Annotated in this window: 50 protein-coding genes, 4 tRNA genes and 1 rRNA gene (1 of these 55 running past the window's edge); 39 read left to right on the forward strand and 16 right to left on the reverse strand. The window is 41.1% G+C overall.

Annotated features, from left to right (window positions below):
* From ACIROD_RS18725 to dnaA, 9 genes are all read right to left on the reverse strand, one after another.
* Positions 1–85, reverse strand: a 16S ribosomal RNA gene (locus tag ACIROD_RS18725); the annotation flags it as partial.
* A 328-nt stretch (positions 86–413) separates the two neighbouring features.
* Complete coding sequence (locus tag ACIROD_RS18730; protein WP_402944015.1) at positions 414–1,472, reverse strand: HD-GYP domain-containing protein; 1,059 nt, start codon at positions 1,470–1,472, stop codon at positions 414–416.
* 391 nt (positions 1,473–1,863) lie between these two features.
* The gene (gyrA, locus tag ACIROD_RS18735) at positions 1,864–4,416 is read right to left on the reverse strand and encodes a DNA gyrase subunit A (protein WP_101223984.1); all 2,553 of its coding nucleotides are present in this window, start codon (positions 4,414–4,416) and stop codon (positions 1,864–1,866) included.
* Between the two features lie 95 nt (positions 4,417–4,511).
* The gene (gyrB, locus tag ACIROD_RS18740) at positions 4,512–6,437 is read right to left on the reverse strand and encodes a DNA topoisomerase (ATP-hydrolyzing) subunit B (RefSeq protein ID WP_063577547.1); all 1,926 of its coding nucleotides are present in this window, start codon (positions 6,435–6,437) and stop codon (positions 4,512–4,514) included.
* 74 nt (positions 6,438–6,511) lie between these two features.
* Positions 6,512–6,775, reverse strand: a complete 264-nt coding sequence (gene remB, locus ACIROD_RS18745) for an extracellular matrix regulator RemB (RefSeq protein WP_101223983.1) — start codon at positions 6,773–6,775, stop codon at positions 6,512–6,514.
* A 12-nt stretch (positions 6,776–6,787) separates the two neighbouring features.
* Positions 6,788–7,906: a DNA replication/repair protein RecF gene (recF, locus tag ACIROD_RS18750; protein WP_048687943.1), complete on the reverse strand. Its 1,119-nt coding sequence runs from the start codon at positions 7,904–7,906 to the stop codon at positions 6,788–6,790.
* 21 nt (positions 7,907–7,927) lie between these two features.
* Positions 7,928–8,140: a S4 domain-containing protein YaaA gene (gene yaaA / locus ACIROD_RS18755; RefSeq protein ID WP_034316192.1), complete on the reverse strand. Its 213-nt coding sequence runs from the start codon at positions 8,138–8,140 to the stop codon at positions 7,928–7,930.
* 220 nt (positions 8,141–8,360) lie between these two features.
* Positions 8,361–9,497: a DNA polymerase III subunit beta gene (gene dnaN / locus ACIROD_RS18760; protein ID WP_101223982.1), complete on the reverse strand. Its 1,137-nt coding sequence runs from the start codon at positions 9,495–9,497 to the stop codon at positions 8,361–8,363.
* A gap of 192 nt (positions 9,498–9,689) precedes the next feature.
* Positions 9,690–11,039 carry a chromosomal replication initiator protein DnaA gene (gene dnaA, locus ACIROD_RS18765; protein WP_057914144.1) on the reverse strand — a complete coding sequence of 450 codons (1,350 nt, stop codon included), beginning with the start codon at positions 11,037–11,039 and terminating at the stop codon, positions 9,690–9,692.
* Between the two features lie 931 nt (positions 11,040–11,970).
* On the opposite strand from dnaA, the gene rpmH reads away from it, so the two are divergent.
* From rpmH to ACIROD_RS18820, 11 genes are all read left to right on the forward strand, one after another.
* Positions 11,971–12,105: a 50S ribosomal protein L34 gene (gene rpmH, locus ACIROD_RS18770; RefSeq protein ID WP_034316183.1), complete on the forward strand. Its 135-nt coding sequence runs from the start codon at positions 11,971–11,973 to the stop codon at positions 12,103–12,105.
* A gap of 80 nt (positions 12,106–12,185) precedes the next feature.
* Positions 12,186–12,542 (forward strand): ribonuclease P protein component, encoded by a 357-nt coding sequence (gene rnpA, locus ACIROD_RS18775; protein ID WP_101223981.1) that lies wholly within the window; start codon positions 12,186–12,188, stop codon positions 12,540–12,542.
* Positions 12,543–12,717: 175 nt separating this feature from the next.
* Positions 12,718–13,506, forward strand: a complete 789-nt coding sequence (spoIIIJ, locus tag ACIROD_RS18780; protein ID WP_098185086.1) for a YidC family membrane integrase SpoIIIJ — start codon at positions 12,718–12,720, stop codon at positions 13,504–13,506.
* A complete protein-coding gene (gene jag / locus ACIROD_RS18785) occupies positions 13,503–14,123 on the forward strand; it encodes an RNA-binding cell elongation regulator Jag/EloR (protein WP_101223980.1) in 621 nt (206 codons plus the stop codon). The genes spoIIIJ and jag overlap by 4 nt, the downstream gene beginning before the upstream one ends.
* A gap of 332 nt (positions 14,124–14,455) precedes the next feature.
* The gene (gene mnmE / locus ACIROD_RS18790; protein WP_402943048.1) at positions 14,456–15,841 is read left to right on the forward strand and encodes a tRNA uridine-5-carboxymethylaminomethyl(34) synthesis GTPase MnmE; all 1,386 of its coding nucleotides are present in this window, start codon (positions 14,456–14,458) and stop codon (positions 15,839–15,841) included.
* A gap of 21 nt (positions 15,842–15,862) precedes the next feature.
* Entirely contained in the window at positions 15,863–17,749 is a 1,887-nt protein-coding gene (mnmG, locus tag ACIROD_RS18795) for a tRNA uridine-5-carboxymethylaminomethyl(34) synthesis enzyme MnmG (RefSeq protein WP_402943051.1), read from the forward strand.
* Between the two features lie 30 nt (positions 17,750–17,779).
* Positions 17,780–18,496 (forward strand): 16S rRNA (guanine(527)-N(7))-methyltransferase RsmG, encoded by a 717-nt coding sequence (gene rsmG, locus ACIROD_RS18800; protein WP_101223977.1) that lies wholly within the window; start codon positions 17,780–17,782, stop codon positions 18,494–18,496.
* Positions 18,497–18,874: 378 nt separating this feature from the next.
* The gene (gene noc / locus ACIROD_RS18805) at positions 18,875–19,735 is read left to right on the forward strand and encodes a nucleoid occlusion protein (RefSeq protein WP_101223976.1); all 861 of its coding nucleotides are present in this window, start codon (positions 18,875–18,877) and stop codon (positions 19,733–19,735) included.
* A gap of 262 nt (positions 19,736–19,997) precedes the next feature.
* On the forward strand, positions 19,998–20,759 hold the full coding sequence (locus ACIROD_RS18810) for a ParA family protein (protein ID WP_034316249.1): 762 nt from the start codon (positions 19,998–20,000) through the stop codon (positions 20,757–20,759).
* Positions 20,752–21,612, forward strand: coding sequence for a ParB/RepB/Spo0J family partition protein (locus ACIROD_RS18815; protein ID WP_101223975.1), 861 nt, complete (start codon positions 20,752–20,754; stop codon positions 21,610–21,612). Before ACIROD_RS18810 ends, ACIROD_RS18815 begins: the two co-directional genes overlap by 8 nt.
* Before the next feature lie 53 nt (positions 21,613–21,665).
* The gene (locus tag ACIROD_RS18820; RefSeq protein ID WP_402943055.1) at positions 21,666–22,367 is read left to right on the forward strand and encodes a DUF554 domain-containing protein; all 702 of its coding nucleotides are present in this window, start codon (positions 21,666–21,668) and stop codon (positions 22,365–22,367) included.
* Positions 22,368–22,421: 54 nt separating this feature from the next.
* On the opposite strand, the gene yyaC is transcribed toward ACIROD_RS18820, so the two are convergent.
* The gene (gene yyaC / locus ACIROD_RS18825) at positions 22,422–23,057 is read right to left on the reverse strand and encodes a spore protease YyaC (protein WP_402943058.1); all 636 of its coding nucleotides are present in this window, start codon (positions 23,055–23,057) and stop codon (positions 22,422–22,424) included.
* A gap of 390 nt (positions 23,058–23,447) precedes the next feature.
* Between yyaC and ACIROD_RS18830 the strand changes: the two genes are divergently transcribed.
* The 25 genes from ACIROD_RS18830 to rlmN all read left to right on the forward strand — a co-directional run bounded on the left by ACIROD_RS18830 (position 23,448) and on the right by rlmN (position 45,868).
* A complete protein-coding gene (locus ACIROD_RS18830) occupies positions 23,448–24,284 on the forward strand; it encodes a mechanosensitive ion channel family protein (protein ID WP_101223972.1) in 837 nt (278 codons plus the stop codon).
* A gap of 20 nt (positions 24,285–24,304) precedes the next feature.
* The gene (locus ACIROD_RS18835) at positions 24,305–24,502 is read left to right on the forward strand and encodes a DUF951 domain-containing protein (protein WP_034316158.1); all 198 of its coding nucleotides are present in this window, start codon (positions 24,305–24,307) and stop codon (positions 24,500–24,502) included.
* Positions 24,503–24,668: 166 nt separating this feature from the next.
* On the forward strand, positions 24,669–25,769 hold the full coding sequence (ychF, locus tag ACIROD_RS18840) for a redox-regulated ATPase YchF (RefSeq protein ID WP_034316156.1): 1,101 nt from the start codon (positions 24,669–24,671) through the stop codon (positions 25,767–25,769).
* Between the two features lie 194 nt (positions 25,770–25,963).
* Entirely contained in the window at positions 25,964–26,248 is a 285-nt protein-coding gene (rpsF, locus tag ACIROD_RS18845) for a 30S ribosomal protein S6 (protein WP_034316153.1), read from the forward strand.
* Between the two features lie 68 nt (positions 26,249–26,316).
* Positions 26,317–26,841 carry a single-stranded DNA-binding protein gene (gene ssb / locus ACIROD_RS18850; RefSeq protein ID WP_057278276.1) on the forward strand — a complete coding sequence of 175 codons (525 nt, stop codon included), beginning with the start codon at positions 26,317–26,319 and terminating at the stop codon, positions 26,839–26,841.
* 47 nt (positions 26,842–26,888) lie between these two features.
* Positions 26,889–27,128: a 30S ribosomal protein S18 gene (rpsR, locus tag ACIROD_RS18855; protein ID WP_053348323.1), complete on the forward strand. Its 240-nt coding sequence runs from the start codon at positions 26,889–26,891 to the stop codon at positions 27,126–27,128.
* A 237-nt stretch (positions 27,129–27,365) separates the two neighbouring features.
* Complete coding sequence (locus tag ACIROD_RS18860; RefSeq protein WP_402943062.1) at positions 27,366–28,313, forward strand: YybS family protein; 948 nt, start codon at positions 27,366–27,368, stop codon at positions 28,311–28,313.
* A 41-nt stretch (positions 28,314–28,354) separates the two neighbouring features.
* Entirely contained in the window at positions 28,355–30,325 is a 1,971-nt protein-coding gene (locus tag ACIROD_RS18865; protein WP_063595549.1) for a DHH family phosphoesterase, read from the forward strand.
* Positions 30,322–30,771, forward strand: a complete 450-nt coding sequence (gene rplI, locus ACIROD_RS18870; protein ID WP_352924327.1) for a 50S ribosomal protein L9 — start codon at positions 30,322–30,324, stop codon at positions 30,769–30,771. The genes ACIROD_RS18865 and rplI overlap by 4 nt, the downstream gene beginning before the upstream one ends.
* A gap of 140 nt (positions 30,772–30,911) precedes the next feature.
* Complete coding sequence (gene dnaB, locus ACIROD_RS18875) at positions 30,912–32,276, forward strand: replicative DNA helicase (protein ID WP_034316139.1); 1,365 nt, start codon at positions 30,912–30,914, stop codon at positions 32,274–32,276.
* A 279-nt stretch (positions 32,277–32,555) separates the two neighbouring features.
* The gene (locus ACIROD_RS18880; protein WP_076368493.1) at positions 32,556–33,848 is read left to right on the forward strand and encodes an adenylosuccinate synthase; all 1,293 of its coding nucleotides are present in this window, start codon (positions 32,556–32,558) and stop codon (positions 33,846–33,848) included.
* A 275-nt stretch (positions 33,849–34,123) separates the two neighbouring features.
* A tRNA-Lys gene (locus tag ACIROD_RS18885) sits at positions 34,124–34,199 on the forward strand.
* 8 nt (positions 34,200–34,207) lie between these two features.
* A tRNA-Glu gene (locus ACIROD_RS18890) sits at positions 34,208–34,279 on the forward strand.
* 23 nt (positions 34,280–34,302) lie between these two features.
* A tRNA-Asp gene (locus tag ACIROD_RS18895) sits at positions 34,303–34,378 on the forward strand.
* A 29-nt stretch (positions 34,379–34,407) separates the two neighbouring features.
* Positions 34,408–34,480, forward strand: a tRNA-Phe gene (locus tag ACIROD_RS18900).
* A gap of 410 nt (positions 34,481–34,890) precedes the next feature.
* Positions 34,891–36,309: a peptidoglycan DD-metalloendopeptidase family protein gene (locus ACIROD_RS18905; RefSeq protein WP_402943067.1), complete on the forward strand. Its 1,419-nt coding sequence runs from the start codon at positions 34,891–34,893 to the stop codon at positions 36,307–36,309.
* Between the two features lie 281 nt (positions 36,310–36,590).
* Positions 36,591–37,298: a response regulator YycF gene (yycF, locus tag ACIROD_RS18910; RefSeq protein WP_034316131.1), complete on the forward strand. Its 708-nt coding sequence runs from the start codon at positions 36,591–36,593 to the stop codon at positions 37,296–37,298.
* 5 nt (positions 37,299–37,303) lie between these two features.
* On the forward strand, positions 37,304–39,136 hold the full coding sequence (gene walK, locus ACIROD_RS18915) for a cell wall metabolism sensor histidine kinase WalK (RefSeq protein WP_402943070.1): 1,833 nt from the start codon (positions 37,304–37,306) through the stop codon (positions 39,134–39,136).
* Positions 39,133–40,464 carry a YycH family regulatory protein gene (locus tag ACIROD_RS18920; protein WP_402943072.1) on the forward strand — a complete coding sequence of 444 codons (1,332 nt, stop codon included), beginning with the start codon at positions 39,133–39,135 and terminating at the stop codon, positions 40,462–40,464. The genes walK and ACIROD_RS18920 overlap by 4 nt, the downstream gene beginning before the upstream one ends.
* Positions 40,451–41,248 (forward strand): two-component system regulatory protein YycI, encoded by a 798-nt coding sequence (locus ACIROD_RS18925; RefSeq protein ID WP_101223965.1) that lies wholly within the window; start codon positions 40,451–40,453, stop codon positions 41,246–41,248. The genes ACIROD_RS18920 and ACIROD_RS18925 overlap by 14 nt, the downstream gene beginning before the upstream one ends.
* A 6-nt stretch (positions 41,249–41,254) precedes the next feature.
* Entirely contained in the window at positions 41,255–42,049 is a 795-nt protein-coding gene (locus ACIROD_RS18930) for an MBL fold metallo-hydrolase (protein ID WP_402943075.1), read from the forward strand.
* Positions 42,050–42,321: 272 nt separating this feature from the next.
* On the forward strand, positions 42,322–43,542 hold the full coding sequence (locus ACIROD_RS18935; protein WP_230176031.1) for a S1C family serine protease: 1,221 nt from the start codon (positions 42,322–42,324) through the stop codon (positions 43,540–43,542).
* A gap of 176 nt (positions 43,543–43,718) precedes the next feature.
* On the forward strand, positions 43,719–43,880 hold the full coding sequence (locus tag ACIROD_RS18940) for a CxxH/CxxC protein (protein ID WP_101223962.1): 162 nt from the start codon (positions 43,719–43,721) through the stop codon (positions 43,878–43,880).
* A 361-nt stretch (positions 43,881–44,241) separates the two neighbouring features.
* Positions 44,242–44,721: a 23S rRNA (pseudouridine(1915)-N(3))-methyltransferase RlmH gene (rlmH, locus tag ACIROD_RS18945; protein WP_101223961.1), complete on the forward strand. Its 480-nt coding sequence runs from the start codon at positions 44,242–44,244 to the stop codon at positions 44,719–44,721.
* Between the two features lie 79 nt (positions 44,722–44,800).
* Positions 44,801–45,868: a dual-specificity RNA methyltransferase RlmN gene (gene rlmN, locus ACIROD_RS18950; protein WP_101223960.1), complete on the forward strand. Its 1,068-nt coding sequence runs from the start codon at positions 44,801–44,803 to the stop codon at positions 45,866–45,868.
* Positions 45,869–45,928: 60 nt separating this feature from the next.
* Here rlmN and ACIROD_RS18955 read toward each other — a convergent pair whose 3' ends face one another.
* On the reverse strand, positions 45,929–46,261 hold the full coding sequence (locus ACIROD_RS18955) for a heme oxygenase (RefSeq protein WP_230176032.1): 333 nt from the start codon (positions 46,259–46,261) through the stop codon (positions 45,929–45,931).
* A gap of 293 nt (positions 46,262–46,554) precedes the next feature.
* Here ACIROD_RS18955 and ACIROD_RS18960 point away from each other — a divergent pair, with 293 nt between their 5' ends.
* Positions 46,555–48,003 (forward strand): DEAD/DEAH box helicase, encoded by a 1,449-nt coding sequence (locus tag ACIROD_RS18960; RefSeq protein ID WP_402943082.1) that lies wholly within the window; start codon positions 46,555–46,557, stop codon positions 48,001–48,003.
* Positions 48,004–48,300: 297 nt separating this feature from the next.
* On the forward strand, positions 48,301–50,370 hold the full coding sequence (locus tag ACIROD_RS18965) for a catalase (protein WP_402943085.1): 2,070 nt from the start codon (positions 48,301–48,303) through the stop codon (positions 50,368–50,370).
* Between the two features lie 59 nt (positions 50,371–50,429).
* Here ACIROD_RS18965 and pepT read toward each other — a convergent pair whose 3' ends face one another.
* From pepT to ACIROD_RS18990, 5 genes are all read right to left on the reverse strand, one after another.
* On the reverse strand, positions 50,430–51,665 hold the full coding sequence (gene pepT, locus ACIROD_RS18970; RefSeq protein WP_402944019.1) for a peptidase T: 1,236 nt from the start codon (positions 51,663–51,665) through the stop codon (positions 50,430–50,432).
* Between the two features lie 141 nt (positions 51,666–51,806).
* Positions 51,807–53,270, reverse strand: a complete 1,464-nt coding sequence (locus ACIROD_RS18975; RefSeq protein ID WP_101223956.1) for an alpha-amylase — start codon at positions 53,268–53,270, stop codon at positions 51,807–51,809.
* 293 nt (positions 53,271–53,563) lie between these two features.
* Entirely contained in the window at positions 53,564–55,285 is a 1,722-nt protein-coding gene (locus tag ACIROD_RS18980) for a CotH kinase family protein (RefSeq protein WP_402943088.1), read from the reverse strand.
* Between the two features lie 69 nt (positions 55,286–55,354).
* Complete coding sequence (locus ACIROD_RS18985) at positions 55,355–56,050, reverse strand: DUF4956 domain-containing protein (protein WP_402943091.1); 696 nt, start codon at positions 56,048–56,050, stop codon at positions 55,355–55,357.
* 32 nt (positions 56,051–56,082) lie between these two features.
* Entirely contained in the window at positions 56,083–56,766 is a 684-nt protein-coding gene (locus ACIROD_RS18990; RefSeq protein ID WP_402943094.1) for a polyphosphate polymerase domain-containing protein, read from the reverse strand.
* A gap of 256 nt (positions 56,767–57,022) precedes the next feature.
* On the opposite strand from ACIROD_RS18990, the gene ACIROD_RS18995 reads away from it, so the two are divergent.
* A protein-coding gene (locus ACIROD_RS18995) for an aspartate aminotransferase family protein (RefSeq protein WP_101223952.1) crosses the window boundary here: on the forward strand, positions 57,023–57,671 show its 5' end (the start). 704 nt of this gene lie beyond the right edge of the window; 649 of the gene's 1,353 nt are visible here — the first part of the coding sequence; the start codon lies at positions 57,023–57,025; its stop codon lies beyond the right edge, outside the window.

The following is a 57,671-nucleotide window of genomic DNA, read 5'->3' on the forward strand; positions in this document are numbered from 1 at the left end:
GCAAGCTCCCATCGATTCGCTCGACTTGCATGTATTAGGCACGCCGCCAGCGTTCGTCCTGAGCCAGGATCAAACTCTCCGAAGAAATGTTTGACTTGCTCATTTGCTTTTTTGATAGTGTGTGCTCACTTAAAATTTAACGTTGGCGCTTTGTTTTGTTCAGTTTTCAAAGAGCAATTTATCGTCGTTCGTTTGGAAACGACTTTAATAATATATCAACTATATTATTTTTTGTCAACAACTTTTTTTCTTTCGCTGTCGACTTAGTTATTATATCTAGTATCAGAAATAAAAGCAATAGTTATTTTAAAATAAATAATATACATGAATTCATAGATTTCAAATCCTATGACTGTACACCTAATCAAGAAGAAAAAGCATACATTTTTAAGAGTAAACTTTTTCTTTGAACTTTATAGTATTTCTTCTATATATAATTCACGATTAATCCCTAAATTGATAATTTGTCCACTATCCATCACCTTTATGACCGGTCTTGTTTGCGAGACGGCATCAATGAAAATGATTTCAGCAATGAATCCATTGTTCAGTTTGACCATGCTTCCCATGGAAAAATTAGCGAAGCTTGATAACAAGGTTTTAACTACCCCAATATCGAATTTACCAAAGTCATCATGTAAGATCATCTCCAATACCTTAAACGGTGATTGTTTCTTTCTATATGTCCTTTCGGAAGTCATGGCGTGAAATACATCTGCAACGGCAATGATTTTTGAGAATAGATTCATGGGCTTTGTTTTCAATCTTTTGGGATAACCCGTTCCATCTAACCTTCCATGATGCTCTAGAACGGCTAACTTCACACTATCCTTTATGCTTGAACTATCTTTAATCATCTTATAGCTGAAAATAGGATGAGCATGTATCTCCTCATAATCATCCGCTGTCAGGCTTTCCGTTTTATTTAATAACCTTGGTGACAGCTTTGCCATCCCGCAATCTGCCAGACATCCGCCAATTGCCGCTTGGTAGACATCAGCCCTATTGCATTTCATTTTATATGCAATATATCCTCCTATCAATCCAATGGAAATGGCATGATGATATACATATTCTTCTTTAGTGCAATAGTGGTGCAGCATCAAAATGTTTCCTGGTTCCTCTAAAGCCTTATCCATAAGGGGAATCATGATTAAACAAATCATGGCCACCTCGACTTTACTGCCCGCCTGCCAATTTTTAAATAATCGTTTATATGTTTCTACTGACTTAAGATACAAATCCGTAAAATCCAATGACTCTTCGATTTCATCCAATTCTGGATCCATTACTTCTTTCGGCAGAAATTTCTTTCCATCAATCAAAGTTTTTTCAACGCTTACCTCTGTTATTAAAAAGGCTTGCAAAGCCTCAATCAATCGCTTGGTCAATATTGTTTTTTCATACATAATGGGGAGACCTCTAATCTCTTTCGAGAGGATGCAGCCTTCAATTAAATAGCGAGTTTTCACTAGCAAAACGTTTCACCTCGGTAGTATTAATGAGTATCATTTTACTTGAAAAACATGGTAAAAACTATCTTTATTATGATTAAATACCTAAAAAAATTCAATTTATTAGCAAACTTATGCAAAAATAACGAGTCTTTTTACCCACATTATCATTTTGAAATACGCTAATGCGCAAAAAAAAAAGACCCAGCTTAATTGCTGGGTCTACAGTTTTTTTACGGTCTATACAATTTGAGCATTGATTTCCTCTACAGGTACTCGCTTTCCCGCAGGAGTCCCGCTCCAATCAACTTTGTTTTAACTTTTGATAGAACCCTTTGCCTTAAAATTCAAAGGGAATTTCAAAAGGGGTTCAGAATTAAAATTCCGAACCCCTTTTTTTATGAAAAGATTATTCTTCCGTATCTTTTTCAGTTTCATCATTTTCTTCAATTACGGTAGGTTCAGGATCAGAATCCGGATCTAGAGTCGTGACCGTTTCTATATCCAGGTCTTTTTCTTCTTCTTCTTCCCTTCCTACGATGGCAACCGTCGAAACATATTCATTATCTGCGGATTCGAGTCGGATGAGCTTAACACCCTGTGTATTACGGCCCGTTTTAGAAATGCCTTCGACTTCCATTCGGATCAATACACCAGCTGCTGTAATCAGCATTAAATCTTCCTCTACTCCCGTAACTGTTTTCACAGCTATAAGTTCACCATTTTTCTCAGTGACATTACATGTTTTTATTCCTTTTCCTCCACGGCTTTGAATACGGTATTCTTCCGCAGAGGTCCGTTTTCCATAGCCGTTTTTCGTAACGATCAGGACTTCTTCATCATCTTCAAGAATTTCCATTCCGACAACTTCATCATTCGTCCCTAAGGAAATCCCTTTCACTCCCGCCGCAGTACGTCCCATTGTCCGTACATCCGTCTCAGGGAAACGGATCATCATCCCGGCTTTCGTTCCAATTATGATCTGTTTCTCTCCATTCGTAAGACGGACAGAAATCAATTCATCATCTTCACGTAAGCCTAGGGCAATTAAACCATTATTACGGATATTTGCAAAAGACGATAAAGGTGTACGCTTCGATATCCCATGTCTGGTCGTGAAGAATAAATACCAATCGTCCGCAAATTCCTTCACAGGTATGATTGCATTGACCCACTCGCCTTTATCGACTTCCAACAGGTTGATAAGCGGCAATCCTTTTGCTGTCCTTCCATATTCAGGTATTTCATAACCTTTGGAACGATAGACCTTACCTTTGTTGGTGAAGAATAATAGAGTGTCATGAGTCGAAGTGGTTAACAAGTGACCGACAAAGTCATCTGTATTCGTGCCCATACCCTGTATTCCGCGCCCCCCGCGTTTTTGACTGCGGTATGTGGTTGCAGGCAAGCGTTTAATATAACCGTTATGCGTAAGTGTCACGATTATATTTTCCTCTGGGATTAAATCTTCATCTTCCAGGCTTTCAAACCCGGCTAATGTGATTTCAGTTCTCCGTTTATCATCAAAACGTTCTTTAATTTCAAGAAGTTCTTCACGAATAATTTCAAGAACCTTTTCCTCATCAGCAAGAATCGCTTTATATTCTGCAATTATAGCCATTAATGCCTGGTATTCATCTTCAATTTTTTCACGTTCCAGACCTGTCAAGCGCTGTAAACGCATATCCAGGATAGCTTGCGCCTGTTTTTCGGAAAGTGAGAATTGTGTCATTAAGCCTTCACGGGCAATATCTGTCGTTTGGGAACTGCGGATCAACGAGATGACTGCATCCAAATTATCAAGTGCAATACGCAAACCTTCTAAAATATGGGCACGGGCCTCCGCTTTCCGCAGTTCAAATTCAGTCCTGCGCCGTATGACTACCTGCTGATGCTCCAAGTAGTAGCGTAGGCATTGTTTTAAATTCAGCACCTTTGGCTGACCGTCCACCAAAGCAAGCAGATTGATTCCGAAGGTGGTCTGCATCGCAGTATGCTTATACAGGTTGTTTAAAAGGACATTCGCATTAACATCCTTTCGAAGCTCCATGACAATACGCATGCCATTGCGATCCGATTCATCCCGTAAGTCGGTGATGCCTTCGATTTTCTTATCTCGGGCAAGTTCTGCAATTTTTTCAATCAATCTTGCTTTATTCACTTGATAAGGGATTTCCTTAACAAGGATTACCTGCTTACCATTCGGTTTCTCTTCAATCTCGACTTTCGCCCGTTGAATGATTGACCCTTTACCGGTTTCATAGGCCTTTCTGATTCCGCTTCTCCCTAAAATCAAACCGGCTGTCGGAAAGTCCGGACCAGGAATATATTCCATCAACTCTGGAATTGTAATCTCAGGATTCTTGCTTAAAGCCAATACGCCGTCAATTACCTCACCTAATTGATGGGGCGGAATATTGGTTGCCATTCCTACCGCTATTCCTGATGAACCATTCACCAACAAGTTCGGGAAACGGGCAGGCATGACGGCTGGTTCTCTTTCTGAACCATCGTAGTTATCCTGGAAATTGACCGTATCTTTATTTAAGTCCCGGAGTAACTCCATCGAGATTTTCGACATTCTCGCTTCGGTGTACCTCATTGCGGCAGCTTGGTCACCATCGACCGAACCGAAATTCCCATGTCCATCTACAAGCATATAGCGATAGTTAAAAGGCTGCGCCATCCGTACCATCGTTTCATATACTGCCGAATCACCATGCGGGTGATATTTACCGATGACTTCCCCGACAATACGGGCTGATTTCTTAAATGGTTTATCCGAAGTCATTCCAAGATCGTTCATTGCATAAAGAATTCTTCGGTGTACCGGTTTCAAACCGTCCCTTACATCAGGCAAAGCCCGCGACACGATAACGCTCATCGCATAATCCAAAAACGATGTCCGCATCTCGGTACTTATATTTATTTCTTTAACACCTGATCTTTCATTTTCTGACATGGAGCCAACCTCCTATTAAAAGCTTATATCTCATTTAAGTTTAACTGTTCGTGCACTATGTAAAGAACAGGATGTAAAAAGCATCCTGTCAAAAATCAGATATCGAGATTTTTTACATAAATTGCATTTTCTTCAATGAAGTTACGTCGCGGTTCCACCTTGTCGCCCATCAGCATCTCGAAAGTTTCATCTGCCTCGGCGGCATCTTTCAAACTGACTTGAAGCAGCGTTCTCGTTTCTGGGTTCATGGTCGTTTCCCACAATTGCTCCGGATTCATTTCCCCCAGCCCTTTATAACGCTGCAGGTTAGGCTTTGGAGTACTTGGCAAACTTGCCATGATTTCTTCAAGCTCGCGGTCATTATAAGCATAATCCACTTTTTTCCCTTGCTGAATCTTGAAAAGTGGCGGCTGAGCAATATATATATATCCATACTCGATGATTTTTCGCATATACCGGTAGAAGAATGTCAACATCAGTGTTCTGATATGGGCACCATCCACATCCGCATCGGTCATGATAACAATTTTATGGTATCTGGCTTTTTCAGTATTGAATTCATCACCAATGCCTGTTCCAAGTGCTGTGATGATCGTACCTATTTCTTCATTATGCAGGATTCTGTCCAATCGCGCTTTTTCAACATTCAGGATTTTACCCCTTAGCGGCAAGATAGCTTGGAAATGGCGGTCCCGCCCTTGTTTTGCCGATCCTCCCGCAGAGTTTCCTTCAACGATGTATAATTCGCTGATACTCGGGTCCTTAGAAGAACAATCTGCCAATTTACCTGGTAGATTGGATACTTCCAAAGCACTTTTCCTCCGGGTCAATTCACGTGCTTTCTTCGCAGCCATTCGGGCTCTCGCTGCCATTTGCCCTTTATCTACTATTTTTCGGGCCACGGCAGGATTTTCGTATAAGAAGGCATCAAGTCGTTCCGAAAGAATGGAATCAGTAACCGTTCTTACCTCAGAGTTTCCGAGTTTGGTTTTCGTCTGACCTTCAAATTGCGGATCAGGATGCTTAATCGAAATGATTGCCGTTAAACCTTCCCGGACATCTTCACCTGAGAAATTGGCATCCGCTTCTTTTAAAAGACCATTTTTCCGTGCATAATCATTGATGACACGGGTCAAAGCAGTCTTGAATCCCGATTCATGTGTACCGCCTTCATAGGTATGAATATTATTGGCAAAAGAAAAGACATTGCTGATATAGCTGTCATTATATTGCAAAGCCAATTCAACGGAAATTCCATCTTTCTCGCCTTCCATGAAAATCGGTTCCTCATGCAATACCTCTTTAGAACGGTTCAAATGCTCAACATAAGATTTGATACCGCCCTCATAGTGGAACTCCCTGATTTTTTCTTCTTCTTCACGTTTATCTTCAATGATCAGCTTCAACCCTTTATTCAGGAATGCAAGCTCACGGATTCGTGTGGCTAATGTATCAAAGTCATATTCCAAGGTATCCGTGAAGATTTCACCATCAGGAATGAAGTGTACAGTCGTTCCGGTATGATCGGTTTCCCCGATGATTTTCAAATCTTCCTTTGGGATACCGCGGTTAAATTGCTGATAATGGATTTTACCTTCACGATGAACGTAAACTTCCAATACCGTGGATAAGGCATTAACTACTGATGCCCCCACACCATGCAGACCGCCGGAGACCTTATAACCTCCGCCGCCAAATTTACCGCCCGCATGAAGGACCGTCATGATTACTTCTACAGCTGGGCGTCCCATTTTTTCATGGATCCCCACTGGAATTCCCCGACCATTATCGACTACGGTTATGCTATTGTCTTCTTCGATCGTCACTTTGATTTCCGTACAGAAACCAGCCAGTGCCTCATCAATACTATTATCGACAATTTCCCAAACAAGATGGTGAAGTCCTTTTGCAGAGGTAGTGCCGATATACATCCCCGGACGTTTACGAACTGCTTCTAAGCCTTCTAAAACCTGTATCTGATTCTCATCGTATGCCTGAGCTTGTACTTCTTTTTGTTCCATTGTCATACGTATCACCTACACTTTTCTTTTGGCATTTATCAATTTTCAGGAGTAATTATACGTTTAGCTACAATTCAAAGAATATCTATATCATCGATTAAGAGCGATGGCTGCAGTGAACGCTTTTTCAAAGTGGACGACGCAAGCGGTGAATAATATACCTGTTTGTCCGTCACTACAATCGATTTAACCGAGTTTTTTGCTAAATGGTAAGTTACATCAGACTTTTTCTCCAAAAATTCACTCATGATTGGAGAGGCCTGAAGCAGCTTCTTATCTAAAATGGCTATGACATCGTCCGTTTTCACAAGAATGTCTTCACCAATATGGAGATACATACATTCACCTCATCATTTAACCTTTTTTATACTTCCTTGACTAACATAAAAGGTGGACGCTTCTCTTAGGGTTTGATGATCGATTCCATCAACGGAGGGTGTCGTCACGAATGTTTGCACTTTCCCTTGTATTGTATTCAGTAAATGGGATTGGCGGAAATCGTCAAGTTCCGATAACACATCATCCAATAATAAAATGGGATACTCGCCGATTTCTTCATGGATCAGCTCAATTTCGGCAAGTTTCAAAGACAGGGCCGTCGTTCGCTGTTGTCCTTGTGAACCGTATGTCTGGACATCCCGGTCATTCACAAAAAAAACCAGGTCGTCACGATGAGGACCTACCAGTGTTACACCCCGTTCAATTTCCCTTGTTTTTATTTTATCAAATTTTTCTGTGTATACTTCTATCATTTTCGTCAAATCCATAGATTCTGATACATCAAGCGACGGTTTATATTGGATTTTCAATACTTCTAGATTTCTGGAGATCCCCGAATGAATCGGCTCTGCCCATTGCTGGAGCTTTAAAAGAAACTCGTATCTTCTTTCGACAATTTTCGCTGCATACTGAATAAATTGATCGGTCAGCACGTCAAGCATCGTCGTATCCGTTTGTTTTCGGGTCTGCAGAAGCTTTAAGTAATGATTTCTTTGTTGAAGTATTTTATGATATTGGCTCATATCATGAAGGTATACGGGAGAAACCTGGCCAATTTCCATATCTATAAAACGGCGTCTGACTAGAGGACTTCCCTTTACAAGGTTTAGATCCTCAGGCGCAAACATGACCACATTCATATTTCCGACATATTGACTTAACTTTCTTTGTTCAATATGGTTGCACTTCGCCTTTTTCCCTTTTTTTGAAATGGTCAGCTCAAGTGGTATTGAGGTATTTCTCTTTCTAACTCTTCCCTCTATTTTAGCATACTCTTCATCCCAGCGAATAAGTTCTTTATCATTTGAGGTGCGATGAGATTTTGCCATTGCTAAAACAAAAATAGATTCCATGACATTTGTTTTTCCTTGAGCATTTTCGCCGAGGATTACATTGACTTTATTCTCAAAAGTCAGATTCAATTCGGTATAGTTGCGGTAATTTTTCAAACTTATATTTTCAATATACATATTCCGCTCTTCCCTTATGTTTTAGCTTGTAATTGTGTAGGTGCCAAATCCAGGAATCTCTATTTTATCACCTGATCTTAATTTTCTGCCTCTTCTCACGTCTAATTCGCCATTAATGTAAACCTCGTATTCACTTAAGAACCATTTCGCCATTCCGCCGCTTTGGATTAAATCGGCCAATTTCAGGAATTGTCCAAGCGTAATATATTCAGTATTGATTTTTATGGAGTCCATTTCATGCCTCACTCATTTCTAAGTAGTCTTTAATATTTCATTTTACTAAATTAATCCCATTAAGACAAAGTATAGCTTTTTCAGTTCTTATTTTTAGCGATTCACCGTTCCGTACAGTATTAAAAAAACGCCAAGAACCCTTTGGAAACCTATGTTTAAATATAAAAAAATTAAAGACCTGCTATACAAGCCTTTAATTTTTTTGAAATATTATTTTAGCTTAATAAGTTCTTACTGGGAGAATTAATTGCAGCATGGAATCATCATGTAGCGGACGAATGACAAACGGACGCATTGCCCCTGTGAAATTAATTTTTATATCGGAACCTTCCAATGCCTTTAGAGCATCCATTACAAATTTGGCACTGAATGAGATTTTCAGGTCTTCACCTTCAATGGCTTCTGCCTGAACCTCTTCAATTACTTTACCAATTTCAGGAGTATTGGAAGAGACTTCGATGATACGCCCTTCCAGGGTTGTCAATTTGACGACATTATTTCTTCCTTCTCTCGCCAATAAAGAAGCCCTGTCGATCGCTTGCAGGAAATCCTTGGTGTGAACAGTCACATCGGTTTTGCTATCTGATGGAATCAAGCGTGATGTATCAGGGTAATTCCCTTCAAGAAGTCTTGAGAAGAATAATAAATTTTCAGCTTTGAAAAGTACTTGGTTTTCGGTAATGACGATTTCAATGAGTTCGTTTGTATCATCAAGGATCTTACTTAACTCATTCAAACTTTTACCTGGGATGACAACGCTATAGGTCCCGTTAATTTTATTTTCTATTTTGGCTGTCCTCATTGCAAGCCTATGACTATCTGTTGCAATACAGGTCAATTCGTCATCTTGAACCTTCAAGTTTACACCTGTTAAGATGGGGCGTGTTTCTGACGTGGACACTGCAAAGCCAGTTTGTCTGATAAGGGTCTTTAAAAGGTCCGTTGGAAGTTTGAAAATATTTTCTTCTTCAATGATCGGAAGATGTGGATATTCCTCAGGATCCAGTCCATTTAGATTAAACTCAGCTTTTCCAGAGCGAATAATCGTTTGGAAGTTGTTCTCCACTTCAATTTCTACAGTATCCATCGGCAGCTTTTTGACAATTTCACTGAAAAAACGGGCATTCAGGACAATACCGCCGCTGCTTTTAACTTCAACGATTTCATCTCCGTCAACCTCAGCCGGAATGAATGATTGGATGGAGATATCAGAATCACTTCCTGTTAGAGTGACACCCTCACTAGTAACGCTTATTTTTATCCCCGTTAGAATCGGAATCGTCGTCCTTGATGTGACTGCTTTCATTACTTCTTGGACACTATGAACTAATCGATCTCTTTGGATTATAAATCTCATGTTTCATCCTCCAATTTTTTATTGCCGAATAGGCATATTTATTAATAATTTTTATTAAAAAAGATAGTAGTAATAGTAGTAGGGCCTGTTGATATGTGGATAAGTCTACTCAACCTAAGGAAAAACAGTCTATCCACATGTGGACAGACTGTGCGTAAGTAGTCGTCAGTTATTCACATTATCCAGAATCCATTATACCCTCAGTTGGTCCTGGATTTCTTTAACCTGACGTTGAAGCTGGGTGTCCGTTTGCATGAGTTTGGAGATTTTTTCATGCGCATGGATAACGGTCGTATGATCGCGACCTCCAAATTCATCACCTATCTTGGGCAGGGATGAGTCCGTCAACTCCCTGGAAAGATACATGGCGATCTGTCTCGGAAAGGCCACGGATTTAGTCCGTTTTTTCGCCTTGAAATCCTCAAGTTTGACACTATAATGTTCACCGACCGTTTTCTGGATTTCCAAAATGGTGATTATTTTAGGTTTTGAGCTAGGGATGATATCTTTTAATGCTTCAGCTGCCAAATCGGCATTTATATCCTTATTAATCAATGAAGAATAAGCGACGACACGAATAAGTGCACCCTCAAGTTCACGAATATTGGAATCGATTTGATTGGCGATATAGAGCATGACTTCGTTCGGGATATCAAGACCCTCAGCTTTTGCCTTTTTACGCAATATGGCAATCCGCGTTTCTAGATCAGGTGGCGTGATATCCGTGATCAAGCCCCACTCAAACCTTGAACGGAGGCGATCCTCTAGTGTAGGTATCTCTTTTGGCGGGCGGTCACTCGAGATGACGATTTGTTTGCTTTCTTCATGCAACGCATTGAATGTATGGAAAAACTCTTCTTGAGTTTGTTCTTTTCCCGCAAGGAATTGAATATCATCAATTAATAAAACATCCACGCTTCGATATCTATCACGGAATTCCCCAGCTTTATTGTCCCGGATCGAGTTGATGAATTCATTCGTGAACTTTTCAGACGATAAATAAACGACCTTCGCATTCGGATTATGCTCTAGAACATAATGCCCGATTGCATGCATTAAATGAGTTTTTCCAAGGCCGACGCCCCCGTAAATGAATAAGGGATTATAGGCTTTGGCCGGAGCTTCTGCGACAGCGAGAGACGCGGCATGGGCAAAACGATTGCCGGAGCCGATGACAAATGTATCGAATGTATTTTTCGCATTAAGCATATGCTGTGGAAATGCAGCATGCTCTTTATCCTGCTTTTTTATCTTTTTAGGCTGAACAGGAACGGTAAAATCATCATCTTCTTGATTGGGGGGAATGATGAATTTTGCTTCCAATTCCTCACCGGTAAGTTCAAACAATACATCGGAAATAAGATGGGAATAGCGTTCTTCAAGCCAATCCCTGGCAAATTCATTGGGAGCGGTGACTGTTAAAGTATCACCTTGCAGTAAATAGGCCTTGGTTGATTTAAGCCAAGTCTCAAAGCTTGGTTTACTGATTTTTTTTTCGATTTTTCCGAGCGCCTGGTTCCAGAGGCTATCGATGTTATCCAAACTTATCCCTCCTTTGCAAAATATTTTTAATAATTGTATCTAAATGTATAGGCACAAATAAACTCATCGATTGCCGTCTTTATATTAATTTTGACAGCAAAGGTTCGGTGAGCTGTATTAAGGGATTTTTGTGTTGTGTATGAAGTGCCTAAAAACTATATCTTGCGCTGTACAACCTTTGTACAGACTACATCTGGTGAACCAGTGTAGATTTGAATGTTTATTCATCAACAGGTATTTTAAGAAATATATAATAAAGAAGAAAAAAGGGTTTTCGACAATATCCACCATCTGTGGACAGATTAATATACACAGGTCGGATAAACTATCCACAAGTTATTCACAGTCTGTGGATAAACCTTACCTGTTGATAAAGTTATTCAGAGTGAAAACACAAATATAATATCAGAAATTCAGGCGTCTTGCAATGGGTTAGAAAACTTTATCCACAACTTACCGAGCTTGTGGGAAAAACTTTTCCACAGGCCATTGTTATGTGCAAAAGTCCATGAAATGGGATGTGGATAGAAAAAAACATGTCGAAATTTATCCACAGACCGTGATTATCGGCTGAACTAATTTGTTTTGAACGAAGTTGTTCAAGCCGAAAGTACTGCATGGGACAGATCGAAAGATGATTCACGTCCATTCTTATTATTTGTCGAATGTTGTTTCGATCAAGGAAGGATTCATTGCGAATCTCATATTTGTGCTCATGGATAAAATGATGGAAATTTGCCTTTCCCCAAAAATTTCTATATCAGTTCGGAGCAAAATCATTTACAATAGGCTAGGTAGTAAAAAAAGGCCAACTGGACATTGAGCATTAAAAAAGAAATATTTTTATGGATGAGGTTGACAAGTAGAAACCTCCATCTATATAATTGTAAAGACTGTCTTTAACTGTTATTCCTCAGGGAGGTGTCATATAATGAAAAGAACTTATCAACCGAATAACCGCAAACATAGTAAAGTTCACGGTTTCCGTGCACGTATGAGCACGAAAAACGGACGTAGAGTAATCGCTGCACGTCGCCGTAAGGGCAGAAAAGTATTATCTGCATAGACCACTGAAAAGTCTCAGTGGTCTTTTTTCGCAAAATAAGGGATTTACTGAGACTCAATTCATGTAATGAAGGTGTAAAAATGAAAAAAAAGTTAAGGATTAAGAAAGAGGACGAATTTCAGCTTGTGTTTAAAAAAGGTGAATCTTCTGCTAATCGGCAATTCGTTGTCTATGTCCTTGAAAAGCCAGGTCAGGATTATTTTAGGATCGGCCTTTCAGTCAGTAAAAAAATCGGGAACGCCGTTGTTAGGAACCAAATCAAAAGATACATACGGCAAGCGTTTTTGGAATTGAAAGAAGATATAGAAGAGGGTAAGGATTATATTGTGATTGCTCGAAAACCAGCGGCGGAGATGGACTTTAGCCAGGTGAAAAGCAGCTTGATCCATGTCCTTAAACGTTCTAAATCACTAAACTTTAAAATGAAAAAACAATAAAGTCCCCTTAATATCGAATAAGCACTCCTCGGATCATGTGGTTACTTGAGAAAGATGACATAGAAAATCCCGATTGTAACTGTGGAAAAAGTGGATTGTTTTTCCTTGAAATCTTCTATCAAACAGTTCACAATTGTTTCAAAAAAGATTGATTGAAGTTAGGAGGAAATTACGGTTGAAAAAACGAATATTACTCATTATTGGACTAGCCTCGATAATGATGTTGTTAGCAGGGTGTACGGAAATTAAAGAACCTATTACTGCGGATAGTGAAGGTTTTTGGAATTCATACATTGTCTATCCATTATCAGCCCTGATCATCTGGCTTTCTGAAGCATTTGGCGAGAACTATGGTTTGGGAATCATCGGTGTTACACTAATCATTCGCTTAGCGTTACTTCCATTAATGATTAAACAGGTGAAGAGCTCGAAAGCCATGCAGGCCATTCAGCCTGAAATGAAAGAACTTCAAGCAAAATACAGCTCAAAAGATGCTGCCACACAACAAAAACTACAGCAAGAAACAATGGCTCTATTTTCAAAATATAATGTGAATCCATTGGCGGGATGTTTGCCGATATTGGTGCAAATGCCAATTTTGATCGGATTTTACCATGCAATCAGCCGTACGGAAGAAATTGCTTTACATAGTTTTCTTTGGTTTGATTTAGGTTCCCCGGATCCTTATTATATTTTACCGGTCGTTGCAGGTATCACGACTTTCATCCAGCAAAAGATGTCCATGGCTGGAATGAATTCGAATCCACAAATGGCGGCACAAATGACGATGATGCTTTACATCATGCCAATCATGATTGTTGTATTTGCTATTAATTTCCCCGCTGCTCTTTCTCTTTACTGGGTAGTTGGTAACATTTTTGGTATCGTTCAAACATATTTCATCAAAGGTCCGGATCTTAGAAAGGCAGCTGCGGAAAACGCGGGAGGGGCAAAGAAAAAGTGAAAAAAGTGACTGCTACAGGACAATCTGTCGAAGAAGCAGTAAATTTAGCTTTAGCTCAATTGAACAGCACTAAGGATCGCGTGGAGATTGAAATAGAAGATGAAGGCAAAAAAGGATTTTTTGGTTTATTTGGTGCAAGGAAGGCAATCGTCCATGTGACATTGCCTCCGGATCCCATTGAAGAGACACTTGGATTTTTGAAGAATGTCAGCGTGGAAATGGGAGTCAATGCACAAATTGATGTCACCCGTAAAGGGAAGAACGTAACATTCCATTTATCAGGTGATAAAATTGCCTTATTGATTGGAAAAAGGGGTCAAACACTAAATTCACTTCAGTATTTAGCACAGCTGGTAGCAAATCGATATTCGAAGCAGTTTTTGAATATTACTGTAGATGCAGAAGATTATCGAAATCGCCGCAATGACACTTTAATCCAATTGGCCGAAAGAATGGCAAATAAAGCCTTGAAAACAGGTAAAGCTGTTTCACTTGAGCCGATGCCATCCTACGAACGAAAGGTCATCCATAATGCTCTCTTGGATTATCCAAAAATAAAAACGACTTCGAGTGGGACGGAACCATATCGCCACTTAGTCATTACTCCACTTAAATGAACCTTCTGCTTTTAAGCAGGGGTTCTTTTTTTTAGGGCTGCTATCAATGTGTGTCGAATATTTTTTTAAAAAGTATCAATTCAACAATAAGTGACATATTTCTCTATATATTCTTGATCCGTAAAGGGATGCGGACGATATTTGTTATTCACATGTGGATAAGTTAAAATGAATGTTACAGAATATGGATTAATGGCATGTGGATAACTCTCGAGAGGAAGGAGTATCTACTTTTTTTCATCTATATACTATGGTATTGTAGTAATTTAGGGATTCGACGATTTTGTTATCAGAATAAAAAATAGAAACATCAATATATAAGAGGTGAAAGCATGGAATTCGATACAATCACCGCTATCTCTACTCCCTTAGGGGAAGGGGCAATCGCCATCGTTAGGATCAGCGGTGATGAGGCCATAGAAATAGCCGACAGGATCTTTAAAGGGCCAGGTGGAAAAGGATTGCTTGATGTGAAATCACACACGATTCATTATGGCCATCTTATCCAGCCTAAAACAGGTGAAATCATAGAGGAAGTCATGGTTTCGGTCATGATGGGTCCAAAGACATTTACAAGGGAAGATGTAGTTGAAATAAATTGTCACGGTGGAATCGTTTCGGTCAATCGGGTATTGCAGCTCATTCTCTCACAAGGTGCTCGTTTAGCGGAACCTGGTGAATTCACGAAACGGGCTTTTTTGAATGGCAGGATCGATCTTTCGCAAGCTGAGGCCGTTATGGATTTAATCCGCTCTAAAACGGATAAAGCGATGAATGTTGCATTAGGTCAAATGGAAGGCCGGCTTTCGAAATTAATCCAAAACCTGCGACAAGAAATTTTACAGACCCTCGCACAAGTCGAGGTTAATATAGATTATCCGGAATATGATGATGTCGAAGAAATGACGCATCGTTTATTTTTGGAAAAGGGCAGTTATGTGAAGAATGAAATAGAGAAGCTGCTTCACACGGCCCAACAGGGCAAGATACTTAGGGATGGGCTTGCGACCGTTATCATAGGGCGCCCTAATGTCGGAAAATCTTCTTTGCTTAACAGCTTAGTTCATGAAAATAAAGCGATTGTCACTGATATTCCAGGTACAACACGTGACGTAATTGAGGAGTATGTCAATGTTCGCGGTGTACCGCTTAAACTTGTCGATACAGCAGGAATTCGCGAAACGGAAGATATTGTTGAACGAATTGGAGTTGAACGGTCTCGTGCAGTATTAAAAGAGGCTGATTTAATATTGCTTGTATTGAACTATTCGGATGATTTCACTGCCGAAGATGAGAAACTGTTTCAAGCGGTTGAGGGTATGGATGTTATCGTTATCATCAATAAAACCGACCTTCCACAAAAAATCGATATGGCAAAGGTTAAGGAAAAGGCGGCATCCCATAAAGTTGTTTCCACCTCATTACTGGAGGATCGAGGAGTCGATGAATTGGAAGAAGCCATCGCTTCTTTATTTTTTGAAGGTTCTTTAGAAACGGGAGACCTGACGTATGTTTCCAATGCCAGGCATATAGCTTTGCTTGGACAGGCATTACAGTCTATTGAAGATGCAATCGATGCTATTGAAATGGGTACGCCGGTTGATTTGGTTCAAATCGATTTCACGAAAGCCTGGGAGCTACTTGGAGAAATCATTGGCGAAAGCGTTCAGGATAATTTGATCAACCAATTGTTCTCTCAATTTTGTTTAGGAAAATAAGTGTAAAAGGAGGAAAAGGATATGCAATACGAAGCAGGTAGCTATGATGTCATTGTTATTGGTGCCGGTCATGCTGGCAGTGAGGCAGGCCTTGCAGCTGCAAGAGTAGGAGCTAAAACGTTGATGATCACCATTAACTTGGATATGGTCGCCTTTATGCCATGCAATCCCTCCGTTGGCGGGCCGGCAAAAGGGATAGTCGTTAGGGAAATTGACGCTTTAGGCGGTGAAATGGGAAAAAATATCGACAAGACCCATATTCAAATGAGGATGCTCAATACGGCAAAAGGTCCGGCTGTTCGTGCGCTGCGGGCGCAGGCAGATAAATTTCTTTATCAACAAGAAATGAAAAAGACGATAGAAGACCAAGAAAATTTGACATTGATTCAAGGAATGGTAGAGGAATTAATTGTTGAAAACGACGTATGTACGGGTGTCATCACTAAAACAGGCGCGGTTTACCGTGCGAAAACAGTCGTAATCACGACGGGAACATATTTACGCGGTGAAATCATTTTAGGGGAATTGAAATATTCAAGCGGCCCAAATAACCAGCAGCCTTCCATCAGGCTTTCTGAGCATTTAGAGCAGTTAGGATTTGACTTGGTCCGTTTTAAAACAGGAACGCCGCCACGTGTGAATAGCTCTTCCATAGATTACAGCAAAACGGAAATTCAGCCTGGCGATGAAGTGCCACGCGCATTTTCTTATGAAACGACAAAGTTCATAACGGATCAATTGCCATGCTGGTTAACGTACACGAATGAGGGGACACATCAGCTCATTGATGAAAATCTGCACCGTTCGCCAATGTATTCCGGAATGATAAAAGGAACCGGACCGCGTTATTGTCCATCGATAGAAGATAAAGTCGTTCGTTTTAATGATAAACCACGGCATCAGATCTTCCTGGAGCCTGAAGGCCGTAATACAAAGGAAGTTTATGTGCAAGGTTTATCCACCAGTCTGCCTGAAGATGTACAAGTGAAAATCCTGCAAACAATTCCAGGACTTGAAAAGGCGGAAATGATGCGTGCTGGATATGCAATTGAATATGATGCTATCGTTCCTACGCAGCTATGGCCCACACTTGAAACGAAGAAAATCAAAAATCTGTATACTGCTGGCCAAATTAACGGGACATCCGGCTACGAGGAAGCAGCAGGACAAGGGTTGATGGCCGGTATTAATGCAGGATTGAATGCAATGGGTAAAGAAGAACTGATTTTAAGCCGTTCGGATGCCTATATTGGTGTTCTCATTGATGACCTTGTGACGAAAGGTACGAATGAACCATACCGTTTGCTGACTTCACGTGCAGAATACCGTTTATTATTGCGCCATGATAATGCCGATTTACGCTTAACGGAAATTGGATTCAATATCGGGATGATCAAAGAAGAACGCTACAATCGTTTCCTTATGAAAAAAGAAGCGGTTGAAATGGAAAAGGAACGACTGAAAACAAACTTCATCAAACCGACCAAAGAGGTTCAAGAAGTCATTACTGCAAGCGGCGGCAGTGAGTTGAAGGATGGAATCCGTGCCTCCGATTTATTGAAACGGCCTGAAATGGATTATTCCCACATTCAGAAGTTGGCGCCAAGTGATGTCGAACTGAGTGATGAAGTGACGGAACAGGTCGAAATCCAGATCAAGTATGAAGGATATATCGAAAAATCCTTGCAGCAAGTCGATCGCCTGAAAAAAATGGAGAATAAAAAGATTCCAGAGAATATCGATTATGATGCAATTTCTGGTCTTGCAACGGAAGCACGTCAAAAATTAAAGCAGGTCCACCCGCTATCAGTAGCTCAGGCTTCAAGAATTTCAGGTGTGAATCCCGCTGATGTTTCCATTTTGCTTGTTTATTTGGAACAAGGTAAGATCGCCAGAGTATCTCAGTAATGGAAATACCCGAAAAGGATTGAAGCAGACATGAATATTGAACAGTTCCAACAAGCACTGCTGGAGAAAGGAATCGAGCTTTCTCCTCAACAGCTTGATCAGTTTGACACTTATTATCGATTATTGGTGGAATGGAACGAAAAGATGAACTTAACAGCCATCACTGATAAAGAAGAAGTTTATCTGAAGCATTTTTATGATTCAATCAGTGCAGCCTTCTATTTTGACTTTAATAAATCATATCGAATTTGCGATGTTGGGGCTGGAGCTGGATTTCCGAGTATTCCATTGAAGATTTGTTTCCCTGATATCCACGTCTCGATTGTGGATTCCTTGAATAAGCGGATTTCTTTTTTGAATCACCTTGCGGATTCCTTGCAATTAAAGGGAGTTTCCTTCTATCATGACCGGGCTGAAACCTTCGCCCAAAAACCGGAGCATCGCGAATCCTATGATATTGTCATGGCGAGGGCGGTAGCCAGGATGTCCGTTTTAAGTGAACTATGTTTGCCGCTTGTTAAACCGGATGGGACTTTCATTGCCATGAAAGCGGCTAGTGCACAAGATGAAATGGACACTGGGAAGAAGGCCATTTTTACGTTAGGCGGAGAAATCGAAGAAATTCATCCTTTCACATTGCCAGAGGAAAATAGTGAAAGAAACATCATTACTGTAAAAAAAGTGAAGAAGACTCCTAAAAAGTACCCGAGAAAACCAGGGACACCAAATAAACAGCCTATTGAATAATCCTTGAAAGAGGAGTATGTTTTCATAGTAAGCGCAGATGATTCAGATATATGGCTGGTACTTGCCCTTATTTTCTTTTACTATAAATGTATGAACTTATTATTTTCACTCAATACTGCATTTGCTAGCAAAAAGACATTTAGGTACATGTTAAAACGTGTGCCCTGTGCTGGCTGATTCAGGGAAATAGTCTAGGGCATGCCGGCCGATATTCATAATAACCGGCCTTCCATTCCTCATTATTGCCTTGATGGCGCCAGTCGACATGTTTTTTACAGTGAAGGGCCATATGTATAACCATGTCGGGAAATGTATGCAGGACTTGTCCTTTAAATAGAGAATATGTTATTTGGGAGTTTTAAAAGGTGGTGTAGGAAGATGAAGCATCCTTTTTCGCGGTTCTTTGGGTTTGGCGAAAAAGAAGAAGAGCAACTAGAGATGGAGACACCTAGCAATAATAATGAAGAGATAAGAAAAATTTCCATTTCTGATATTGTGCCTAATCGATTTCAACCAAGGACCGTTTTTAATGACGATAAAATTGCTGAATTGGCTCAAACGATTCATACTCATGGGATCATTCAACCAATTGTAGTAAGGGCTTATGGTCAGGGAAAATATGAAATCATTGCAGGTGAGCGACGTTTCCGGGCCATGCAAAAGCTTGGCTGGGAATTGGCACCTGCTATAATCAAGGATTTCACCGATACAGAAACGGCTTCCGTCGCGCTGATAGAAAACCTTCAGCGTGAAGAACTGACACCGATTGAAGAAGCTTTGGCTTACGGAAAACTATTGGAGCTGCATAGTTTAACCCAAGAAGCTCTGGCACAAAGACTGGGAATAGGTCAGTCTACCGTGGCGAATAAGCTTCGGCTGCTTAAGCTGCCACAGGAGGTTCAGGATGCACTTCTTCAAAAGCAAATTACGGAACGCCATGCCCGCTCGTTGATACCGTTAAAGAGTCCTGAAAAGCAGCTTAAACTGCTTGTGGAAATCATCGAAAAAGGGTTGAACGTCAAGCAGACCGAAGAGCAGGTCGTCAAGCTCCTGACGGGTACTGTGCAGAAGCCGAAACCTAAGCGAAAAGCGTTTAGTAAAGACATGAGGATTGCCGTGAATACCATACGCCAATCACTCAATATGGTTACAGACAATGGAATAAATTTGGATGCAGAGGAAGAAGAATTCGAGGAGTATTATCAGTTCACGATTAAAATACCCAAGAAAAAAACTTGATTCCCTATCCTTAGCCCGCTTGGTAGTCTTCGATTACCAAGCTTTTTTATTTCTCTCCAAAACTGGCATTTTCCTCCTTGAAAACATTCAACTTTCCCCGGATTTTTAATGCTTTTAAGTGTATTTGAAATTTTAAGAGGAATTTCAGAAAACGATTTCTTCCAGTAACATTCATGATAAAATAGAAAGAAATAAATGGATTTACGGTACAAATCAATAGATTTATATAGCGTGATGAAGATAGTTGAAAGCAGGTGAATTCGTGGGGAAGATTCTCGCCATTGCCAATCAAAAGGGCGGTGTTGGAAAAACGACAACTTCTGTCAGTCTAAGTGCTTGTCTTGCATATATAGGACAAAAAGTCTTAATGGTCGATATTGACCCGCAGGGAAATGCGACAAGCGGTGCAGGTATCGACAAGGCAGATGTGGAACAATGTATTTATGATGTATTGGTTGATGATGTCGAGGCCAGTACCGTTATCATGGAAACAAAGGTAGAAAACCTATATGCCATACCTGCGACAATTCAACTTGCAGGTGCGGAAATTGAACTTGTTCCAACCATCTCAAGGGAAGTCCGATTAAAAAGGGCATTAGAAGAGGTGCAAAGCCAATATGATTACATTGTGATTGACTGCCCTCCGTCATTGGGTTTGCTTACGCTTAATGCCTTAACGGCTGCTGATGCAGTTTTGATTCCGGTACAATGTGAATATTATGCATTGGAAGGTTTGAGTCAGCTGTTGAATACGGTCCGCCTCGTCCAAAAGCATTTGAACCATGATTTGAAAATCGAGGGTGTGCTTTTGACGATGTTGGATGCAAGAACAAATCTAGGTCTCCAGGTCATAGAAGAAGTAAAAAAATACTTTCAGGATAAAGTCTATCAAACCATCATTCCCCGCAATGTCCGTTTGAGTGAGGCACCGAGCCATGGAGAACCGATAATTATATATGATCCAAAGTCACGTGGGGCGGAGGTCTATCTAGAACTGGCAAAGGAAGTGGTATCAAATGGCTAAAGGACTTGGCAAAGGACTTAACGCACTTTTCAACAGTGGGGAGATCAGTAAAGATGAAATCGTGCGCGAAATCAAAGTAAGGGAATTAAGGCCAAATCCTTATCAGCCCCGAAAGAGCTTTCGGCTTGAAGCTATAGAGGAATTAAAGCAATCCATCATGGAACACGGGATATTACAGCCGATTATTGCCCGGGAAAGCATTAAGGGCTATGAAATCGTGGCTGGGGAAAGGCGTTACCGTGCTGCCAAGGAAGCAGGTTTAAAGACAGTTCCGGTCGTTGTGAGGAAATTGAGCGAACAGCAGATGATGGAACTGGCGATTTTGGAAAACCTGCAACGGGAGGATTTGAATCCGATCGAGGAAGCCGTCGCTTACCAAACACTTCTTGAAAAATTGGAATTTACCCAGGAGCAGTTGGCCAATCGGCTGGGTAAAAGCAGGCCCCATATAGCAAACCATGTTAGATTACTTTCTTTGCCTGAAGGGATTAGGAGATATATCTCCGATGGGGAAATTTCCATGGGCCATGGACGGGCATTGCTAGGTTTAAAGAAAAAAGAGTTGCTTAAGCCGGTAGTGGATAAAATCCTCAAAGAAGGTATGAATGTCAGACAGCTAGAGCAATATATACATCAATTGAATGATACCGTTTCACGTGAAACCAAAACAAAGAAACAAGAGAAAAAAGATATATTCATAAAGCAACGGGAGACAAGTCTGCGTGAAAGACTAGGAACGAGCGTAACGATAAAACAAAGCAAGAAAAAAGGAAAAATAGAAATAGAATTCTTTTCAAAAGAAGATTTAGAGAGAATTTTGAACTTGATCGATCAAGAGAACCTTTCCTCTTAGATTGCCTTTATGAAAAGATCGTGACGACTTATGCAGAAAATTAGGTGGATGAGATGGTATTATTAGGGGCCTTGGTGAATGGTGCCTGCATTTTAATCGGTTCGATTTTAGGAAGGTTTTTACAACATATACCTGAAAAGATAAAAGAAACGGTCATGAGCGGCATTGGTTTGGCTGTCATGGTCTTAGGTTTACAGATGGGGTTTAAAAGCGATAATTTCCTTGTTGTCATTTTAAGTATTGTCGGAGGGGCTGTCCTTGGTGAATGGTTGAATCTTGAGGGTAGGCTTAATTCTTTAGGCAATTGGCTTGAACGCAGAATGAAAGCGAAGGAAGGAACTTCGATATCCCAGGGGTTTGTAACGGCTACACTCATATTTGGCATTGGGGCGATGGCCATTATTGGTGCCCTGGATAGCGGCATCCGGAATGATCATGACGTTTTGATAACAAAAGCGATCATCGATGGATTTACAGCATTGGTCCTCGCCAGCACGCTCGGCATAGGTGTACTTTTTTCAGCATTTCCGATCATTCTATATGAGGGGTTAATGGCGATTTTTTCAAGGCAGATCAATACGATGGTCCCAACTGCTTTAATGGATTCCTTCATATTGGAAATGACGGCAACTGGGGGAGTCATGATTTTGGCAATTGGTTTGAATATTATCGGTATCACCAAAATAAGGGTGGCGAATCTGCTTCCAGGCATAATGATCACCGCCATTCTGGTTACTTTCATGTATTATGTATAAAAAAGAAGGAAGGGGATGACCCCTTCCTTCTTTTTTATCATAAGCAAAAATCGATCAAAGGGTTTTTTCTTGCTTGAATGACCATGTGAAAGGAGTGATGGTAGGTTTTATTGGATAATGATTTTGTGCTTCATGAATTCCCTCGGCAATGGTTTTGGCCATTTTTAGCACAAGATTAAGACGAGTGTTCTGCAAGACCATGAACTCCATGAATCCACTTACATTCACGATTCCTGTAATATGGGCATTTCCAACGGAAGGAAGATCTTTATTGACCCCAGCACCTGGCTTCACTGGTCCCTGGCCGATTTGGACTATGCCGACGCTTTTCATTTTCCCTAAGCAAGCATCGATTCCGACTATAAATGGATTGGTATGCATCTTTTTGATTTCATTTAATTTTTCCTGTAAATTCATCGCATGTATAGGGTCATCCAGAGTACCATAAACATGGAATGAAGAAGAGCTGTTTTCAGCTTTTTCACTAAGCAGAGTGCCGACAAGTGGTCCGAGTGAATCGCCTGTGGAACGGTCTGTGCCTATACAGACGATGACGATTGGTTGAAGCTTTCCGGTAGGTAGGAGGTTGATCAATTCCTGGGAAATTTGTTTGGGTGCATCCGTATCTTCATGCAGGATGCGACTCAATCTATTTTTATTATTATTAAATAGACTAGAATTCAGATTCATCGGCTCAACTCCTTTACTTTATTTGGTATTACAGTATACGGATAAAAAGGGGAAAATATACGGTATTTAACATAATGGATGAGGGAATTTTTTGTAGAACATGCAAACAGGTGAAGGGGATATGAATCGACGTTATCCTCTACCAATTGCTTTCATTTATACTTTCTAGTAAATAATTACTTGAATATTTGGGAAAAAACTTCTAATTCTTTTACCTATATACCCATAATTTTTTTGTACAGAAACCATTATTTATTGATAAAATAGAGAAAATCTCTCTAATTCATGGTTATCTCCATGCATGAAGGGTAGAGGAATACGTCTATATGGGAAAAATCATATATAAGATATAATAGTTTTGCAGTTATTTGCATTAAGCAGGAGGAAAATATGGATCGCATTTATGATAGTGTTACAAAAGAGATATTGGATGAAAAGATATGGCTGCTGATGGGCGAGGGCATTATTAAAATCTTCCTTGTTCTGTTGTTATCGCGTATTATTATTACAATAGGAAAGACTATTCTGAATAAATTTTTCAAAGCTCGTTTAAGAAGTCCAATTCGGGTATCGGAGCGCAGGGAAGCGACACTCATTAAATTGCTGGAAAATATCATTACTTATGTCATCAATTTCATTGCCTTGTTGATGATTCTGGAGATTTTTGGACTTCATGTGATGCCATTACTCGCTGGTGCTGGTGTTCTCGGTTTGGCCATTGGATTTGGCGCACAAAGTTTGGTCAAGGATATAATTACCGGGTTTTTCGTTATTTTTGAAGATCATTTCTCGGTTGGGGATTATATTAAAATCAATACTTTTGAAGGGGAAGTCATTGAAATCGGGCTTCGTACAACAAAAATCAAAAGCAGTGCAGGTGAATTGCACTTCATACCTAACGGCAGCATCATCCAGGTCACGAATTATTCGATTTTAAACAGTATGGCTGTTGTTGATGTGACCATACCTAATGATGGATCGGTCGAGCGTGCCGAGAAGGTGCTGATTGATCTTTTAAACAGTATGGAAGGCAGATACGAAGCCCTGGTCAAAGCACCAGAATTTTTGGGAATTGAAAAAATCAGTCCTGAAGAAATCGTCTTTCGGGTTAAAGCGGAAACGAAGCCGATGCATCACATCGAAATCAGCAGGATATTAAGAAATGAAATAAGTGCTGCGCTTGATTCAAGTGGGATTAAATCTACGTACAATGGCAGCGAGTCATAGGAGTTAGGGGGCTCATGGTTATGGAAGAAAAGGAATTTGCACTTAAGGATATTGTGGAAATGAAGAAACCACATCCGTGTGGAGTGAATAAGTGGAGAATTATACGGCTCGGTATGGATATCCGTATAAAATGTGAAGGGTGCGGTCATAGCGTGATGCTGCCCCGACGTGAATTCGCAAAGAAAATGAAAAAAGTTCTGCAAAAGCATGAGGAGTGATCATGCTTTTTTTTGGAGTGAAAGTAGTCCTGCGTTTCTCATGATTTACTTGTCTTTTTAGGAAGCGAAATCTATAATTGGGAAAGGTTTAGGTAATTGGATGGTCTTTATAGAAGATCGGTTCTTTTCCCATATGTACGAATCATCTTGAAGGAGTGAAATATAAATGGCTTTAACAGCTGGTATAGTAGGTTTGCCTAACGTAGGTAAATCCACTTTATTTAATGCAATTACTCAGGCAGGTGCGGAATCTGCCAACTATCCTTTCTGTACGATCGACCCTAATGTCGGGATCGTGGAAGTCCCAGATCACCGTCTGCAAAAATTGACTGAATTGGTTAAACCGAAAAAAACGGTTCCGACAGCATTTGAATTCACGGATATCGCCGGGATTGTAAAAGGGGCAAGTAAAGGAGAAGGATTGGGTAATAAATTCCTTTCCCATATCCGTCAAGTTGATGCCATTTGTCAAGTCGTCCGTTGTTTTGCAGACGATAACATTACCCATGTTTCCGGAAAAGTAAATCCAATCGATGATATTGAAGTCATCAACCTTGAATTGATCCTTGCCGATTTGGAATCTGTTGTCAAACGCATCGACCGTGTCGGAAAAATGGCCAAGCAAAAAGATAAAGCCGCTGTTGCAGAACATGAAATCCTTGTGGCTTTAAAAGAAGCACTGGAAGATGAAAAGCCTGCACGTTCCGTTGAGTTTACTGAAGAGCAGCAAAAAATCGTGAAGGGCATGCATTTACTTACGGCGAAGCCGACGCTTTACGTAGCGAACGTGAGCGAAGATGAAGTGGCGAATGCTGACGATAATGAATATGTACAGCAAGTTCGTGAATATGCTGCGAAGGAAAATGCCGAAGTAATCGTGATTTGTGCCAAAATCGAAGAGGAAATTGCAGAGCTTGAAGGTGAAGAAAAGGAAATGTTCCTATCTGAACTTGGTATCGAGGAGTCAGGTCTTGATCAGTTGATCCGTGCTTCTTATAATCTGCTTGGATTGGCAACATACTTTACAGCTGGTGTGCAGGAAGTGCGTGCTTGGACATTCCGAAAAGGAATGAAGGCCCCTCAATGTGCAGGCGTCATTCACACGGACTTCGAACGTGGTTTCATCCGTGCCGAAACGGTTTCTTATACCGATTTACTTGAAGCGGGCAGTCATGGTGCTGCAAAAGAAGCGGGTAAAGTCCGTTTGGAAGGAAAAGAATACATCGTTAACGATGGCGATGTTATCCATTTCCGTTTTAACGTTTAAGATTCAAAGACCCTACCGTTCCATATGTAGGGTCTTTTTTTGCGATTTGAATCATCAGATTACAATTAATTGTAATAAGTCGAACCGTTCATTGCAAAGCCTCTTTAACTATGCTATAATTTTATCTTGTGAGTAATTATAAATAATTGCTCCTTGCCCAATTGGGCCGCTTAGACCAAAAGGAGGTGACAGTGATGAGAAAATACGAAATTATGTATATCATCCGTCCAAACATTGAGGAAGAAGCTAAAAAAGCTTTAGTTGAACGTTTCAACACAATCCTTTCTGATAATGGTGCGGAAGTAGAAGCAAAAGAATGGGGTAAACGCCGTCTTGCATACGAAATCAATGATTTCCGTGATGGTTACTACATGCTTCTTAAAGTTAACGCTGAAAGTGCTGCGATTCAAGAATTCGATCGTCTTGCTAAAATCAGTGAAGACATTATTCGCCACATGGCTACTAGAGAAGAAGTTTAATTCAATATTTATATAAATTCTAATCTTGTTTCACATGAAACAAGCTTGAAACCTAGGGGTTGATTCTGATGATGAATCGCGTAGTTTTGGTAGGACGCTTAACTAAAGATCCTGAATTACGATATACACCTAATGGGGTTCCCGTAGCTACCTTTACTTTGGCTGTGAACCGTAGTTTTACGAATCAGCAGGGTGAACGTGAAGCGGATTTCATTAACTGTGTAGTTTGGCGTAAACCGGCAGAAAATGTAGCTAACTTCTTGAAAAAGGGCAGTTTAGCTGGCGTGGATGGACGTGTCCAAACACGTAATTATGAAGGACAAGACGGCAAACGCGTATATGTGACGGAGATTCTGGCTGAGAGCGTTCAATTCCTTGAACCACGAAGCAGTTCAGCGGGTGAAAGAAATGAAGGCGGTTCTTACGGTGGAGGTCAAAGAAGTTATGGTAATAACGGAAATGACAACAATTCGTATGGACAAAATCCTAATCAGAATCAACGGAGCAATAACAACTACACTCGTGTAGATGATGATCCATTTGCAAATGACGGTAAGACAATCGACATTTCAGATGATGATCTTCCGTTTTAAACAGCCGTTTAAAATGAAAATTCAAAAAGCAGGGAGGGAAATATATTATGGCAATGGGTGGACGTAAAGGACGCGGTAAGCGTAAAAAGGTTTGTTATTTCACATCTAACGGAATCACTAAAATTGATTACAAAGATACAGATCTTCTTAAAAAATTCGTCTCAGAACGCGGTAAAATTTTACCACGTCGTGTAACTGGCACAAGCGCTAAATATCAACGTAAATTAACGATTGCTATTAAACGCTCACGTACTATGGCATTACTACCATACGTATCTGGTGAATAATAAATTGGCACATTGAGGAGTTATCCTTAATGTGCCTTTTTTATAAGTTATCGCTTATGCCTGAAAACTGCTGAATTGCGGTTTTTTTTATTTCAGAAGGAAGTTATCCGCGCGTTTTCCTCAGAAAAAATAATCATATCCTAAAAAAGAATGTGATGTTTGAAATATCCTGGCCGTAACGGATACAATATAAAGATGGAGATAAAGACATCAATAATAACAGGGGGTGAAATAAAGATGAATAGCGGGAGACGAATTGCCGAGGGCGGAGCACTTCTGGCACTATATTGCATTTTATTGTTCATCACCATTCAAATCCCACCATTGGGTATTTTCACTACTTTCTTTTTACCCATTCCATTCATACTGGTCACAATCAAACAAGAGTTATCGTGGAGCCTTGGTTACTTATTTGTAGCCTCGCTATTGTCGATCCTCATCGGGACGATATTGTCTGTTCCGCTGACCTTGCTCATGGGGGCGACGGGAATTGCGATTGGCTATTTTTTGAAAAAGGACAAACCGATGGCACCTATGTTCATAAGCGCAGTCCTTGTCTTTCTGGGGGGCATTTTATTAATGTATGCAGCTTCAGTTTTGATAACGGATGTTAATTACATAGAAGAATCGATGAACATTCTTGAGGGGTCCATTGAAAATTCAATCGGCATCATGGATTCTTTTGGACAGGCACCGACGGAACAAGTAAAAAAGCGGGTGTATGAATCAATCGATATGATGAACACCCTGATGCCAAGTTTGTTCGTCTTGATGTCCGTCATCATGGTTTTATTGATTTTCCTTGCGGCGCACCCCATTGTGAAGAGATTCAGTGATAAGGCGTTAAAATGGCCACATTTTCGAGATCTGCGACTCCCGAAAAGCCTTTTATGGTATTATTTAATTACGATGCTTCTTGCTCTTTTTGTGAATACGGACAAGAACAGTTTTGTATATATGGCCATAACGAACCTATTTTTCATACTGCAGTTCTTCATATTATTACAAGGGTATTCCCTGATATTCTATATTGCTCATGTTAAGTCATGGGTTAAGGCCATACCTGTTTTAATCGTGGTTTTTTCTTTGCTTCTGCCGAATCCGATTATTACGACGGCCGTCCGGTTTTTAGGTATAATAGATTTAGGATTTCCATTTAGGGAGACAATCAAGAAAAAGGAATAGAAGACTTTTTTGTAAAACAGATGCTTTTAGGAGCTGAAACTATGCCATCTTATTTGAAAGAATACTCGATTAAGTCCCCATTGTATGGGGTGCTCGCCGCGGTCGTTTTACTTTTGGGCGTCCTGGCTTATTATAATTGGGTTATTGCACTTGTTGGATTATTGATTCTTGCTGGTTTATTTTATTTAACATTAAGAATGGTAGAAAAAAAGCAACGGAAGACAGAAGAGTATATAACGACTTTATCTTACCGTTTAAAGAAGGTAGGCGAAGAAGCGTTATTGGAAATGCCGATTGGGATCATGCTCTTTAATGAGGATTATTACATTGAATGGACCAATCCATTCCTGGCTTCCTGTTTTAGTGAAGACTCCTTGGCAGGAAGATCGCTATACGATGTTGCAGACTCGATAGTACCGTTAATCAAGCAAGAGATCGAGACAGAGACACTTACGCTCCACGATCGGAAATTCAAGGTGGTCCATAAGCGTGATGAAAGGCTTCTTTACTTTTTTGATGTGACGGAGCAAGTGGAAATCGAGAAATTATATGAAGATGAGCGAACGGCAATTGCGATCATTCTTCTTGATAACTATGATGATTTGACCCAGGGTATGGATGATCAGCGTAAAAGCAGCATTAATAGCTTGGTTACCTCACTTCTTGATAAATGGGCAAGGGATAATGGCGTTTTCTTTAAACGGGTTTCCTCGGAACGATTCATCGCTGTCTTTAATGAGCATATCCTTCAGCAGCTTGAAAAGGGGAAATTCTCGATTTTGGATGAAATCAGGGAAACGACGGCCAAGCAAAATGTGCCATTGACCTTGAGCATCGGTGTCGGCTCGGCCGTGTCATCCTTGCCGGAACTAGGTACGCTTGCACAGTCCAGCTTGGATCTCGCTTTAGGACGTGGCGGTGACCAGGTAGCCATAAAGCAAGCGAATGGAAAAGTGAAATTCTATGGCGGCAAAACCAATCCGATGGAAAAACGCACGAGGGTCCGTGCCCGTGTTATTTCGCATGCATTGAAGGATATAGTACTTGATAGCGATAAAGTCATTGTCATGGGCCATAAAAACCCGGATATGGACGCAATCGGTTCAGCGATCGGCATCTTGAAGGTTGCCCAAATGAATGAACGTGAAGGCTATATTGTCATCAACACCCAGCAGCTCGATAGCAGCGTCCTTCGTTTAATGGAAGAGATCAAAAATAAAGAAGAGCTGTATGCCCGGTTCATAACACCTGATGATGCATTTGAAATGATTACGGATGAGACGCTGCTGGTTGTGGTTGATACGCATAAACCTTCCATGGTAATTGAAGAGCGGCTATTGAATAGGATCGATAAGGTTGTGGTCATCGATCATCATCGCCGGGGTGAGGAGTTCATCAAGAACTCATTGCTCGTCTATATGGAGCCATATGCGTCTTCAACGGCAGAACTTGTGACCGAACTGCTTGAATATCAGCCGAAACGCTCAAAGATTGATATGCTGGAGTCGACGGCGCTTCTTGCGGGTATCATCGTCGATACGAAAAGCTTCACCTTGAGAACGGGTTCACGCACTTTCGATGCCGCCTCTTATCTAAGGGCGCATGGGGCTGATACGGTACTTGTCCAGAAATTCTTAAAAGAAGACGTGGACACTTATATCAAACGTTCGAAGCTCATTGAAGAAGTCATCTTTTATAAAAAGGGAATTGCCATTGCAGCGGCAAAAACCGATCAGGTTCATAATCAGGTGCTCATCGCTCAGGCTGCGGATACCCTATTGACCATGGATGGCGTTGTCGCTTCCTTTGTAATGGCTAAGCGATCTGATGATACAGTTGGCATAAGTGCGCGCTCTCTCGGTGACATCAATGTACAGGTGATCATGGAAATGTTGAATGGAGGCGGACATCTAACAAATGCCGCCACCCAGCAGGTATGCTCCATTGATGAGGCCGAAAGTCGATTGAAAGCAGCTATTGATGAATATTTAGAAGGGGGACATAAAGAATGAAAGTGATATTTCTTAAAGACGTAAAAGGTAAAGGGAAAAAAGGGGAAGTTAAAAATGTTGCAGATGGTTATGCACATAATTTCCTGCTTAAACAAGGATTGGCGGTTGAAGCAAATAATACAAATGTAAAAACTTTGGAAGCCCAGAAAAATAAAGAAGAATCACTTGCAGCAGAAGAGCTGCAGCAAGCTGAAGAATTGAAAGTGCAGCTGGAGAAGTTAACGGTTGAACTATCAGCCAAAGCCGGTGAGGGCGGGCGTTTATTCGGTTCAATCACGACTAAACAAATTGCCTCGGAGCTTCAGAAAAAACACGGTATCAAGATTGATAAACGTAAAATGGAGCTTGCTGATGGCATCCGTTCTTTAGGGCATACAAAGCTTCCAGTCAAGCTTCATCCTGAGGTCACTGCGACACTGACTGTGCATGTGAAAGAAATTAACTAATTTTAGCTGTTTCATATCTGTGAAAAATTGATAAAATAGAGATAGACGAAAAATGTGATTGGGCATGTTGTCCTTTCACTTTTTTCTTTTTTACTAGAAACATATAAAAGGTATCCTCTTAGATTGGGAGGTTTTAAGATATGATAGAACAATTTCAGGATAGGATTCCCCCTCAAAATATAGAAGCCGAACAGGCTGTACTGGGAGCCATTTTTCTAGAGCCCTCTTCATTGACCGTTACATCGGAAGTTTTGATTCCGGAAGACTTTTACAGAAGCTCTCATCAAAAGATTTTTAATGTGATGCTTAAATTGAATGACGAAGGAAAAGCTGTCGATTTGATTACGGTGACAGAGGAACTGGCTGCGACAAAAAATCTTGAAGAAGTTGGCGGTGTTTCTTATTTAAGTGAATTGGCCGGATCGGTGCCTACCGCCGCCAATATTGAATATTATGCCCGCATCGTCGAGGAGAAGTCATTGCTGCGTCGTTTGATCAGGACAGCGACCAACATCGCTCAGGAAGGCTACAGTCGCGAGGACGAGGTCGAGGAGCTGCTCGGGGAAGCAGAAAAAACGATCATGGAAGTGGCCCAGCGTAAAAATTCCGGGTCTTTTCAAAATATTAAAGATGTATTGGTTGCGACTTACGATAACATAGAAATTTTGACTACCCGTAAAGGGGATGTCACGGGAATACCGACAGGGTTTGCTGAACTGGATCGAATGACAGCAGGGTTCCAACGTAATGACCTCATTATAGTGGGTGCCCGTCCTTCGGTTGGTAAAACCGCTTTTGCATTGAATATCGCTCAAAACGTTGCGACCAAAACGGAGGAGAATGTAGCGATTTTCAGTCTTGAAATGGGTGCAGAGCAGCTCGTTATGCGTATGCTCTGTGCTGAAGGGAATATCAACGCTCAGAATTTACGGACAGGTTCCTTAACTGATGAGGATTGGCGTAAACTGACGATGGCGATGGGAAGCTTGTCGAATGCCGGCATTTATATCGATGATACGCCAGGTGTGAGGATTGGTGAAATCCGTTCAAAATGCCGTCGTTTGAAGCAGGAACATGGCCTTGGCATGATATTGATCGATTACCTGCAATTAATTCAAGGAGATGGTCGTTCAGGCGACAATCGTCAGCAAGAGGTATCCGAGATTTCACGTTCACTCAAAGCGCTCGCTCGTGAACTTAAAGTGCCCGTCATCGCCCTTTCCCAGTTATCACGGGGAGTGGAGCAGCGTCAGGATAAGCGCCCGATGATGTCTGATATCCGGGAATCCGGGAGTATCGAGCAAGATGCGGATATCGTCGCATTCTTATACCGTGATGATTATTATGATAAAGAATCCGAGAACAAAAATATCATTGAAATCATTATAGCGAAACAGCGTAATGGTCCAGTAGGCACGGTTTCGCTTGCATTCGTGAAAGAATATAATAAATTCGTTAACCTTGAACGCCGCTTCGATGATGATTCGATGTCTCCCGGCGCATAGAAAACTGCCTGCCATTATGCAATGGCGGGCTTTCTCTGTTTCGGGAAAAAGAAAGTGCGTTATGATAATAGAAAAAGAAATCAGAGGGTACAATAATGTTTGACAATCCAAAAAAACCGGAAAGAAATTTCTCATATTTACGAACAAAGAATTTTTTAAAAAGTGTATTGTTCGGATTTTGTATTGACTTCCAGTTTGGATTATTGATAAAATAGGTTTGTTTGATAAGAACCGGTTAATGATCGGTATTACGTGAACCTTTGGAGGTGCTTTATTCAGATGTCATCAGTTGTAGTAGTCGGTACACAATGGGGAGACGAAGGGAAAGGTAAAATAACAGATTTTCTATCCCAGAATGCGGAAGCCATCGCTCGTTATCAAGGTGGGAATAATGCAGGACATACAATAAAATTTAACGGCGTTACCTATAAACTGCATTTAATTCCGTCAGGGATTTTTTATAGTGATAAGATTTGTGTCATTGGAAATGGTATGGTGGTTGATCCAAAAGCTCTTGTAGAGGAGCTTGCTTATTTACATAGCCATGGGGTGAGTACGGATAATCTTCGTATTTCGAACCGTGCACATGTCATTCTTCCTTACCATATCAAATTGGATGAAGTCGAAGAAGACCGTAAAGGCGCCAACAAAATTGGAACGACTAAAAAGGGAATCGGCCCTGCATATATGGACAAAGCTGCTCGTAACGGAATCCGCATGGCAGACCTATTGGACCGTGAAATTTTCGAGGAAAAATTGTCGCAAAATCTTGTCGAAAAAAACCGTATGTTTGAACGTTTCTATGAAACGGAAGGTTTCAAAATCGAAGATATCTTGGAAGAATACTATGAGTACGGACAACAAGTGCAGAAATATGTTTGTGATACATCCGTTGTATTGAATGACGCACTTGATGAAGGAAAACGGGTATTATTCGAAGGCGCACAAGGTGTTATGCTTGATATCGATCAAGGAACATACCCATTTGTCACTTCATCTAACCCGGTTGCAGGTGGAGTTACGATAGGTTCTGGTGTAGGTCCTACGAAAATCAACCATGTGGTTGGAGTATGTAAAGCATATACAAGCCGTGTGGGCGATGGTCCTTTCCCTACAGAATTACATGATGAAGTCGGCAACCAAATCCGGGAAATTGGCCGGGAATATGGTACAACTACAGGCAGACCACGCCGTGTAGGCTGGTTTGACGCTGTTGTCGTTCGCCATGCTCGCCGTGTCAGCGGGATTACCGATTTATCATTGAACTCTATTGACGTATTATCAGGTCTTGATACGGTCAAAATTTGTGTGGCTTATGACTACAAAGGCGAGATCATTCATGAGGTTCCAGCGACTTTGAAAGCGATTGGCGAATGTAAACCAGTCTATGAAGAGCTGCCAGGCTGGTCAGAAGACATCACAGGCTGCAAATCATTGGATGAGCTTCCAGAGAACGCTCGCCATTATGTAGAGCGCGTATCTCAATTGGTAGGCATTCCTTTGACCACTTTCTCTGTCGGTCCTGACCGCAACCAAACTAATGTCGTGAGAAGCCCTTGGCGTCTAGCGTAATTCATGAAAAAGGAGCTGGCTTTTTTTGCCGGCTCTTCTTTCGTTATTAAGATCAATGCATCATCTGTCACGTTCGGGAGGTCCAGGATACCGAATGAATGGATTAAACTGTAGGGAAAATGAAAAAGATAAGAAAAAAATAATTTTATTTCAAAAAACTATTGCCTAAACTATACTAACCATGATATTATCAAAAGCGTCGTCACAATAGAACAAGCGATTAACAAGCTGCAGATGTTAAGTTCACATCATGCAAAGAAACATTTCATTAGAACGAGCCATTAGCTCAGTTGGTAGAGCATCTGACTTTTAATCAGAGGGTCGAAGGTTCGAATCCTTCATGGCTCACCATTTTTTCCGGCCCATTGGTCAAGCGGTTAAGACACCGCCCTTTCACGGCGGTAACACGGGTTCGAATCCCGTATGGGTCACTTCTTTATATAAATGCTTTACTGGTCCCGTGGTGTAGCGGTTAACATGCCTGCCTGTCACGCAGGAGATCGCGGGTTCGATTCCCGTCGGGACCGCCATTTTATTTTTATACTAAAATAGAATATTTGGCTCAGTAGCTCAGTCGGTAGAGCAAAGGACTGAAAATCCTTGTGTCGGCGGTTCGATTCCGTCCTGAGCCATCCTTTAATAAACGCCTTTCCTTTAGGGCGTTTTTTTGTTTTGCATTCAGATGTATTTTGAATGAAATAATGTTAATGGATTGTTAACGTTTTGTAACATACCAATTTAGACCAATTCGGCATAAACCGCTTTTAGCCTTGCTGGGCTTAGGTCCACTCCCTTTTCCGCAGTTTATTGAAACTTTCCCTTTACCATATTTATTGGTACATGTTGTCACCATTTATACAGTTCTATTACATTATGAAGTCTGTTTCTTGTTTTTTTTCTTAATATGGTAGAGTTATGAGTGATAAAAAATCATTATAGCAATCAGTCATGAGCATGTTGATATTTAAAATGGACTAATAAAACTCGAAATAAATTTGATTAGTTTCTTAATTGGTGACTGAGCCGTTAAGGAGGACAATATATGTTTAGCTCAAAAGGTAAGGGGATCATCCTGTTGATGGTTTCCGTCATTTTAGTGCTTGCAGGAAATCGGGCAACTGCTGCTGGGCTATCGGAAACTGCAACCATACAGCATGTTTATCTTAACGATGAGTTCGTCGGAAGTGTCACGGATGAAACGGAGATCGAAAAGATCGTAGCCGATAAAGTAGAAGAAGCACAGGAAGACTATCCTGACTTTACATTCGATAAGGAGACACAGCTGACTTTTGTACCTGAAGAGGTATTCGATGAAGAGGTAAAAGAGGATCAGGCTGTTAAGGGAATTCAAGATCAGTTGAATGTGAAGGCAGAGGCGTATGAAATCGACATAGATAATCAGGCGGTCGCTTATGTTGCGTCAAAGGAAGATGCCGAGGACGTTCTGGAGAAAATCACTTTATTATATGTAGATGAAGAGGAATACGCTGAATACGAATCAGGTAAAAAAGAAAGTGAAAAAGATTTGGATCCGTTAAAAGAGTCAGGAAGTAGAATTCTGGACATCGAATTTTCACTTCCAGTTACGTCTATAAAGACAATGGTATATCCAGACGAAATCAAGAGCGTCGATGAAACCCTCTCCATGATAGAAGAAGGAAAGGAAGAAACGACGATCTATGAGGCTAAGGAAGATGAAGATCTTGAAGCCATTGCCACTAGGCATGATATGGACCTGGATCAACTGCTGGAGCTGAATCCGGGACAGGATGAGAACAAAGATGTTAAAGAGGGCGAACGTCTCTATGTGACCCAGCGTACCCCCTATTTGAACGTAATGGTAGAAAGAGAAGTATTTAAGGAAGAGAGAATTCCTTTTCAAAAGAAAGTGAAGGAGGATGACGAACTCCTTAAGGGCGAGATCATTACTGAACAAATAGGGAATGAGGGGATTCTTGCGTTCACCTATAATGTATCTGAAACAAACGGAAAGAAAATCAGTGAAACTATCGTAAAAAAAGAAGTCACGGAAAAAGCCAAAACAGAAATCACCAGAAAAGGCACCAAGGTCATTCCTTCACAGGGAAGCGGTACATATTCATGGCCTGCAGATGGGGGCTATATTTCCAGTAAGCAGGGCCAGCGATGGGGGAAACTTCATAAAGGTATTGATATTGCCCGGCCAGCCACCAGGACAATAACGGCAGCAGATCATGGGATAATCGAAACTGCAGGAAACTCCGGAGGATATGGAAATAAGATAACGATCAATCATAATAATGGATATAAGACAGTGTATGCCCATTTGGATTCAATAGATGTAAAAGCAGGACAAAAGATTGAAAAAGGCATGAAAATCGGCATGATGGGTTCAACAGGGCACTCGACTGGTGTCCACCTCCATTTTGAAATATATAAAAATGGGTCTCTCGTTAATCCGCTAAACTTTATAAGTCAGTAACCGGTGGAAGTCTTCGAAAAATATTCGAAGACTTCTTCTGCTTCATACATAGATGAGAATAATAGGAAAAAGGTGATTTAATGCCTATAAAATGATAAAGTAGAATAGAGACAATTTGCTTTCATTTCCGGTGTTCAGCCCCTTTTATTGGGTATATATATGTAAGTTTGCTGAACTAGGTTGCGAAGATTGGTGCAAGCAGAAGGAAAAGTGAATAAGGTCCCGGATAAGGACACGGTTTTTAATAGATTCAGTTCAGTTATTAAAAAGGAGATAAGTACATGGATAAAAAGATTCTGGTAGTGGATGACGAAAAGCCAATTGCTGATATATTACAATTCAATCTAAAAAAAGAAGGCTATGAAGTTTTTTGTGCTTATGATGGCAATGAAGCCCTCAAAATGGTAGAGGAACGGCAACCTGATTTGATTTTACTTGATATCATGCTGCCGCAGCGCGATGGGATGGAAGTTTGCAGGGAAGTAAGGAAGAAGTATGAAACGCCGATCATCATGTTAACGGCAAAAGATTCAGAGATAGATAAGGTCTTAGGATTGGAGCTTGGTGCAGACGACTATGTGACAAAGCCATTTAGTACCCGGGAAATAATTGCCCGCGTTAAGGCGAACCTAAGACGTCAGCAAGCTGTTCCGGTTCCCGATCAAGAAAATGAACCGAAGGAAATTACGATAGGAACGCTCACAATCCATCCGGATGCCTATGTGGTTTCCAAACGGGGCGATACGATTGAATTGACGCATCGCGAATTTGAGTTGCTTCATTACTTAGCGAAGCACATCGGTCAGGTCATGACAAGGGAGCATTTATTGCAAACCGTGTGGGGCTATGATTATTTCGGGGATGTGAGGACGGTCGATGTAACGGTCAGACGTCTTCGTGAGAAGATTGAAGACAATCCAAGCCATCCTGGCTGGATTGTAACTAGAAGAGGGGTCGGTTATTACCTGCGTAACCCTGAACAGGAGTAGTTTCTATGAAAAAGGTTGGTTTTTTTCGCTCAATCCATTTTAAATTTGTTCTGATTTATGTTTTGCTCATTTTCGTAGCAATGCAAATAATCGGGGTATATTTTGTTGGGGAATTGGAAGAAAATCTTGTTGGGAACTTTACGAAATCAATAAAAGGCCACGTTAACCTGCTTACCTACAGCATTGGTGAAGAAATGGAAAAAGAGAGGGGAGAGGAAGATCCAACCCTCGAAGAAGCGATTGATACGATATTGAAAGACCGGGATAATTCATCGAATGATATTTCGGAAGTACGTGTCATCGACACCCGCAGCAGACGCGTGATCGGAACTTCAGCCCCAGGTAACCAGGATATTGTAGGGAAGAAGACAACAGAGGTCCTTATTAAGAATACGCTCATTTATGGAAAAGAAGATAATGATATATTCCGGGATAAGAAAACAGGCAGGCGGCTCTGGGTCCTTTCGACACCCGTTGAAGCAAATGAGGAGGTCATTGGCGCCGTCTATGTAATAGCTGAGATGGAAAATGTCTTTGAGCAGATGGATGAAATCAATAGCATCTTCATGACGGGTACGGCCATCGCCTTAGTCATTACGGCCATCTTGGGGATCCTGCTCGCACGAACGATCACTAGGCCAATGTCTGATATGAGAAAACAGGCACTGGTGATGGCGAAAGGGAATTTCTCCAGAAAAGTCAGGGTATATGGCGATGATGAAATTGGCCAGCTTGCCGTCACTTTCAATAATTTGACCAAAAAGCTTCAAGAGTCGCAATCAAGTACAGAAGGAGAGCGGCGTAAGCTATCATCTGTACTTGCCAATATGACGGATGGCGTAATTTCAACGGACAGGCGCGGTCGGGTGAACTTGATTAATGAACCGGCGGCACAATTATTGAATGTCTCGCGTGAAACCGTCATGAATCAACCGATCATTGAGGTTTTGGGTCTTGAAGAAGAGTATAAATTTGAGGATTTACTGGAAGAGCGAGAGTCCGTAATACTTGATTACAGCAAAAAAAACCGGCCTTTCATTTTGAGGGGGAACTTTTCGGTCATTCAAAAGGAAACGGGATTCGTTAATGGTTTGATTACTGTTTTGCATGATATAACAGAGCAGGAAAAAATCGAGAGTGAACGCAGGGAATTTGTTGCCAATGTATCACATGAATTGCGAACTCCTCTAACGACGATGAGAAGTTACCTGGAGGCATTGGCTGAAGGTGCATGGAAGGACGAGGAGATCGCTCCATCCTTTTTAAGTGTTACCCAAAATGAAACGGAGCGGATGATCAGGCTTGTTAATGATCTGTTACAGCTTTCAAAAATGGACAGTAAAGATTACAGGCTTAAAACAGGCTGGGTGAATTTCAATAAATTCTATGACCACATCATCGATCGTTTTGAAATGACGAAAAATGATGACATCACGTTTAAGCGTGATTTGCCGAAGGAAGCTTATTTTGTGGATATTGATGAAGATAAAATTACCCAGGTTCTCTATAATGTAATCTCCAACTCATTAAAGTACTCACCTGAAGGGGGTCAAGTGACTTTCCGCGTCAGGGCATCTGATGGCTTTATCATTGTGAGCATTACAGATCAAGGAGTGGGTATCCCGAAAAACGTCATTGATAAAATTTTCGACCGCTTCTACCGTGTGGATAAAGCAAGGGCCCGTAACTTAGGCGGGACAGGGCTTGGTTTAGCGATTGCAAAAGAGATGGTCGTGGCGCATGGCGGGAAAATATGGGCGGAAAGTGTGGATGGAAAAGGAACTACCGTGTTCTTTACACTTCCTTACGAACAGGAAGAAGAGGATGATTGGTCATGAATTTTGAACGTGCAAAAAGTATCATACTGATTATTTTGGTTGGGACAAGCATTTTTTTGACATGGAGCATTTGGACTTACGAGCCTGAATATGATCCATTTGAACAATCGTCGGAATTTATAAAGATTAAAAGCGATGTCCAGATTGTCAGTGATGTCATTAAACCAGTCAGTATCCTTTTCCATGGCAATGGGCAGCATTTCCAGACTTCCAATCCGGCAGAAATGAATGAAATGGAAAAAGAATTTACGCAATGGCGTTTCAGAGGCTTAAAAGAGGTATCCGTAAACAGGCTGCAAAGGAAATTTGATGATTTTGTCCATGAAGATGGGTCGATTGAAATCGAATTTTCCGATGATATACCCATCGCTCTTTATAAAACGGTATTGAATATTACGGATAAGGAAGTGCCTGAATTTTCATTTGACCGAATCATCATTAAACAAAAGGATATCAGCGGAAATGAATCTGCCGTTTATTTTGTTTCCTACGATCAAGAGAAGATTTATCAAGGCATGGTGAATTCTAAAAAACTTAGGAATTTCATGGATTCATTTTATAGGGATTCCTACGATAAGCACCCTGAATACACGGCCGAAACGATAAACAGCAAAAGGACGCTGTTCGTCCCGGAAAATCCAGTGGAGATCAACAGACTTGAGTATTATATTGACTATTTGGATATTGGAAACTTGAAAAATGCATTATTTAATTATCCGAAGTTCGTACGCCAGGAATCCGTTTCGGTCGGTGAGGAATACACGGATGGAACAAGACTAATGACGGTCAATAAAGAGAATTACTTAATTTCTTATATCAATCCGGCACAAAAGAGCAAGTTTTTCGGCAGTTCCAGTGACCTTCTGCAAAAAAGCATCGATTTCATCAATGATCATGCTGGTTGGGAAGATAACAATTACCGCTTTGCCTACATGTCTGAGAATGAACAACGAGTGGTATTCCGCTTATTCGTGAATGGTTATCCGACCTTCAATGATTACGGAATGACTGAAATCGAGCAAATTTGGGGGAAAGAAGAAATTTATAGCTATGACCGCCCGTACTTTTCACTTGACTCAGTCCTCCCGTCAGAAGGAGCCGCAGTGACCTTAGCAAGCGGAAAAGAAGTATTGAAACAGCTGAAATCGAAAGATAATATCGATTTCAAAAGCGTGGAGGACATCTCGATAGGTTATAGATTGAATAAATCCCTCGATTCCAAACTTGTGACTCTAGTTACACTAGAACCCACTTGGTATTATCGTGTAGGCGATAAATGGTTTATTGTGCCTTTTGAAGAAGGAGGCGATCAAAGTGGATTGGAATAATACAAAGTCGATATTCATCATGGTTTTCTTCATTTTGAATATTTTTCTTCTTTATCAATTCCTGGAAAAGATTAATGACTCCCAATTAGAAAGCTTTACGGAGCCTCTTACGGATGAACTTTTGAAAGAAGATGAGATTTCAATAGAAACCCCACTTCCGAAACAAAAGTTGAAGGATCAATTCCTGATAGCTCAAAGCAAGACCTTCGAGAAGAAAGATATACAGCACCTAAAGAATCAAAAAGCAAAAATCATCGATGATAAGAACCTTGTGGGTACATTTAAGATACCGGTTGGCATGAAAGCGGAAATTAATGCTGCAGACGTGGATATATTCCTGAAGGAGTATATATTAAATGGAAGTGAGTATCATTTTTGGAGCTATGATGAAATCAGCCAGACCATAATCTGCTATCAGGTGGCAGATAAAAAGATGTTTTATAATAATAGTAAGGGGAAGGTCACTTTATATCTGAACAAGAAGGGTGAAATCGTCTCCTATGAACAGATGTATTTAGAGGGGATCGAAAAATTCAACAAACCTAAAGAATTGGTATCTGCTTTAACTGCTATTGGAGAATTGTATGATAATGGCGATATCGCCCCCAAAAGCAAAGTCACGAATGTAAAATTAGGTTTTTACAATTCGCTGCAGACCACATCTGTGTCACATTTACTTGTGCCAACATGGTGGGTGGTCATTGATGACGAAACGGATCTCTTCGTGAACGCTTTTGATGGAGAGGTCATTGAATTGAATACAGAAGAAAAAATACTGGAGTGAGTATAGATGACAATGCATTTTAGTGTTCTCGCAAGCGGGAGTACAGGAAATGCCTTTTTCGTGGAAACGGAGGATCAATCATTCCTTGTCGATGCCGGCTTAAGCGGTAAAGCCCTGGAAGCGTTGTTTCAGGATATAGGCCGTGATATGTCAAAGCTATCCGGTATCCTTGTTACCCATGAACACAGCGACCATATTAAAGGTCTTGGCGTGGTTGCCAGAAAACATAAACTCCCGATATATGCGAATGCAAAAACATGGAATGCCATGGATCGATCAATCGGTGAAATTGCAACCGCACAAAAATTCACATTTGAAATGGAACAGGTCAAAACATTCGGCAGCCTTGATATAGAATCTTTTGGGGTTTCACACGATGCGGCAGAGCCGATGTTTTACGTCTTTCATCATGAAGATAAGAAACTTGTGGTCATTACCGATACAGGGTACGTAAGTGATCGGATGAAAGGAATCATTTCTAATGCCGATGCATATGTATTTGAAAGTAACCATGATGTGTCCATGCTGAGGATGGGAAAATATCCATGGAGCATCAAGCGCCGAATTTTAAGTGATGTCGGACATGTTTGTAATGAAGACGCCGCCCTAGCCATGAGTGAAGTGGCCGGTGATAAGACCAAGCGGATTTACTTGGCCCACTTAAGCCTTGATAACAATATGAAGGATCTAGCAAGAATGTCGGTGGAACAAACGTTAAAGACAAAGGGGATCATTGTCGGGGAACAGTTTTCCTTATATGATACTGACCCGAAAAGACCAACGGAACTTGTTACATTATAAAATATAAGGAATGGATGAGGGATACCTTGTTCATTCCTTTTTATTTTTAATAATTTCGAATCGTAAGTTACGAATCGGATTAAAAGGGGTATCGTTTGGTTAGAACTGTATAGGTAAAAGGTGAATGGCTGTATATTAGTCAATTTTAAGTTTCCCTTAAATAAAAGCATGCATTTTTTTAGAAAAATTTCGGTAATTGAGTATAATTGAGGGAGGATACCAAACAATAGAATTGCTATAATTCATTCCTAAAATGAGAGGATGGGGCGGTCTTGGGTTATTATGATCAGAATGATGAGAACCAAAATAAACGGAAAAAGAGCCATACGAGCTATTTTCTAGCAGGCTTGGGGGGCGCCATTATCGGGGCCTTACTTATTTTATTAGCCTTTCCGGGAAGTGGACTGTTAAATAACGATGATAACGAAATTACAACGGAAAAATCAACGGGAAGTGAGTCCACGGAGCAGGCTCAGCAAAACCTTACTGTTGATGTAACAAGTGCCGTCACCAATGCCGTTGATAAAGCCAGCGACGCAGTGGTCGGCATCACTAACATTCAGGAAACGAACTTCTGGGGTCAAGGGAGCAACGCCGAGGACAGTTCGGCAGAAGCCGGCACAGGTTCGGGAGTCGTCTACAAAAAAGATGGCGGCAAGGCCTATATCGTCACGAATAATCACGTCATTGAAGGCGCTAATGAACTGGAAGTGACATTAAGTGATGGCACTAAATTGCCAGCTGAATTACAAGGCAGTGACCCATGGACAGATTTAGCCGTCATTGTCGTGAATGGTGATAAAATCAAAACCATTGCAGAATTCGGAAAATCCGGCAAATTGAAACCTGGTGAGCCCGTAATTGCCATTGGTAACCCATTAGGCCTACAATTCTCTGGATCGATCACACAAGGGATCATCTCCGGTTTGGAGCGCACGATAGAGGTGGATATCAATGAGGACGGCCAAGTGGATTGGAATGCGGAGGTCATTCAGACCGATGCAGCGATTAATCCAGGTAACAGCGGGGGGGCACTCGTTAATATGTCAGGGCAGGTCATCGGAATAAATTCGATGAAGATTGCAGAAAATGCAGTGGAAGGAATCGGTCTTTCCATCCCAATCGATTCAGTTATCCCGATTATTAATGATATAGAGGAATTTGGTGAAGTGAAACGTGCTTTCTTGGGTGTGAACTTGGCATCTGTAGAAGAAATTTCCCAATACCATCAACAAAATACTTTAAAGCTGCCAAGGAAAGTTACATTTGGCGTTGCGATAACAGGCGTTCAAAGCAACTCACCAGCATCCAAAGCAGGATTGAAGGAATTTGACGTCGTAGTTGGAATGGATAATGAAAAAATCCATGATGTCGTGGAATTAAGAAAATACCTTTACAATGAAAAACAAGTCGGTGATAAAGTTAAAATCACTTATTACCGTGACGGAAAGAAAGAGACTACGGAAGTCACGCTTTCAAGCAGCGAAATTTAAAGCATAAAAGGACAGGGGGCAGAAAATGCCTGCTGTCCTTTCTATTTCCTTGCGCTTTTCTTATTTTTTGTTACGATTACCTGTGGATATATCCTGAAATTAAGAATCTCAAGTAACTTGTGGATAATTGGGAATGGAAGTACTGGGAATAATGAAGAGGAAAGGAGACATGAAAGATGAAATTATATTGCTGTCAGGAACACGTTGACATGGCGCTGGATGAAGTGGTATACGAATGTGAAACCTATCCTGTTTTAACGCTGGTTTCCGAAGAAAATCAGTTATCAACAACCTGTGAATATTGTCGAAACGTGGCAATATATCTAGTAGGGAACTAATATTCCCATACAAGATGTGGATAGATTTTGTGGATATGTGGATAACTTTTGTGGATAACATGTTTGTAACCTGTTCTTAACATTTTCCGAAGAATAAACTGGAGGGTTGAATTGTTTAAATCAAGCTTTTGGTTGTACGAATAATTAACCATAAATTCAAACTAAGTCCAGCCCAATTTCTTCAATATACATTAAAAAATAATGAAAGTTACCGTTGCCGCTTTCAGGGGCAGCGGTTTTTATTTTTAAAAAATTGGAAAGGATATGCTTGTTTTGCTTATAGGTCACTGTAAGGTATGATAATAGGTAGGCAAATCCAACAATTGATAGTAAAAACATTAATGAAAGCTAGAGGATATATATGAAAATAACGATTATTACTGTTGGCAAGCTAAAGGAAAAATACTTAAAGCAAGGAATTGCTGAATATACAAAAAGGTTAAGCGCCTATGCTAATATAGAACTTGTCGAAGTACCGGATGAAAAAGCTCCGGAGAACCTGAGTGCAGCGGACATGGACATTGTAAAGCAAAAGGAGGGTGAACGAATCCTGGCGAAAGTCAGCCCGGACACCTACGTAATAACGCTTGAGATCAGTGGAAAACAGCTTACTTCAGAACAGCTGGCCACTCATATGGATCAGCTTGCCACCTATGGAAAGAGCAAAATTGCTTTTATCATTGGCGGGTCGCTTGGGCTTGGCACCGAGGTGTTATCAAGAAGTGATTATGCCCTTTCCTTCTCGAAAATGACCTTTCCTCATCAATTAATGAAACTGGTTCTAGTGGAGCAGATATATCGGGCTTTTCGGATAAATAGAAATGAACCGTATCATAAATAAGAACTGATTCCGGGGGAATTCCCCGTAAGGTTAAAGAGTTAACATTTTAAATTTTAATGTAATGAAAAGAGGGTAACGAATGAATAAAGAGTCCATTTATGGTTTAACATTCGAACAATTGACAGCATGGCTTTTGGACCATGGCCATAAAAAATTCAGAGCTTCCCAAGTCTGGGAGTGGCTTTATAGAACACGTGTGACGAATTTCTCTGAGATGACGGATGTTAATAAAGACTGCATAAAATTACTTGAAGAGCACTTTGTCATCCAGACTTTGACTGAGCACGTTAAGCAAGAATCAGCAGATGGTACGATCAAGTTTCTGTTTAAATTACAGGATGGAAACCTTATCGAAACGGTTATGATGAGACATAAATACGGAATTTCAGTTTGTGTCACCACCCAAGTGGGCTGCAATATTGGCTGCAGTTTCTGTGCCAGTGGATTATTGGCCAAAAGCCGTGATTTATCCAGCGGGGAAATAGTGGAACAAATCATGAACGTTCAACTGCATCTGGATAAATTGGAACAAGGGGATGTTGTAAGCCATGTTGTTGTAATGGGTATTGGCGAACCGTTCGATAACTTTGAAAATATGATAGACTTTTTGAAGGTGCTCATGGACCATAAGGGTCTTGCCATCGCGGCTAGGCGCATTACTGTTTCGACGAGCGGTCTTGCCAATAAGATTTATGAATTCACCGATACCCAATTACAGGTGAATCTGGCCATCTCATTGCATGCGCCGAACAATGAACTCAGGACACGAATCATGAAAATAAATCGAGGTATTCCGATAGAAAAGTTGATGAAATCTCTTGATTATTATTTAGAGAAAACGAATAGGAGAATTACGATTGAATATATCCTATTGAAAGATGTCAATGACCACCAAGAAGAAGCCGAGCAACTCGCCAATCTACTTGAGGACAAAAAACATCGCCTCTATGTCAATCTGATACCATATAATCCTGTAGATGAGCATAGTCAATACCAAAGAAGTGAAAAAGAGTCCGTTCTCTCGTTTTATGATACGCTGAAAAAGAGAGGCGTAAATTGTAAAATTCGCCAAGAACATGGAACGGATATTGATGCGGCTTGCGGTCAGCTTAGAAGCAAACAAATCAAGAAGGCTGAAGCTAAGTAAATCCATTAAGATAAAACAAAAAGAGGCCGCATATTTGCGGCCTCTTTTGGCGTGATTTCATTATTTGGCTATTTCCTTTACCGAGGCGACTTCATACGTTGTAAGCTCGCTGCCTAGAATTGGAGATTCTTTTTTTGCATCACCGGAACCAGGTTCAGGCCGTTTATGTGCAGCTTTGAATGCATCGCTATTTCTCCAAGCAGTAAAGTTATCAAGGTTTTCCCAATACATATTAACGCTCAGTTCATCGTAATCCGACAAATTCTGCGTTAATAAAACTTCAACTTTTACGAAGCCTTCCATAGTATCAAGTGGACCTGGTGCAGTAAATCCTGGGGCCATGACTGCGCCCATCCCTTTTTTGACTCTGATTCTATTCGTTACGATTATCATAAATCAGCTCTCCTTTTGGACTTCGGTTAGAATCTACACCCTATTTTCCGCAATTTCATACATATTTTAGCATATTGAAAGAAGCAGGGTCCATTTTGATTAACTCGGATCATGAGATCCTGATGACCCTTGTTTTAATGAAGACGGACGCTACATTATATTGAAATAAGGTAATTGGATTTGGATATTACAAGGTTTATCGATGCATATCGCGTATAATAGAACTCTGTATAAGGAAATTACGATTATGGAAACAATAAGGCAACATACTAAACAACAAAAGAGGCTGTTATATGAATGAATTGAGTTTTACTGATTATACATTAAGCGATGAAATTGTAAGGGCATTAGAAAGCTTGGGATATCAACATCCAACCGAGGTGCAGCGTGAAGTGATTCCAGTGGCGCTGAAAAGGCGTGATCTTGTCGTTAAATCACAAACGGGAAGCGGCAAGACCGCTTCATTCGGCATACCGATATGCGAAATGGTCGATTGGGAGGAGAATAAGCCTCAGGCGCTTATTTTAACACCGACACGTGAGCTTGCCGTGCAGGTTAAAGAGGATATTACGAATATTGGCAGATTTAAGAGGATAAAGGCTACTGCGGTTTATGGAAAACATCCATTCGCACTCCAAAAAGCGGAATTGAAACAAAAAAGCCATGTAGTCGTTGGAACCCCGGGGCGTGTTCTGGATCATATCGAAAAAGGGACATTCGCCTTGGAACGCTTAACTCATTTAGTTATTGATGAAGCGGATGAAATGCTGAATATGGGCTTCATTGAACAAGTGGAAGCCATTATTAAAGAGCTTCCGAAAGATAGAGTAACCATGCTGTTCTCTGCTACGTTACCTGAGAGTATAAAAAAGCTATGCAAGCAATATATGAAAGATCCTTTGGATATTGAAATCAAAGCAAAGGGATTAACGACGGAGAAAATTGAACATGCTCTTATTGAAGTGAAGGAAGATGATAAGTTTTCCCTGCTTAGGGACGTCACCATCACGGAAAACCCCGATAGCTGCATCATTTTCTGCCGGACAAAAGACAGGGTGGACCAAATATGTGAACAGCTGCTGGAGCTGGAATATCCGTGTGATATGATTCACGGCGGCATGCTTCAGGAAGATCGCCTTGCAGTGATGAATGAATTCAGAAGAGGTGAATTCCGCTATTTGGTTGCAACAGATGTTGCTGCACGTGGAATTGACATCGACAATATAACCCATGTGATTAACTATGACCTGCCATTGGAAAAGGAAAGTTACGTACATCGGACTGGAAGAACGGGCCGTGCCGGCAAAAAAGGAAAGGCCATTACTTTTGTGACGCCGTATGAAGATAAATTCCTTGCTGAAATCCAAGGATATATCGGTTTTGAAATCCCTAAGATGGCTGTTCCTTCAAAAGAGGAAGTCTCCAATAAAAAAATGGAATTCGAAGCGAAACTGGAAGCTCGTCCAAAGATCAAAAAAGATAAAAGCGAACAATTGAATAAACAAATCATGAAGCTGTATTTTAATGGCGGCAAGAAAAAGAAACTCAGGGCTGTGGATTTTGTCGGAACCATCGCTAAGATTGATGGAGTGAATGCAGAGGACATCGGGATCATTACGATTCAGGACAATGTTTCTTATGTGGAAATATTGAATGAAAAGGGACCGCTTGTCTTGAAAGTAATGAAAAATACGAAAGTAAAAGGCAAACTTCTGAAGGTTTCAGAGGCCTTTAAGAACTAAAGGGTGTTGGAATGTAAGAAGCGGGAAGACCGAAAGTCGGTCTTCCCGCTTCTTTTTATTCAAAACTGGGGACAGGAAGAATTCGACCTACCTCCAGAATAATCCGACCCACGCCAAAATGATCCGTCCAGGAATAATAACCTTTGTTTAATGAGGTCGTTAAGATTCTTTTTCTGAATTCTGTTTATCCATCAAAACAGAGTGGTATATGAGGAAGGATAATGCAGTTATTATGAATCAATAAATACATACAACACGATTTAATCTGAATTCATAGACATGGAGGGATTGAGTGGGATGACGAAAGCAAATGAAAGCGGAAGAATCGATGAGCAAAGTAAGCAGCGGCAGTTGGATCAATATCGAGTGGACGATAATGGTGAAAAGATGACGACTAACCAAGGTTTGCGTGTTTCTGAGGATGAGCATTCTTTGAAAGCGGGAACCCGTGGTCCAACTTTGATGGAGGATTTTCATTTTCGTGAAAAAATGACTCATTTTGACCATGAGCGTATTCCTGAGCGGATTGTCCATGCGCGGGGATCTGGTGCACATGGATATTTCCAGGTATATGAACCGATGACCGAATATACAAAAGCCAAGTTTCTTCAAGACCCTTCAGTCAAGACACCAGTATTCGTTCGTTACTCCACTGTGGCAGGTTCCCGAGGTTCGGCAGACTCGGTCCGTGATGTAAGGGGATTCTCCACAAAGTTTTATACGGAGGAAGGAAACTATGATTTGGTCGGAAATAATATTCCGGTATTTTTTATCCAGGATGCCATTAAGTTCCCGGATTTAATTCATGCGGTTAAACCGGAGCCTCATAATGAAATACCTCAGGCCGCGTCTGCCCATGATACTTTTTGGGATTTCGTAGCCAACAATGAAGAAACGGCACATATGGTCATGTGGCATCTATCTGATAGGGCCATACCGAGAAGTTTCCGGATGATGGAAGGGTTTGGTGTCCACACATTCCGTTTTGTAAATGAGCAGGGCGTGGCCCATTTCGTTAAATTCCATTGGAAGCCTGTACTGGGAGTTAAATCCCTTGTCTGGGATGAGGCACAGAAAATTGCAGGGAAGAATCCTGATTTTCACCGCCAAGATTTGTGGGAAGCGATAGATACCGGAAATTATCCTGAATTTGAATTTGGCGTTCAAATGATTAAGGAAGAAGATGAATTCAAATTCGACTTTGATATCCTTGATCCTACTAAACTATGGCCGGAAGAACAAATCCCAGTTAAAATAATCGGAAAAATGGTTTTGAACCAAAATACGGATAACTTTTTTGCAGAGACGGAACAGATAGCTTTCCATCCGGGGCATGTTGTGCCTGGTATTGACTTTTCAAATGATCCGCTGCTTCAGGGACGTTTATTCTCATACACCGATACCCAGCTATCCCGATTGGGAGGACCGAACTTCCATGAGCTTCCGATTAATAGGTCGGTTGCCCCCGTCCATAATAATCAGCGCGATGGCATGCACAGAATGTCAATAAATCCAGGGCCGGTCAGCTACCACAAAAATTCCCTTGCAGGCAACTCTCCTGAACCTGCTTCGGAAGAGGAAGGCGGCTATGCACATTACCAGGAAAAAGTCGATGGCAGAAAGGTCCGGCAGCGCAGTGAAAGCTTCAAGGATCATTACAGCCAGGCTAAACTATTTTGGAATAGCATGACGGAAGTGGAGAAGGAGCATATTATACAGGCTTTCCACTTTGAAGTGGGAAAAGTGAAAAATAAGGACGTTCAGCAGCAAATTGTCGAGATGTTCAGCAATGTAGATGTCGAACTGGCCAAAACGATCGCTATTGGAGTGGGCGTGAAGCCTCCATCCAACAAAAGTGAGGTCAAAATGGACTTGGCTTCTCCAGCTTTAAGCCAGGAGCAAATGAAAGTGAACACGGCCGCAACAAGAAAAGTGGCAATCCTGGCCGCAGATGGTTTCAACGGGCCGGAGGTTGATCAAGTCTTGGAATCATTTAAATCTGCAGGTATAACGGCTGAAATCATCAGCATGAATCGTGGGTTGATTACAAGTTCTGAAGGACAGCAGGTCGAGGTGAATCAGACATTCCTGACAGCCGATTCGGTACTTTTCGATGCTGTATATGTGGCAGGAGGCCAGGATAGTGTCGATGCCTTAAAGGCGTCCAAGGAACCCATTTACTTTGTTGATGAAGCCTACAATCATTTCAAAGCGATTGGAGCGGGAAAAGAAGGAGCCGAGATCTTATCGAAGGCAGGCATCGTTTCCAATGATCCAGCCGGAGGCATTGTAGCTATTACGGATAAAAATAGTGGTTATGCCTTTATCGAGGCAATTGCCAAGCACCGTCACTGGACACGCGCTTAATATTGAATCAAAACCCCCAGACTTGGAGTCTGGGGGTTTTTCAATAAACAGGTATCATGCTACTTTGCCTTTTCTTCAAAAAGCGATGCAATGCCAACGATAACCTTAGTGGCCAGTAGCATATTATCGACGGAAATAAATTCATATTTGCCATGAAAGTTCTCCCCACCCGTAAAGATGTTGGGTGTTGGCAGTCCCATATAAGATAATTGAGAACCGTCCGTACCACCGCGTATTGGTGAGATTTTCGGTTTTATATCGAGTTTTTCCATTGCTTCATGGGCAATATCCACGATTTCCTTAACGGGCTCAATTTTTTCCTTCATGTTGAAGTATTGGTCGTGTAATTCAAGCTGGATCCGGTTTTGCCCATATTTTTCTTTTAAATCCTCGCTTACTTTTGTTATATATTCCTTGCGGTCATTAAATTTTTGGCGGTCGAAATCCCTGATGATGTAAGAAAGCTTGGTCTCTTCCACATCACCGTGAAATGAAAGCAGATGATAAAATCCTTCGTAACCCTCCGTATATTCCGGTGCTTCCGCCACTGGGAGCCTATTATGGAATTCCATTGCGATTTTGGCTGAATTGACCATTTTTCCTTTAGCCGTACCAGGGTGAATATTCGTCCCTTTGATCAGGATTTTGGCCGATGCTGCATTGAAGCTTTCATATTCAAGTTCTCCAAGTGGGCCGCCGTCCACGGTGTAGGCAAATTGGGCACCAAAAGCATCTACATCAAACTTATGGGGCCCCCTTCCGATTTCCTCATCGGGAGTAAAAGCAACACGGATTTTTCCATGCTTGATTTCCGGATGCTGAATCAAGTAATCCATGGCAGTCATGATTTCGGCAATTCCAGCCTTATTATCTGCTCCCAACAGGGTTGTCCCATCCGTCGTAATCAAGGTATGCCCTTTATAGTTCTTAAGCGAAGGAAAATCATCAGGTGAAAGAATGACATCCAATTTTTCATGTAAAGTAAGATCTTTGCCATCATAGTTGTCAACGATTTGCGGTTTTACTTCTTTTCCAGTGAAATCCGTAGCTGTATCGACATGGGCCAAGAAACCGATTGTCGGGACATCCTTATTTGAATTGGCTGGCAAGGTTGCCATGACATAGCCGTTCCCATCAATTGTCACATCCTTCATCCCAATGGATTGAAGTTCCTTGACCAATGCATTTGCCAAGGTTAGCTGTCCGGGTGTAGAAGGGCATGAGGGATTTTCCTCATTCGATTGGGTATCCACTTTCACATAAGAAGTGAATCTTTCAATGATTTCATTTTTCACTTTTCCTTCAACTCCTTTTTCCCTTATCTTACCATGATTGACCGGAATGGAAAAATTATCTTTTTCCAAACCTTCTTGGGTGGTGTAATCAGCAAAGAACAGCATATCTGCAAAAGACATGCCGTTCCTTGCTATCTCTTTTTAGAGTGGATTATTCAAGGCCCATACAGATACGCTTTTTCCATGAACGGGGAATGTCGCGAACCCATCTTCTTCAATGGTGATGTGGTCATCTCTATGATAGGTTAAATCACTCCAGATTTCACCAGCCCGATGTTCACCGACGAACATCCTTTTTTCACTGTTGTGATCTCCATTAGAGATAATGACCGCACACCCCGAGCCTTCTAGCTCTTCAACTCCGTGCCGGACCCAGCCTATCGTATTTGGATCATCAAAGTAATCGGTTTGTTCTCCGTAAGCTTTTTCATACCTAGCGAATAATAGGCGATCCAGGATATCCTTTTTCCCAGGCACCGGAGAAGGTCCGCCGATTCCATAATAGTCTCCGTAAAAGACACACGGATAACCGCAAAGTCTAAGCAAGGTAAGTGCATATGCCGATGGCTTGAACCAGTCCTTTACCCAAGACTCCAGGGATTCATGAGGCTGGGAGTCATGGTTATCGACAAAAGTGACAGCCTCTGCTGGATTGGTTTGGACGAGGGTATCATCAAAGATGGTTGAGAGGTCGAAGTCTGTTCCTGCGTTTGAGGCCTCATGAAATTTATAATGCAGGGAAACATCGAACAAGTTGAGGTCATGATTGGTTTGCTCTAAGTAAGTTTGACAGGCTTTAACATCCGCCTTCCAAAATTCGCCGACCATGAAAAAATGTTCCTTTGTATAAGGAATGAGTTCTTGGAGAAATTCGTTGATGAATTCATAATCGATATGTTTAACGGCGTCCAAACGAAAACCATCACACTTTAACGTATCAACCATCCATTTTCCCCAGCTAATCATTTCCTTACGAACTTCCGGCAGGCTGTAATCGATGTTGGCAAACATTAAATAATCGTAGTTTCCGAATTCATCGATGACATGCTTATTCCAGTGCTTATTTTCGCCTGTGATGCGAAATACACCCATTTTGTCGTTTTCGGCATCATAGTCTGTACCATTGAAATGAGTATGGTTCCACTTAAAGTCAGAGTATTTATTTTTACGTCCCGGAAAATCGAATTTGGTCCAGCCTTCCATTTCGAATGGTTCTGAAATATCTTCCATACGGTTGTCTGGATTGACTTCAATCACCTCAAATTTTTCGGTTCCGTCAGCTCCTGCCTTATGGTTCATGACTAAATCGATATAAACGCAAAGTCCGTAGTTATGACAGGTGGCTATTGCTTGCAGCAATTCATCTTTGGTTCCGTATTTGGTACGAACGGTTCCTTTTTGGTCAAATTCCCCCAAATCGTAACCGTCATATATTCCATATCCATTATCCCCAACGGATTGCCCTTTGGTGACTGGCGGAAGCCAAACGCAGTCAATTCCTATATCCTTCAACTTTGAGGCTGAATATTTCAATCTTTCCCAATGAGAACCATCTGCCTCAAGATGCCACTCAAAAAATTGCATCATCGTATGATTTCTTTTCATCCGTTCCCCCCCTGACACCGACCTGTTTTTAACAAAAGTGAAACTAATGCGATCGGATAAAGTAATGATGGAAATCTTTACCCACTAAAATCAATTGATAAACAAGTGAACAATCCTCAGGATAGAGGTTCATCTACCTCTCTATTTTACTATTTTATACCAAATAAGGGTATTTTATATTGATTAGCAGCTAAAAATAATTCAAATGTGTAGGAATAGCCCGGAGAATGCCTATACGCCATTCAAAAAAGGTATCCCGAATTTTAGGGATACCTCAGTTTTTCGTAAGTCTATTATCCTTTTTTACCTCTTCGTTTAAAGAAGTGGGCGAAAGCCATTGCACCTAATAGTAAGATTAGAAGCACGGAAGATAGAATGATCGTATCTTTTGATGAGGCGCTGTTACCTGCCCCCTTTTGGGCCATGTTCCCGGTTAAACCAGGAGGTGCACCATTCCCGCCCCGGTCCATGTCCGGTGGCTGCATCGCAGCCCCATTCTCGCCGCCCATGTTTGGCGGTTGCTGGCCTGCATTTGCGTCATCGCCGATATTAGGAGCTCCGCCGCCCATACTGCTTTCTGTCTCGGCTTTCACGACCAGATCTCCTGAAAGCTGTGCCAATATTGATTCAGCACGTTTGACAGCGAAGTCAACCAGGGTTTCCTCGCCTGACGTTGCTTCTGTATACTCGTCCATTGTATAAAACTTGGTCGGGTCCTTTTTCACATATGATGTGATCAATTTAGTAATTTCAGTGGTCATTGCTGTCATATTTTCTTCAGAGAAAAAATCTGTGGCAATGTCATTTAGATAATCATAATATTTTTCACGGTACTCGTCGTTGGAAAGCAGGGCATTCAATAAAGGGCGCTCTTCAAGGGTTGTACCTGAAACAGGCTCGGTAATGCTGAAGTTGATATTACTTTCATTCATGAAATTTGAGCTCATATCCATCATTCCGCCACCGTTCATATTCGGTGCCCCTCCAAGGGGTTCCTTGTCATCCTGCTTAGCGACATCGGCGTTACCCTCAGCAGCCGTTCCATTTTTTTGGTCAGCGGTTTCTTGATCAGAGTCGCCCGCCAGTCGCCCGCCTCCTCCGGAATAACCGCCAAATGACATATTATAGTCCCAAGGCAATATCGAAAAGACCCCGTTCTCTTCATACAGGTAGTAATTGTGCTTTTTATCTCCTTGATAGTGATCGAGGTTGACAAGGGCAGTATTGGCTGCGAAATAGCGCAGCATCTCATCGACATCCAGGACTTCCTCCAGATTCCCGCCATTATTGATGGCATCGAGCATTTTGATCATGGAGGATTGGTCCGAATTATCGTTTGTTTTCAAGTTTAATCCTGTGTAGTCATCAATGTCTTCGCTGATCCACTTTAAATCGCTTCCCGTACCATCCGGATAATAGAGATCGCCTGTGCCATCAGTGAAGTTGGTATTCAGAAAGGTTTCTTCTATAGCTTCCACCCCTAGATAAAGGCCCCATTCCTTTCCGTTGATGGTCACGTACATATAGGAATGTCCTGGAGTCGCTATGCCCATCTTATCCATTAATTCATAGGAAAGGTATTCTCTCATATAGGTTGGATCACTGTAATTATTGTTTAGGGCCAACTTCTTCAGGCCGTGTAAATCTTGATCTTCCTGATAATAATCAAAGTCTATCTTCCAGCTGTAACGATCGGAATCTCCCATTTGAACAACGGAATTCAAGGAAAGGTTTCCCTTGGTGCGAAATCCCACGTTTTTAACCGTCTCCCCATCTATCGTTACGTCGGCATTTACGATCTCCTTTTCAGTGGGGTTATCCAGGATGGAATCCAAATCCTCATCAGCCAATGTTATATCCACGGTTGTCACCTTACTTTGATCAAATACAGATTCTGTATAGGTATTTCCTTTAGTGGCTTTTTCAACTTGAAGATTGGGAAGGAAGAACATCACTGCTATAAAAATCATTATCAATAATCCAATGGTCGCTACAACATATCTTGTTTTTAACATGCCTTGGCTCCTTCCTCCTGTAGTCTTATATAGAGGGGTGGGCATGGATATTTATGTCCGCCATCTATCTTAAGCTGTGAAGTTGCCATCATAACTTAACATGATGGCAGAGTGAACGCTGTTCATGTCCTTGACTTGATTAATGAATTCGGCATTATTATCTTTTAATCGAATTTCATATGTCACTTCGAGGTTATTATCCGCCATGACGGATTTCGATTTGACGGAATGCTTTTTCACCTTGTTGGATATCATTTCTTCCAACGTTTTTTCAATTGAAGCATCTGAATATTTAACGATTAATAAAAATGGATTTTCAACAGTGATCCGATTGGCAAATATGAGCATGACGATACCTATTAAGATGGCACCGATAATAACCAGCGGAATTAGTCCTGCCCCGCATAAAATCCCGGAGGCCGCTGCCCAGAATAGGAAGACCAAATCCATGGGATCTTTGATAGGCGTTCTGAATCGTACGATTGAGAGTGCACCGACCATACCAAGGGAGATAACGATATTCGTTGATATGCCCATGATGATCAAAGCCGTGGCCATTGTCATGATGATGAGGGATATATTGAAATTGTGTGAGTACATCACACCTGAAAAGGTCTTATTATAAATGACGTAAATGAACAACCCGATGGCAAATGCCAACAGTAATCCAATTAGGGAGTCAATGATTGAAAAGCTCCCGGTCTTGTCCAAAAAGCTTGATTTGAAAATATCATTAAAGGTGGTGCTAGTTGTCGTCGTATCCATTTACTATTCCTCCAAATATTATGTTTGCTCAATCAGCCGTATCTTCTGCTTAGTTGGTATTTTGAAAAGGCCGTTTTTCTAGTATCGATGATGGATAACAAATGTTTGATGATATCCGGAAGAAATTCGTCAAACTTTATTTCCAGGATGACACAATTCGGGTCTAAAGCATCAACCACGATTAATTCGGGATTCAGGAAGTCCGTATCCCGATAGCTCGTTTTCACATTACTGTCAAAGGTGACCCGCACATTTCCGTACTCATAGATGAATACCTCCCTTTCATAGTCAACGACGGTTGTAGGCTTGATTTGGAAAAGGGTCATTTGAACGTATAAGTCCCTGAGTATATCCCTTGAATCTTCGGACATCCAATCTATATCCCCAGAACGGATCCGTTCGTATTCCTCGGCAGAAAGCCTGCACTTCTGTTTATAGGTAAGGTTATTCCGCTTACTCTTTTTTTCTAGATTGATGAAATCGGTATTGTGATCATAAAGTCTAGCCCTGAACTTATCCCTGTGATAGAATCCTTCTGTTTTTTGCCGCAGGATTTTATTGTCAAAGTTATCGAAATAGACACTTCGAATTAAATATTTCCCATCCAGCCCATGCGGATCAAGCCTCATGAAGTTTTGCAGATTTTTTCTTAATAAATGACAATCCGCCTTGGAGATTGCATGTTTGAGCTCCCGCCTTCCCTTTAAACCATTCATTGTTGTTCCTCACTTTCCTTGATTTTTGACTGCATTCAGCTTATAAACAGAATCTTAATAAAACCTTAACAACATTTTTATATTCAATAGATTAATAGAGAATAGGCCCCAGTTTTAACCTTTTCTTAATTTTATTGGAATTTACTAGAAGAAAAATGAGTTAATTTACTCATTGAGAATAATTATCATTATCAGTAGAATAAGGTCCATGATAATGATAATTATTCTCAATTAATTCAATACATGGAGGTTCACTATGGTAACGAATATGCTTACAAAAAATGATCAACTACTGGAACAACAAAATACAAGGGAATCAAATGCCCGATCTTACCCTAGAAGATTACCCATGGCGATCGATCAAGCGGAGGGAATTTACCTAACGGACATGGATGGAAAACGATATATTGATTTTCTTGCCGGGGCTGGAACATTAGCGCTCGGACACAATCATCCGGCTGTGCTTGAAGCAATGGAAAAAGTTCTTAAGGATAAACGTCCTTTACATACATTGGACTTTACGACGCCGATCAAAGAGCAGTTCGTCGATGAAATTTTTGAATGCCTGCCTGAGGAATTCAGGAAAAATGCAAAAATTCAATTCTGTGGTCCTACTGGCGGAGATGCCATTGAGGCAGCACTTAAACTGGTTAAAACAGCGACAGGCAATAGAAGCATATTATCCTTCCAAGGAGCTTACCACGGGGCAACGCATGCAACGATGTCAATCAGCGGCAATACAAAGCCAAAGGAAAAAATACAAGGGTTGATGCCGGATGTACAATTCCTGCCATATCCCTATCAATATCGCTGTCCCTTTGGAATAGGCGGAGAAGAAAGCCATAAAATCAGCAGCCAGTATATCGAAAATCTATTGAACGATCCCGAATCAGGATTATTGGCGC

This window comes from Peribacillus sp. NPDC101481 (genome assembly GCF_044767165.1).
In the GTDB taxonomy this organism is placed as follows: Bacteria; Bacillota; Bacilli; order Bacillales; family DSM-1321; genus Peribacillus.

What these genes read in the sequence shown, in the direction of transcription:
- gyrA (WP_101223984.1), bottom strand. Translation starts at nt 4,416, where the DNA reads ATGTCAGAAAATGAAAGATCAGGTGTTAAAGAAATAAATATAAGTACC.
- gyrB (WP_063577547.1), bottom strand. Translation starts at nt 6,437, where the DNA reads ATGGAACAAAAAGAAGTACAAGCTCAGGCATACGATGAGAATCAGATA.
- remB (WP_101223983.1), bottom strand. Translation starts at nt 6,775, where the DNA reads ATGTATCTCCATATTGGTGAAGACATTCTTGTGAAAACGGACGATGTC.
- recF (WP_048687943.1), bottom strand. Translation starts at nt 7,906, where the DNA reads ATGTATATTGAAAATATAAGTTTGAAAAATTACCGCAACTATACCGAA.
- yaaA (WP_034316192.1), bottom strand. Translation starts at nt 8,140, where the DNA reads ATGGACTCCATAAAAATCAATACTGAATATATTACGCTTGGACAATTC.
- dnaN (WP_101223982.1), bottom strand. Translation starts at nt 9,497, where the DNA reads ATGAGATTTATAATCCAAAGAGATCGATTAGTTCATAGTGTCCAAGAA.
- rpmH (WP_034316183.1), top strand. Translation starts at nt 11,971, where the DNA reads ATGAAAAGAACTTATCAACCGAATAACCGCAAACATAGTAAAGTTCAC.
- rnpA (WP_101223981.1), top strand. Translation starts at nt 12,186, where the DNA reads ATGAAAAAAAAGTTAAGGATTAAGAAAGAGGACGAATTTCAGCTTGTG.
- mnmE (WP_402943048.1), top strand. Translation starts at nt 14,456, where the DNA reads ATGGAATTCGATACAATCACCGCTATCTCTACTCCCTTAGGGGAAGGG.
- mnmG (WP_402943051.1), top strand. Translation starts at nt 15,863, where the DNA reads ATGCAATACGAAGCAGGTAGCTATGATGTCATTGTTATTGGTGCCGGT.
- rsmG (WP_101223977.1), top strand. Translation starts at nt 17,780, where the DNA reads ATGAATATTGAACAGTTCCAACAAGCACTGCTGGAGAAAGGAATCGAG.
- noc (WP_101223976.1), top strand. Translation starts at nt 18,875, where the DNA reads ATGAAGCATCCTTTTTCGCGGTTCTTTGGGTTTGGCGAAAAAGAAGAA.
- ACIROD_RS18815 (WP_101223975.1), top strand. Translation starts at nt 20,752, where the DNA reads ATGGCTAAAGGACTTGGCAAAGGACTTAACGCACTTTTCAACAGTGGG.
- ACIROD_RS18820 (WP_402943055.1), top strand. Translation starts at nt 21,666, where the DNA reads ATGGTATTATTAGGGGCCTTGGTGAATGGTGCCTGCATTTTAATCGGT.
- yyaC (WP_402943058.1), bottom strand. Translation starts at nt 23,057, where the DNA reads ATGAATCTGAATTCTAGTCTATTTAATAATAATAAAAATAGATTGAGT.
- ACIROD_RS18830 (WP_101223972.1), top strand. Translation starts at nt 23,448, where the DNA reads ATGGATCGCATTTATGATAGTGTTACAAAAGAGATATTGGATGAAAAG.
- ACIROD_RS18835 (WP_034316158.1), top strand. Translation starts at nt 24,305, where the DNA reads ATGGAAGAAAAGGAATTTGCACTTAAGGATATTGTGGAAATGAAGAAA.
- ychF (WP_034316156.1), top strand. Translation starts at nt 24,669, where the DNA reads ATGGCTTTAACAGCTGGTATAGTAGGTTTGCCTAACGTAGGTAAATCC.
- rpsF (WP_034316153.1), top strand. Translation starts at nt 25,964, where the DNA reads ATGAGAAAATACGAAATTATGTATATCATCCGTCCAAACATTGAGGAA.
- ssb (WP_057278276.1), top strand. Translation starts at nt 26,317, where the DNA reads ATGATGAATCGCGTAGTTTTGGTAGGACGCTTAACTAAAGATCCTGAA.
- rpsR (WP_053348323.1), top strand. Translation starts at nt 26,889, where the DNA reads ATGGCAATGGGTGGACGTAAAGGACGCGGTAAGCGTAAAAAGGTTTGT.
- ACIROD_RS18860 (WP_402943062.1), top strand. Translation starts at nt 27,366, where the DNA reads ATGAATAGCGGGAGACGAATTGCCGAGGGCGGAGCACTTCTGGCACTA.
- ACIROD_RS18865 (WP_063595549.1), top strand. Translation starts at nt 28,355, where the DNA reads ATGCCATCTTATTTGAAAGAATACTCGATTAAGTCCCCATTGTATGGG.
- rplI (WP_352924327.1), top strand. Translation starts at nt 30,322, where the DNA reads ATGAAAGTGATATTTCTTAAAGACGTAAAAGGTAAAGGGAAAAAAGGG.
- dnaB (WP_034316139.1), top strand. Translation starts at nt 30,912, where the DNA reads ATGATAGAACAATTTCAGGATAGGATTCCCCCTCAAAATATAGAAGCC.
- ACIROD_RS18880 (WP_076368493.1), top strand. Translation starts at nt 32,556, where the DNA reads ATGTCATCAGTTGTAGTAGTCGGTACACAATGGGGAGACGAAGGGAAA.
- ACIROD_RS18905 (WP_402943067.1), top strand. Translation starts at nt 34,891, where the DNA reads ATGTTTAGCTCAAAAGGTAAGGGGATCATCCTGTTGATGGTTTCCGTC.
- yycF (WP_034316131.1), top strand. Translation starts at nt 36,591, where the DNA reads ATGGATAAAAAGATTCTGGTAGTGGATGACGAAAAGCCAATTGCTGAT.
- walK (WP_402943070.1), top strand. Translation starts at nt 37,304, where the DNA reads ATGAAAAAGGTTGGTTTTTTTCGCTCAATCCATTTTAAATTTGTTCTG.
- ACIROD_RS18920 (WP_402943072.1), top strand. Translation starts at nt 39,133, where the DNA reads ATGAATTTTGAACGTGCAAAAAGTATCATACTGATTATTTTGGTTGGG.
- ACIROD_RS18930 (WP_402943075.1), top strand. Translation starts at nt 41,255, where the DNA reads ATGACAATGCATTTTAGTGTTCTCGCAAGCGGGAGTACAGGAAATGCC.
- ACIROD_RS18940 (WP_101223962.1), top strand. Translation starts at nt 43,719, where the DNA reads ATGAAATTATATTGCTGTCAGGAACACGTTGACATGGCGCTGGATGAA.
- rlmH (WP_101223961.1), top strand. Translation starts at nt 44,242, where the DNA reads ATGAAAATAACGATTATTACTGTTGGCAAGCTAAAGGAAAAATACTTA.
- rlmN (WP_101223960.1), top strand. Translation starts at nt 44,801, where the DNA reads ATGAATAAAGAGTCCATTTATGGTTTAACATTCGAACAATTGACAGCA.
- ACIROD_RS18955 (WP_230176032.1), bottom strand. Translation starts at nt 46,261, where the DNA reads ATGATAATCGTAACGAATAGAATCAGAGTCAAAAAAGGGATGGGCGCA.
- ACIROD_RS18960 (WP_402943082.1), top strand. Translation starts at nt 46,555, where the DNA reads ATGAATGAATTGAGTTTTACTGATTATACATTAAGCGATGAAATTGTA.
- ACIROD_RS18965 (WP_402943085.1), top strand. Translation starts at nt 48,301, where the DNA reads ATGACGAAAGCAAATGAAAGCGGAAGAATCGATGAGCAAAGTAAGCAG.
- ACIROD_RS18975 (WP_101223956.1), bottom strand. Translation starts at nt 53,270, where the DNA reads ATGAAAAGAAATCATACGATGATGCAATTTTTTGAGTGGCATCTTGAG.
- ACIROD_RS18980 (WP_402943088.1), bottom strand. Translation starts at nt 55,285, where the DNA reads ATGTTAAAAACAAGATATGTTGTAGCGACCATTGGATTATTGATAATG.
- ACIROD_RS18985 (WP_402943091.1), bottom strand. Translation starts at nt 56,050, where the DNA reads ATGGATACGACGACAACTAGCACCACCTTTAATGATATTTTCAAATCA.
- ACIROD_RS18990 (WP_402943094.1), bottom strand. Translation starts at nt 56,766, where the DNA reads ATGAATGGTTTAAAGGGAAGGCGGGAGCTCAAACATGCAATCTCCAAG.